Here is a 56,395-nt window from a genome sequence, read left to right on the forward strand (position 1 = left end):
TATACCGTCGATGACTTTCACGGCATCGTCGATCGTGGTGCGTCCATGCCACATGATCACCAGGACTCCATCGAGCTCCGGGGCTATCGCATTCGCGTCCGGGGATGTGGAGACGGCGGAAATGTCAATGAATATGGCGTCAAATTCCTTTTTCAGATCGTTGAAGCTCAATTGCGTGCGACCGGAGCTCAAGCGAATGGCCGGCGTGACCCCGCGGATTTTGCCGAGGGGTAGAAATTTCAAGGTCGCGGTGAGGGGCAATGCCGCCGTCTGGATCAGATCGGCATTATCGAGAACATCGATCAGACCTGTCGAGCTATGGGGCGCAATCGAGCTGCTGAGGGAAGATTTCGCCGCGGCCGCATCGATCAGGAGTGTGCGGCATCCCGACTCCGCGGACTGGATCGCAAGCTCGCAAGCTATTGTCGACGCTCCGCTCCCCGGATTGACGGCGACGATCCCGATGGCGACCTTTCGCCTCCGCCGAAGTCCTGCGATCGTTGCGCCCAACTCCGCCATACCAGGTATGATCGGATAAGTGGCCGTGCTGCCGCTGCCGGCTTCAGTTGCCAAGAAGTGCGTAGAGCGGCCATTGCGGGTCTTTTCCGATCTCGCCAGTACTGTGACGAAGGGCAACGCAGCGGCCTCCGCGAGCCGTTGGCTGCGGACTATCCGGCGGTCACCAGCGTGCCGAATCATGGCCAGCATCAAGCCTGCGCCCATCCCCACAGCTGTAGCGAAGGCAACAATAAGTCCGCTACGCGGCCTTGCCTTGGAAAGCGGCAACGTGGCCTGCGAAACAATCGTGGCATCGGATACAGGGTAGGATATGCGCTGCTTGGCCTCAGTAAACTGGGTAAGGGTACTCTCGTATAAAGTGCGGCGCGCATCCGCCGCACTTTGCAATTCCGCAAGTTTGAACTGATCGCGCGGATTGCTCTTGAACGTGGCTAAAGCATTGGCAGCTTCGGTTAGACCGCGCTGTTGCTCGATTACAAATTTTTCCAGCCACGCGCTGTATTGCCGTGCCGCTTCGGCCTTCATTAGTATGTTTTTCCGGATGTATTCCCCGGCGACCGTATCGGCAATTTCGACCGCTTTTTTGGGGCTGGATGCATCGGCCGACACCTCGATGATCGTCGAGCGTCCGATCCGGCGCAGTGCCACCATGTTTCGCAACCTGGCGGTAACCCGATCGGACCGCTGCGTCTCTGGCTGTGCCGCAGCTGTCGGATCGTCTGTTTCTGCATCCTTTTGCAAATTTCCCGTCAGCCAACCTTTTGCAGTGTCCTGCAGCGAAGGCGCCTTGTCAGCAAATGCAGGATCACTGGCAAGGTCAAGCGCCTTCGCCGTTTGACCGAGCACATCGCTGGATTTGGCAATTTCCAGCTGTGCCTCAAGGAATGCATCCGCCTCGACAGCCCGTTGCGCGTCAGAACCGTTCACCTGGGGAAAGACCAAAAGTTGGGTGCTGGCTACGAATGTCGGCTGGGCGGTAAGGACATAAGCCGCGGCCACGCCGAGGAAGGCACTGGTAGTAACTATGATCCATGCCCAGCGCATCCTGAGAAAGAACAGCATGTCCCGCAAGGTCAGCGGTGAACTCCCACCCGTGGTTGGGGCAGGCAGGGGTATTGAGGAAACACCGCTAAAGATGCGACTGGAGGTCATTTATTCTCAATCCAAAATGGCACGATCACGGTATAGCCAAGGGCTAGTCGCAGGTTAAACATGTAGAAAAAAGTCTTTCGATTTTGGGACAAGGACGGCAGCGCTTCCTGAATCCGTCTAGTAGGAACCGCGCCTTAAAAACAGGACCGGAATTGTCTTCGCCATGATGAGAAAATCCCGACTGAGCGACCAATTGTTGAGGTAGTGAACGTCGAGAGAAACCCGATGCTGATAGCTGACATCGTTGCGTCCACTGGTCTGCCAGTGACCGGTCAGGCCGGGACGACCCTCCATGTAGGCCGAGATGTTCTCACCGTAACGGGGCAGCTCCTCGGCCGTGATCGGCCGCGGTCCCACGAGACTCATATCGCCGCGCACGACGTTCAGCAGTTGCGGAAGCTCGTCGATACTCGATTTTCGAAGAATCTCGCCGACGACCGTAATTCGGGGATCGTTCTTGAGCTTCCGCGTCGCTTCCCATTCGGTTCTTGCCGCCCGATCGGTTCGCAGCAATTCGGCGAGCTGGGCGCTGGCGTCAGTCTTCATGGTACGAAACTTGAGACATCCAAACGCGGCTCCGCCAAGGCCGATCCGGGTATGGGAATAAAAGACTGGCCCTTTGTCACCAAGCTTCACGATTATTGCGACTATCAGGAAAAGCGGAAAGAGGAGCACCAAAGCGGTGATCGCTATCAAAAGGTCTACCGTTCGCTTTGACCATTTGCCGATCGCATGAGGTCGAGCAACGCGTAGATCACCACCACCTTGCGCGGGCTTCTGGACGCCCGACCAGGATTCGCGAACTTTAATGCCCTGTGCATCCCACGTCATCGGTCGTCTCCTACAATTTCCGGTTACGAATGAACTTTGGTGCACTGCAACCGGATTGTCTGTGACCGAGGTCATAATCGTGAACAAAATCTTTATGCTAATAAGATGATGAGGGGAATCCGTGACAGGGCAGGCCCCGATGACTAAATCTAAGTGACTAATAGTATAAATAATAAAGCCTATCAAGAGTTACTGTATACGTATAAATTTGCGAGTTTTTGAATAAGTTCCGAGGGACTTTTGTCCAAAATGGCTCATATATGAGCACATTACTATACAATTGTTAGGCAATCTGCAATAAATTAAATCGCATCAAATAGCGTATTCGATGATCTATATTTAGATATACCTTGCTCGACATGCAATGTTACTTGACACTCAAACTGAGCCATTATAAATGATGCAGTGCAGCATCAACTATAACCATCCAGAATTTGGGAGTTATGCGCATGGACGGGGCTACACACACCCAAGATTGCAGAGCCGGTATCGCCAAGGCAGCGGTTCCAGAGGGCATCCAGTTAGGCAAGCGTAGTGCACCGGATGATGAATTCTCCTTCTGCCATTCGAACGCTCGAAGCTTCCATCGCGGTGAGGTCATCGCCGGAGCCGGTATCCTCGTTGATATGTTTGCTCGCGTTCAGCGGGGCTTCGTCAGCGCGAGTACGATGCTGCCCGACGGCAGGGAATTCATCGTTGAAATTATTCCGAAAGCGGGGCTCATCGGCGAGATCGAGGTCCTGCGCAGGCAGATGTTAAATCTCGAATATCGAGCTAGTTCCGATTGCGAATTGCATTTTTTCGAAGGCCGCTTGTTGCGCGAACGATATGCCAGCGATCCTCGTTTCCGGGAGAAAGTAGTTTACAGGGCATTGGCCCGTGTTGCGGAGCTCGAACTCCGGATCATTTCAAATGCAGGGTCGTGCTTGCAGTCCAGGTTGGCCAGCACGCTTTTGCGGCTTTCTGCGGTCTACGGGAGCGATTTTCCGAATAGTCCGGACGAGCTGATCATTTCGCAATATGACTTGGCCGCAACTCTTCCGGCTTCCCGCGAAAAGGTCAATCAATGTCTGCGACGCTGGCGCGAGCGCAAGATAGTCGACGGATCTCAAGGCAAGATTCGCATTCTTAACCGCAAAGCACTCGAGGCCTATGCCGATGGCGCGGCATTGGTGAAATGATGCCGACTTTCTTTCCCAACCCGGATTGCTCTGACCAACTTGGATCGGCCGGGTCGACCGTACGATCACTGGCTCCCGGGAGATATGGGAAGTGGTCTGAAAATGCCGCGCTGTATAACCCAACAATTGATCGCGTGGTCATCATCGATGATTATTCGACGGCCAGAGGCGGCGCGACAGCTCTCTCCGTATTGTCGGCTAAACTGTTTCGTGGCCTCGACATCGCGGTGACTTATATTTGCGGGGACGACGGCGCCAACACAGAACTTGCTGCCCTCGGCGTTTCCATCGTGTCGCTCAACAGCCGCGATCTGATCAACGCCGAGCGCGCGAAGGCTTTTGTTTCAGGTATTCACAATGTCCTCGCCGTTCGGATGATCGCGACCTGGATCCGTGCAAACGACACACCGAACACAAGCTACCATGTCCATGGCTGGTCCAAGATCCTGTCTCCGGCGATATTCAAGGCGCTGGTGCCCGTTGCGAGGCGATGTGTGGTTCACGCGCACGATTTCTTCACCGCTTGTCCCAACGGCGCCTTCTTTGATTATCAGGCGCAAGAGATTTGTCTTCGGCGTCCGCTCGGGGTGAGCTGCATTGCCACCGCCTGCGACAAGAGAAGCTATTCGCACAAATTGTGGCGGGTTGCCCGCGGCTCCAATCTCGTTCGACTTCTGCGCAATCAGGCCGATTTCGGTAAAATAGTCCTGCTGCACGAGAAAATGGCGAGCTTCTTCCTTCGTGCTGGCTATCCGCCCGAACGCCTGACGACGATCCGCAATCCCATCGCACCGCTGTCAACCGAACGTGTTGAGGCGGAAGCCAACGACGAATTCGTCTTCATCGGACGATTGGACGAGGAGAAGGGCGTGGAAGACGCCGTAGCCGCCACGCGCAGAGCTGGCGCAAAACTTTGCGTGATCGGGGACGGGCCGCTGATGGAACGGGTGGCGACGTCCGGAGATCACGTGCGGACAGTCGGTTGGCAGTCGCACGCGGAGATCGGCAAGACGATTCGTCAGGCAAGTGCGCTGCTGATGCCGTCGCGCTATCCCGAGCCGTTCGGTCTTGTCGCTATTGAAGCTGCCGGGAGCGGCGTCCCCGTCATCCTGTCGCGAGAGGCCTTTCTTGCCGAGGAGATGGTAGGCGCTGGCATCGCGCTCTCCTGCGATACGAGCGACAAGCGCGCCTTTGCCGATACATTGACGACATTCCGCAAGATGCCGAAGCACGATGTTCGCCGGATGAGCGAGCGTGCCTTTCAGTTGTCGCCAAACCTCGCATCGACACATGAAGAATGGCGTGACGCCCTTCTCGCACAATACCACAGCCTGATTTCGACAAATGTAATGCCCGGGCCGTCGGACGCGGTGATGAAACAAGGAGCACTCAGTTGACCCTCGAAGCAACAACCTCTCTTCCGGAAGTCATGGCATTTCTCGCCGATGCACCGGTCATGACGAAAAGCCGGTCCATCGAGACCACCAGCAAAAGCGATACCAAGCAGCTTCGCGTCGCCATAGTGCACTATTGGCTTGTGTCGATGCGTGGCGGCGAAAAAGTCGTCGAAGAGCTTTGCCGCATGTTTCCGCAGGCCGATATCTTCACCCTTGTCTGCAATCCGGATCGTATCAGCGATTTTCTGAAGACGCGCAATATCCGCACCTCTTTTCTTCAGAAGATTCCCGGTGCGAAGCGGCATTACACGAAGATGCTGCCGCTGATGCCGTTCGCGCTCGAGCAGTTCGATCTGCAGGAGTACGATCTGGTGCTGTCAAGCGAATCCGGACCTGCCAAAGGCGTCATTACGCGCGCGGACGCCCTTCATATATGCTACTGTCATTCGCCGATGCGCTACATCTGGGATCAATTCCACGTGTATCGGCTGGGTCTTCCGTGGCTGGGCCGGGCCTTGATGTCGATCACGGCACCAATGCTGCGCGCCTGGGACGTGACAACCGCTTCGCGGGTCGATGTCTTTGTGGCGAACTCAGGCTATGTCGCAAACCGCATCCAACGCTTCTACGATCGGGATTCGGCCGTCATTCATCCGCCCGTTGCAACTGATGATTTTGCAGTGGGGAAAGGGAGGGGCGAGTTCTACCTCTATGCGGGGCAGTTGACGGCCTACAAGCGGCCGGATATCGCGGTTCGCGCCTGTAGCGAGACTGGCCGCAAACTGATCGTGATCGGAGAGGGAGAGCAGACAGCATATCTCAAGTCGATTGCCGGACCCACCGTTCAATTCCTCGGCCACCAGCCGTTCCCCGTTTTGCGTGATCATCTGTCGCGATGCCGCGCTCTGCTTTTTCCCGGCACCGAAGATTTCGGCATTCTACCGGTGGAAGCTATGGCATCGGGGCGGCCAGTTCTGGCGTTCGACGCTGGCGGGGCCCGGGAGACCGTTTCTTCACCCCATGTCGGGCTTCGTTTTGCACTACAATCCAAGGAATCACTTCTGGATACGATGGTAGCGTTCGAGGAGATCGAGGACGACTTCGATCCGAACGCGATCCGTGACCATGCCCTGAAGTTCTCCTCCACCGTCTTTCGCGATCGGCTGACCGCACTCATTGACGAACAGTTGTCCAGACGTACTGACGCATCTGCCAGTTCTTTCAGAGGACGGTCGCATTGATGGGCCGGGCGGACATCGACGTATTGCGCAGATTAAGGCGCCTCACTGCCAAACGGCGACGGTGCAGCTGTCATCCTTTTCCCGCTCGTTTGAAGTCGTCTCCACCTGTCGACGAGGCATAGAGCCGTGTCAAGCGTATCGCAAAGGACGGCGACGGCGAGCATCTGGACCATTGGCGGAAAGTTCCTCGCAAGACTGCTCGATTTCATGAGCCTTCTGGTCCTGGCAAGGCTCCTGAGTCCGGCGGATTTTGGCCTTGTTGCCATCGCGACCTCGGTCTTGGTCATCGTCGAGGCGATCCTCGATCTGCCACTGACCCAGGCCCTGGTCCGCCAGCGATCTCCTTCAGACCGGATGTTTGCCACGGCGTTCACGCTGAGCGTTCTCAGAGGGGCGGCCATCAGCCTCTTGATGGTGATCGTCGCTTGGCCGATGGCGCTTATCTATAATGATCCTCGGCTCGTCTCACTTGTCGCCGTTCTCTCCCTCGCACCAGCCATGCGCAGCCTGATCAGTCCGCGCATGGTTCTCTTCATGCAACATTTTGATTTCAGACGCGAGTTTGCGCTCGACATCATTGCCAAGGGATCGACGCTCCTGTTCGGGGTAGGAGTGACGCTAATGACCGGCAGCTACTGGGGGCTGGCAATCGGAGCGGTCGCTGGCCCGTTCGCGGCGGCGATCACCTCATATGTCTTCGCGCCAATGCGACCGACCCTGACCCTTTCGGAGTGGAAGCACTTTCAGGACATGATTGGTTGGAACACGGTTGCGCAGATCCTGAATTCCATCAACTGGCAACTGGATCGGCTGCTCCTTCCGCGCTTTACGAGCCTGTCGACGTTCGGCGCCTTCAGCGTGGCGGATAATCTCGCCGGTATTCCGCACCAGACCTTTGTAGGACCACTGATGCGCCCCTTGATGGCCGCCTTCTCCAATGTCGACGATTATCGCAAGCTGATAACCGCGTATCTGAAAGCGACAAACGCAATCACCCTGGTCGCAGCTCCGGTCCTCCTCATCCTCGCCTTGCTTGCCGACCCGGTCGTGCGCATCATTGTCGGCGAGAAATGGGCATTCGCCATCCCGATTCTCCAATGGCTGTGTCTCGTCAGCCTGATCGGTCTTCCTGCAACCATCATGCCGGCGTTGGCTATGGTCATGGACAACACCCGCTATGTCGCACTTAGAATGTTCGTGGAGTTCGCCATAAGAGTTCCGGTAACGATCCTGGGAATCGCCTATTTCGGATTGGCCGGGGCACTCGCCGCGCGCGTTGTGGCAGTTCTTGTCGCCTATGCCGCATCGCTTGTCATCACGCGACACCTGATCGGCGCGACATTCGGTGCTCAGCTCAATGCCTTTTTCAGGCCGCTTGCTGCGAGTTTGCCTATGATCGGTTTTCTGCTGTGCGTGCAGCCAGTGCTCAGTGCCATGCCTCTCGGCCTCAATCTCATCGTAGGTTTGACCTTCTGCGGCGGGGCTGCGGCCACGATCTTCTGGGTTTCCGCGCTGTTGTTGTGGCAGATCGTCGGAAGGCCCGATGGTCTTGAGACCATCGTCGTTCAGAAGATCTTACCTCGAAGAAGCGGGGCCCTCACCTCGTGATCGAAATTCAGGTCAATCAGACTGTTGTTTTGGCATTGCCGCAGGGCAGAATGCGTTGCAGATCTGCAAAGAAACTCATGTCGATCGTCGTTCTTTGTTTATCAGGATTCTTCGGTCATCCAGGCGCAGCTCAGGAGCAGATCGATATTGGTGTATTGCAAATGACCTTCGAGGAGAACTTCGACAAGCTGGATGTCTCGGCCTGGGGGGAGAACGGCTCACGCTGGATTGCTCACACGCCCTGGAATGGAGATTTTGGCGACGCCCGTTTTACCGACCCTGCCGACGGGTTTCCCTTCACCGTCGATAGCGGGATCTTGCGGATCGAGGCGCGTAAAGGATCCGATGGAAACTGGCGCTCGGGCCTCCTGGCGTCGACGAACGCGAAAGGGCAGGGGTTCTCGCAGCAATTCGGCTACTTCGAGGCACGGATGAAGCTGCCGCCGGGCAAGGGAGTCTGGCCGGCCTTTTGGCTCATCGGCATCGACAGGTCGAAGTACACCGCGGAGATAGACGTAATGGAATATTACGGTCGCGTGCCGTACGAATTCAGCAGTGGCTACCATATCTGGCGTCAGAGCCAAGGCGGTGAGAATACTACGGACGGCCATTGGACAACGGTCGAGGATGGGACATTGAGCAATGAATATCACACCTATGGCGTGGAGATTTCACCGGAGAAGACGATCATTTATCTCGATCGTAAGTCCATATGGAGTTTCGAGACGCCAAAGGAATTCCACACCCCGTTTTATCCGTTGGTAAACCTCGCGCTCGGATCGGGTTGGCCGATCGATGAAACGCCGGACCCATCCTTTCTACTGGTCGACTACATCCACGTTTACCAGCGAAAACCTACCGGTTCCGGCGATTGAACTACACAGCCGGGCGGGTCAAAACCTTGCCGCCAGGCGGTGATATGGCTTCGACAGGGTGCGGGCGCCGCGTCTGCTGGTGGCCAGGCCCACGAGCATATCAGCGGTGTTGTTGTCACTTTGTTTCAACGACAGCGCTGGATCTGCGCGAGAAATTTCAGGCAAGCGCTGCCGTCAGGATGGTCCATTCCGCCATAGTTTGAGACGGTGAAGGTGACCGTAGAAAGGCAAACCACTTCAACTCAGTTTGTGTGACAAGACCAAAATTGTGACTGGGACAGAACAAGGGCGAGGAGTCGTTCCAGCTGGGCTCGACGGCGATCTGATCAGTCATGCGACTGCAAAACAGACGGCAATCGCAATTCCAATAAATGGCATCGCTGCCTTCAGCAGGGAATTTCGGGTGTGTCGGGAAAAGTTTCGTATCAGTCATTCAGCCGCTCGTATCAATCTCGTTATATAATCTGAAATGGACGGGCTTCGTATGGGCGAGCCAACCATCGCCAAAGTGTGCAGTGCAGCAACGATTCATGCTTGAAATGTTCAGTAAATAAGGTATTACTTAACAAAATTACTCAACACGATGGGAAGAGAATCGTGTGAGAACAAGGGAACGAAGGATCTTTTCAAAGAGCGGCGCGGTGTCGCTTGTGTATCTGGGAGGAATGCATGAAAACGATAAAGCAGGCCCTTCTCGGGGCGACCTCGGCGTTTGTGCTGTTCGTGGCAGCGCCGAACTTGGCAAAAGCCGATGAGCTGACCCTGTGTTGGGCGGCCTGGGACCCCGCCAACGCACTGGTTGAGCTCTCGAAAGATTTTACCTCGCAAAGCGGAACGACGATGAGGTTCGAATTCGTGCCTTGGCCGAATTTCGCCGACCGCATCCTCAATGAACTCAACTCCGGCGGCAAGCTGTGCGATCTCCTCATCGGAGATAGCCAATGGCTCGGCGGCTCGGCTGAAAATGGATACTACGTGAAACTCAATGATTTCTTCGATAAGGAAGGGATCAAGATGAGCGATTTCGCCGATGCAGCGGTCAACGCCTATGCGACGTGGCCAAAGGGCACGCCGAACTATTGGGCCTTGCCAGCGATGGGCGATGCCAATGCATGGTTCTACCGCAAGGACTGGTTTGCCCAGCCTGAAATTCAGGCCGAATTCAAAAAGAAGTACAATCGCGATCTGGCGGCCCCAACGACCTGGGATGAGTTGATACAGGTGGCCGAGTTCTTCGACGGCCGGGAAATCGACGGCAAAAAGGTCTACGGAGCCGCGATCTTCACCGAACGCGCTTCCGAAGGCATCACCATGGGCGCAACGTCGGCGCTTTATCCCTATGGCTTCAAGTATGAAAATACGCCGGGCAAATATGACATGGAGGGTGCGGTCAACTCGCCAGAAGCAGTCGCCGGGCTTGAAGCCTACAAGAAACTCTACAAATGCTGCACGCCGCCCGGATATACCGATGCCTATATGGGCGAAAGCCTAGATGCATTCAAATCCGGACAAGTGGCCATGGCGATGAACTGGTTCGCCTTCTTCCCGGGTCTCTACAAAGACGAGAAGGTCGGCGGCGACAAGATCGGGTTCTTCGTCAATCCTAAAGAAAAGGTTGCGGCATCGACACTGGGCGGACAGGGAATTTCCGTCGTTGCCAATACTGACAATATGGATGGCGCTCTCGCCTATATCAAATGGTTTGCCCAGCCGGATGTTCAGAAAAAATGGTGGTCGCTTGGCGGATACGCCGTGCACAAGACAGTGTTGAACGATCCGACATTTACGGAGAGTCAGCCATTTGCTGCGGACTTCCTCGTGGCGATGAATCAGGTTCAGGATTTCTGGCAGGAACCGTCCTATGCTATCCTTCTGCAGGCAATGCAGAAACGCCTTCACGATTACGTCGTTGCAGACAAGGGCACGGCGAAAGAGGCGCTTGATGGGCTGGTCAAGGACTGGACCGAGGTCTTCAAGGACGACGGGAAGCTTTAGCTCCGGCGCTTCAGATGACCCCGTGCTGAAATGACTGCCCGGATCCGAAAACGTACCGGGCAGTTCTTTCGAATGCGACGCTTTAAAACCCAGGTGAAGTCCGTGACCGATACAAGTTCCACCATTTTGGGTGAGGCTGTTGCCCGTGCTACGCCGGCGCCCATCGCTTCCAGAATTCGCGGCCTGTCCGATCGCTCCATGGCATGGCTGTTCATTACGCCCGCCATTGCTTTGCTTTTGGCCGTCAATATTTTTCCGCTTATCTGGGCGATCTATCTTTCCTTCACGAATTTCCGGGCGAACCGGCCTAATGCCGCGCTGGAAAGCGTTGGCCTCAGCAATTACAACCGGGTGCTGAATGATCCCAATATCTGGCAAGCCATGCAGACTACGGCGCATTTCGTCTTCTGGACGATCCTGCTGCAGACGCTGATTGGATTTTCCCTCGCTTATCTGATTGACCGGAAATTTCGCGGGCACGCTTTCTGGACGACAATCATCCTGGTTCCAATGATGTTGTCTCCAGCCGTCGTCGGCAATTTCTGGCGGTTTCTCTATCAACCGCAGATTGGCCTCTTCAATCACATCGTGTCTTTTCTAACCGGTATCCCGCCGTCCTCGTTCGAAATGCTGGGTTCTGTTCGGCTTTCGCCCTGGGCGATTATCATTGTCGATACGTGGATGTGGACACCTTACGTCATGCTGATCTGCTTGGCCGGACTGCGATCGATCCCCGACTATATCTACGAGGCTGCCGAAGTGGATCGTGCTTCACTTTGGCGCCAGTTCTGGTCGATCACGCTGCCTATGGCGCTGCCTTTCATCATGCTCGCGGTACTCTTCCGTGGCATCGAAAACTTCAAGATGTTCGACATGGTGACCCTTCTCACTGGCGGTGGCCCAGGTTCGACAACGGAAGTCGCCTCCATCACACTGAAGCGGGAGGCATTTGAAAGCTGGCGCACGGGACGTGCATCCGCCTTCGCCATCATTCTGTTTGTTGCGGTGTTCGGTCTTGCCAACATCTATGTGAAAGCCCTCAACAAGGTGAAACAGCGATGAGTTCTACTGCCCATTCGGTCGTCGAGCCGAGCGTCACATCAAAGCGCATCGCGGCGACGATCGTCGTCGCCTATGCGGTGATCACGATGATCCCGCTCATATGGATCGTTCTGACCAGCTTTAAATCCCCTCCGGATTCGATCAGTTATCCGCCGAAAATCGTATTTCAGCCGACGCTGGAGGGTTATTGCAACCTATTTACAACGCGCACGCGGCAAACTGCCGAGTACATCACTTCGCTTGGGGCTCCGACGAGTACCTGCGATGAAATCACCCGAAGCCGCAACATGGTCATCGCCGGGCCCTCGAACTACTGGCCGCGTTTCCAGAACTCGCTGGTAATCGCCTTCGGCTCGACGTTCCTCGCCGTCTCGCTAGGCACGCTCGCAGCCTATGGATTTTCGCGTTTCAAGGTTCCTCTCGCGGAAGATCTTTTATTCTTCATTCTCTCGACGCGAATGATGCCGCCCATCGCCGTCGCCATCCCCATTTATCTGATGTATCGGCAACTTGGCCTGTCTGACACCGCGCTGGGCATGATCCTGCTTTACACGGCCGTAAACGTCTCGCTTGCCGTCTGGCTCCTGAAGGGTTTCATCGACGAAATTCCGCGCGAATACGAAGAGGCAGCCATGATCGACGGCTACACGCGCATGCAGGCCTTTTTCAAGGTCGTCCTGCCGCAGGCAACCACGGGCATCGCCGCAACGGCCATCTTCTGCCTCATCTTTGCCTGGAACGAATACGCCTTCGCAGTGCTCTTGACGTCGGGCGCAGCCCAGACTGCGCCACCGTTCATTCCAACGATCATTGGTGAAGGCGGGCAGGACTGGCCGGCCGTTGCTGCGGGAACCACGATCTTCGTCGTGCCGATCCTGGTTTTCACGATCCTTCTGCGCAAGCAGCTGTTGCGCGGTATCACTTTTGGAGCTGTACGCAAATGACGGCGCAACCACCTGTCCCCTCGAAACAAAAACGGCCGTTCTTTCTAAGGCGCGGTCCTATGGAGAACATTGCGACTGGTCTGATCGGCCTCGGGTTCCTGATGCTGTTCCAGCCCTTCCTTCTGATCTTTTACACATGGTCGCTGGTCACACTGCTGGCGGGTACTCTCATGTTCATCATCGTGTCAAAGTTCCCGGAGTAGACGATGGCAGAGATCAGGATAGAAAATCTGCGCAAGGAATTTGGTGCTTTCAGCGCAGTGGAGGATTCGAGCTTCGTTGTCCGTGATGGCGAATTCCTGGCCCTGCTCGGCCCGTCAGGCTGCGGCAAGACAACGACGCTGCGGATGATTGCGGGTCTTGAGTTGCCGACCAGCGGCAAGATCTTCCTTGGCGGTGAAGACGTCACCTTCAACCGAGCCCGGGAGCGGGATATTGCTTTTGTCTTCCAGCTCTTTGCGCTTTATCCGCACATGAATGTACGCAAAAACATAGGGTTTCCACTGCTTGCGCAGGGTGTTGCCAAAGCAGAAATACGCGCGCGCGTCGAGGAGACGGCAAAGCTCCTGCAGATCGATCATATTCTTGACAGGTCGGTATCGGGTCTGGCGGGCGGCGATCGTCAGCGCGTGGCGCTCGGAAGGGCAATCGTCCGGCGGCCAAAGTGCTTTCTTATGGATGAACCTCTTGGCACACTGGATGCAGAGTTTCGCGATCTGATGGTTCGGGAACTGCGGGAACTGCATAACAGGATCCGTGCCACCACAGTCTACGTCACCCACGACCAGCTGGAGGCGATGGCGATGGCAGACAAGATCGCTGTGATGAACCACGGTATCATCGAGCAATTCGGTACGCCTCAGGAGATCTACAACCGCCCGGCGACTATGTATGTCGCTGATTTTATCGGCTCGCCGCCGATGAATTTTCTGCGGTTTACGGGCGGCCTGCAAAAGGGCGCGCGATCCGTTATCGTCGATGGCGTGGATATTTCTGTGCCGGAAATCCATCTCGATCTTGCGGAAAGCGAACTCGCGCTTGGAGTGCGGCCCGAAGATATAAGTTTCAGCGATGTATCCCCTTTGCGCGGCGCTGTCTTTGGCAGCGAGTATCACGGGACCAACCAGATCGTCGCTGTGGAGATGGGTAAAGGACTGGTCAAGGCGCGTGTACCGGCCGACCAGAATTTCCGTATTGGCGAAACCGTGGGGCTTGAACTCAACTACGACAGACTGTCTCTCTTCGACTGCAAATCGGGCAGGGCGGTTCCGTCGTCCCGCTATGCGGAGCATCATCATGGCTGAAGTCGTCCTGCAAGGCATCAACAAGAATTTCGGCGAAACCCGTGCCGTCTCCGATGTGGATCTGGTTGTTGCCGACGGAGAATGCGTTGTCTTGCTTGGCCCCACCGGTGCCGGCAAGACCACTACGCTGCGCCTGATTGCCGGGCTGGAGCGCCCCGACAGTGGCCGCATAATTATTGGCGGATATGATGTGGCGAAAGAAGCGCCCGCGGGTCGCGATGTCGCGTTTGTTTTTCAGCAGTATTCGCTCTATCCGCACCTGTCCGTCTACGACAACCTGGCCTTTCCCCTGCGGTCGCCGGCACGCCGTCTCGGCAAGGATGAGATCGACAGGCGGGTGCGGGAGGTTGCGCGGATGGTGCGCATCGACCACAAGCTTGAAAACCGCTCGACCCGGCTTTCGGGCGGCGAAATGCAGCGGGTCGCCATAGGCCGTGCGCTTGTACGTCGCCCGGCGATCTATCTCATGGACGAGCCCCTTTCCTCGCTGGACGCCAAGTTGCGCGCCGATCTGCGGCTGGAACTCAAACGCATTCAGAAAGAGCTCGGATCAACGCTTCTCTACGTGACACATGATCAGATCGAAGCCATGACAATGGCCGATCGCATAGGCATTCTCACCGAGGGTCGGTTGGTACAGATTGGAACGCCGCGAGAAATCTACAGCAACCCGGCTAATGTTCATGTCGCTGCACGTCTTGGACAGCCGCACATCAATCTTTTCCCAGCTAATGTGCTGCCCCACAGCAATATCCCGGCAGGTACACAAACAATCGGGGCGCGGACCGAACATCTGGACATAACGCTAGGCGGCGATGTCAATGCGCACGTCGATTGGGTGGAGCACCTCGGAGACCAGAATCACCTGCATATACGGGTCGGCGACTGCAAGCTGACCACCTTGGCCAATCCACGTCTGCTAGTAAAGCCAGGAGATCCGATTGGTCTTGCGCTAAGGAATCCGCTTTATTTCGGTGCGGATGGGAACCGGGTGTTATGAGGGATTACCGCGATTCGAATGGTTTGTTCAACACGTGTAGAAGACGAAAGACTGGAAAATGCCCATGAAACATTTTTTCAACCGCAGGGAGAACATTGTCACCGAGGCCCTCGATGGTCTTTTGCTGACCAGTCGTCCGGGAATGCTGGCGCGACTGGACAGCTATCCGGATATCAAGGTCATTCTGCGGGCGGACTGGGATAAATCCAAGGTCGCCGTCATATCGGGCGGAGGTGCGGGTCATGAGCCTTCCCACGCCGGGTTTGTCGGAAGGGGCATGCTTACGGCCGCCGTTTCGGGTGAAATTTTCGCTTCACCCAGCGTTGATGCCGTGCTTACGGCGATCCGTGCTGTTACGGGGCCGAAAGGTTGCCTGCTGATCGTCAAGAATTACACCGGCGACCGGTTGAATTTTGGGCTTGCCGCTGAAAGGGCTCGCGCCGAAGGGTTCAAGGTGGAGATGGTCATCGTTGCCGATGATATCGCGCTTCCCGACCTTGCCCAGCCGCGAGGAGTTGCTGGTACGCTGTTCATTCACAAGATCGCAGGTTTTCTCGCCGAACGCGGCGATAGCCTTGAAGATGTAGCCGCGTCTGCTGCATCGGCGGCTGGCGAGATTGTGTCGCTGGGTGTCTCGCTGTCGACATGCTCGATCCCGGGCCAGGAGCAGCAACAACGCCTCGGCGCTGACGAGGGAGAACTGGGTCTTGGCATTCATGGCGAGCCGGGGGTCGAACGTATCGCGCTCCAGGAGTCCGGGAAGATCGTTGCCATTATGGCGGAGCGGCTTGCGGCGTCTCTGCCGGGGACGGGCGAATATGCGTTGTTGATAAACAACCTCGGCGCTGTGCCGCCATTGGAAATGAGCCTCATTGCCCATGATGTTCTTGCGTCCTCGCTGGCGGATCGGGTGAAGCTGGTGATCGGCCCCTCGCCAATGATGACAGCGCTCAACATGAACGGCTTTTCGCTTTCGCTCATCCGACTCGATGCAGAACGTGAGACGGCGCTTGTCTCTCCCGTCGACCCTCATGCGTGGGCTCCGCCGGTTCTACGGCATGGCCTGGATATTCTTTCCGCGCCGAAGGTCCCTGTTGAAGAGGCCATCGCCGCGGCGAGCCGCGATCCGTTGGCGGAAGGGTTGGTGACCGCCATATGCCAGCATCTGATCTCGCTAGAAACCGAGCTCAATCGTCTGGATGCCCGCACTGGCGACGGCGATACGGGATCGACAGTTGCTGCCGGGGCACGAGGCGTGCTTGGCAAGATCAAATCATTGCCGCTCGCTGACAACGCGGGAACGTTTGCAGCGGTTGGCAATATCCTTGCGAAAAGCATGGGTGGATCAAGTGGCGTTCTGCTCTCGATCTTTTTCACGGCAGCAGCCAAGGCAATGACGGAGAAGAACAATCTGCCCGCCGCGCTGCTTGAGGGCCTGGACCGCATGACTTTTTACGGCGGAGCCAGACCGGGTGACAGAACCATGGTGGACGCGCTCGATCCGGCATTGCGAGCCTTGGCGGCAAGTGGAACGTCTCACGCTGCCAGGGCGGCAGCTGCGGGTGCCAATGCCACCATGGCTATGACCAAAGCAAATGCGGGCCGGGCATCGTATGTGGGTGCAGGGCATCTCGCCGGTGTCGCTGATCCGGGAGCCATCGCTGTCGCTGCTGCTTTTGAGACTGTTGCAAAGGTGATCGATGATAAAGTCGCGCGAGGGGAGACTTCCGTCGTTGCAGACTGATCGGGAACTTGTGCTGGGACTGATCGAAGCCTGCCACGCGGTCATCGTGATCCATGCTGATGACCTGTGCGAGCTCGATCGGGCCATCGGCGACGGGGATCACGGGACCAACATGCGGCGTGGTTGCGAGGCGGTGTATCTCGATCGGGAACGGTTGTGCAGCCTGCCGCTGCCGCAGGCGATCGAGACAATCGGGATGACGCTTGTCATGAGCGTCGGCGGCGCTTCAGGGCCGCTGTACGGGACCTTGCTAATAGAGATTGGACGGCGGCTTGGCACCCGGGAAAACGAGGCGGATTTCGCCACCATCCTCGGAGAGGCGATCGATGCAGTGGCGCGGCGCGGGCGCGCTCATGCAGGTGACAAAACGTTGCTCGACGTGCTTTACCCCGTTCAAACAGAAATGCTAAGGCAATCAGCCCTGATCAATATAGCCAAAAGGGCGGAGGTATCTGCTCGACTAACCGCTGAAATGAAGGCGATGCGGGGACGTGCTTCATTCCTTGGAGATCGTTCCATTGGCCATGTCGATCCGGGGGCATCGAGCTGTGCCCTTCTTACGACAGCCATTTGCCGCTATCTGAGGGAGTACCGTCCGGCATGAAAGGCAACACTGCAAATGTGGGTATTGTGATCGTATCGCACTCGCCACTCGTTGCGAAAGGCACTGCCGATATGGTGCGCCAGATGGTCGGCGATACTGTGCCGCTTTCATGGTGCGGAGGCAATCCCGAGGGTGGTCTCGGTACCAATACGGCGGGTATTCTTGCAGCCATAGAGGCAGCATGGTCCGATCATGGAGTTGCGGTGTTCGTTGATCTCGGCGGTGCGGAGACCAACAGCGAAATGGCGATCGAAATGCTGGGCGAACCACGTTCCGGGATGGTCGCCATCTGCAATGCACCTATTGTCGAGGGTGCGGTCATTGCCGCTGCGGAAGCGTCCGGTGGGGCGTCGCTCGCAAAGGTGGTGGCTACAGCCGAGGAACTCTCACCCTCATGAGCGACAAGCAGGATGCGAGAATACGGGAGACGGATCGCGTGACGGCGCAGCGGCAGACAGAAATCGAAGTCGTGCACGGGACCGGATTGCATGCCCGCCCTTCCGTGATTTTCACCCGTCTTGCCAAATCCTTTCCATGCACGATCGAGATAGAGGTGAACGGCAACAGCATCTGGCTGAACGGCAAAAGCATTGTGAAGGTTATGGGAGCCAAAATCCGGAAGGGTTCGGTTCTGAAAATTCGCGCCGACGGAATTGGTGCGGCAGAAGCAATTGCGGCGTTGAAGGAACTGGTCGAACACAATTTCGACGAGGGAAAGGTCGATGGCCGAAATGTTTAGATTGCAGGGCTATCTAAGGCTCGAGTTCAACGACGCTGACGGCAAGTCGGCGGCAGGGAATTAAGATGACGCGGGAAGTCATGGAAGATCCCATTGTGGCCTACAAGACCATTCTGGCCCAGATTATCGACAATCGCCCATCAGGAACCCGTCAACGTCTGGCCGCTGCGCTCGGTAAACACCGGAGTTTCGTCACCCAGATTACAAGTCCAACTTATTCCACGCCATTGCCGGCGCGGCATCTGGCGACAATTTTCAGGGTGTGTCACTTTAGTCCGACTGAGCAGGAACAGTTTGTAGCGGCCTATCATGCCGCGCATCCGGGAAAATTGCCTGACTTCGGCAGTACCGAAGGATTGAGATCACTGTCACTGATGGTTCCGGATCTTGGAGACGATAGGAAAAATCGACTCATGGATGAAGCAATCACCGACTTTGTCCAGAGGATCGCAACACTTTTGGGGAATTCAGATTAAAAGGTCCTCACCCTAGCCCGTTATTCTCAGGATGGCTTGGTGGAGCTCAAGAGCCGTGCTTGAATAAATCGATGCCAGTGGAGGGGCACGATGAAAAAATTCATGAACAAGGCCGCGTCGATGGTTGCCGAAAGCCTTGAAGGCTTCGTTTCGGCCCACGACCGTCTGGTCGTGTTCGGGTCCAACCGGAAGTTTGTCAGGCGGCGCAATCTTACGCCAGGAAAAGTTGCGATCATATCGGGTGGGGGAGCGGGTCATGAGCCAATGCATATCGGCTTTGTGGGACTGGGCATGCTGGATGCCGCTTGCACCGGACATATCTTCACCTCTCCGACGCCCGACCAGATTATCGCCGCCATTGAAGAGGCAGACACCGGAGCGGGATGCCTGCTGATCGTCAAGAATTATGACGGGGACTTGATGAATTTCGAAATGGCTGCGGAGGCGATGACGGGGCGGCACCGGATCGAGACAGTTATTGTAAGCGACGACATTGCGGTGCCAGGCCCGCCGCGAAGCTCCGGCAGGAGGGGGGTTGCCGGTACACTCGTCGTCGAGAAGATTCTTGGAGCCGCCGCCGAGGCTAGAATGGATCTTGCCGGATTGAAGGCGCTTGGTGACCGGTTGAACACGCGGATACGTACAATGGGCGTGGCTCTCGGTGGAGTTACCGTTCCCGACACGGCACGTTCCACCTTTGTGCTGGACCCGGACGAGATGGAGGTCGGGGTCGGGATACACGGCGAACCCGGGCTTTCCCGGCAGAAACTGGCCGATGCCGACACTATTGCCAGCATGATCTGCAATACCATCCTTGCGGATATAGACCTGCAAAACGCAGACCGTGCGCTGGTCGTGGTAAACGGCTTCGGGGGTACTCCGACGCCAGAACTTTACCTCGTTTACAACATTGTCCGCCGCCTGTTCGAAGCTGAAGGCATCAGTGTCGCGAGATCACTGGTAGGAACCTACGTAACCTCGCTCGATATGGCCGGTCTCTCTGTCACGTTGTCGTTGCTTGACGAGGAGGGGTTGCTTTTTTGGGACGCTCCCGTTTCGACAGCTGCGCTGCAATGGAGCTCTGCGAAAATCTGAGTATTGCTCCGGCTTTGCGACCTTGGATAGTTAGCTGTTGCCCTAAGTGCTGTGCCAATCGGATTCGGTGGCAAATCCGTTATTATCACCATTTTCAAAGGTATCTTATCCATGGGAATGGATCTCGTACAAATGTTCGAGATTGAGGCGCCCGACGAAAGTGAGGGTGCGCTTATCGCGCTATCGATGTGTTACTTGTTGATGTGGCAGGGGAGGTTTCATCTTGGCCAAAGGCACCGGCGAGAAATCGGCGCAATCCAACTTTCCCACGTGATGGAATAGTGTGTGGCATCTTGGATGACCTTGTTTATTTCCCTTTGGTCAGCTTGGGATCGGCAGCTTGTATCGACCGCTAATCATGCGAAGCACTCTGGTCACATGCGCGACCACCTAGCCATAGCACAGTAGAAGGGCGTCAGTGACCAACTCGTTTGAAACTGTCAGCACGAGCGCTAATGCACCTTTTCTTCAAACAACGTGACGGGCCCCCGCCCATTTACTGCGCCGATGACAAAATTCTTGTGAAAAATCCGATACTAGGGCACAATTTGTGCACGCATCTGAAGTGGCAAAACCGGCCGTCTCGCGCCGAGTGAAAGTTCGCGTCGGAGGATCGGCGTCGATGGGTCAGGGGTTTTTTCTTCTGTTCGCTACGGTGTCCGTGATCACGGCCCTGACGGTAGTTTTGGCGCGCAATCCAGTTCACAGCGCATTGGCGTTGATGGCGTGCTTCCTGCAGATATCGGCAATCTTCGTCCTGCTTGAAGCGCCGTTTCTCGCGGTCATCCAGATCTTCGTCTATGTCGGTGCGATCATGGTCCTGTTCCTGTTCGTGATCATGATGATCGATGTGCGCGAAGCGGTGCTGCAGCGATTCCTGCCGGGTGGCAACCTGCCGGCGATGGTGCTGGTCGTCCTGCTTGGGTGCGAGATGGTAGTTCTGGTGCTCTTGAGTGACCGCTTTTCGGGCGCGGAGCCCGCCGCTATGGGCGGCGGCGATAATATCAGGCAGCTCAGCACAACACTTTTCGCCGACTATCTCCTGCCGTTTGAAGCCGCCTCCGTCATCCTGCTGGCGGCCCTGGTCGGCGCCATCGTGCTGGCGCGGAAGGAGTCGGGATAATGGTTCCGCTCTGGTGGTATATTTTGCTCGGTGTGGTCCTGTTCGTGATAGGAGCGGCAGGCGTGCTGCTCAGACGCAATATTCTGGTCGTGCTGATGTCGCTCGAACTGCTGCTCAACTCGGTCAACATCAACTTCATCGCTTTCGGGCGTTACTATGACGATTTCCGCGGACAGATCTTCGCGATCTTCGTCATCGCAATCACCGCGGCGGAGGTTGCCGTCGCTCTCGGCATCCTGGTCGCCCTCGTGAGGAACAAGTCAACCCTCAAGGTCGACGACGTGACCATGATGAAAGGATAGCGGCTTGGACCCGGTGATATCAATACGGCCGCTGCTTGCCGTCGCTGTCGCAGGCCTGGCGGCCCTTGCAGTTCTCCTTCTGAACAACCGCGAGAAACTCCGCGATGTCGTCTCGCCGTTGGCCGCGATTGTCATGTTCGTAATTGTTGTCTCGATGGCGCCTACGGTGCTGGCGGGCGGGACGGTCGATTTACGCCTGTTCGAGATTCTGCCGGGGATTGACTTCGCTTTCCGGGTCGATGCTCTCGGCATGGTGTTTGCCACTGTCTCGTCGCTGCTGTGGATCGTGGCGGCGATCTATTCCATCGGCTATATGCGGCACTTGAACGAGCACGCCCAGACCCGCTTCTTCGCCTGCTTTGCCACCAGCCTCGCAGCGGCCGTCGGGGGTGCCTTCTCCGCCAATCTTTTCACGCTGGTGATCTTCTACGAGGTACTGAGCCTCGTCACCTATCCACTCGTCTACCACCACGAAGACGAAGAGGGATGGAGAGGAAGCCGCAAATACCTCGTCTATTTGATAGGCGCTTCGAAGAGCGTGCTTCTCGCCGCCCTGGCGCTGACCTACCACATTGCGGGGTCGCTTGACTTTGTGGCTGGGGGGCTGCTGGCTGGCGCCGAAGCCTCGCCGGCACTGCTGACAGTCGTCTATTTTTGCTATCTCTTCGGCTTCGCCAAGGCTGCGGTAATGCCGATGCATGCCTGGCTGCCTGCAGCGATGGTGGCGCCGACGCCGGTCAGTGCGCTCCTGCATGCGGTTGCGGTTGTCAAGATGGGTGTGTTCTGCGTGCTTCGCGTGGTGTTTCACATCTTCGGCACAGGGCTCGTTGGCGGGCTCGGCCTCGGCATCGCCACCGCCTATCTGGCGTCGTTCACAATCCTGATGGCGTCCGTCTACGCCCTGACGCGGGACGACCTGAAGGCGAGGCTCGCTTATTCGACGGTCAGCCAGCTCTCCTACATCGTGCTCGGCGCGGTCCTGCTGTCACCGGTCGCGATGGTCGGCGGGATCATCCACATTGCAGCTCATGCATTCTCCAAGATCACGCTCTTTTTCTGTGCCGGGTCGATCTATTGCGCGTCTGGCAAGCGGAACATCAGCGACATGGGCGGCATCGGCCGCAAGCTGCCCTGGACGATGGGAGCGTTCTTTGTCGGTTCGCTCAGCATGATCGGGGTGCCGCCGACCGCGGGCTTCGTCAGCAAGTGGTTTCTGGCGCTGGGTTCTGTGGAGGCGGGGGATATTGCGTTCCTGATCGTGCTCCTGGTGAGCTCGGTCCTGAACGCCGCCTATTTTCTGCCGGTCAGCTATACCGCTTTCTTCGGCACAGCCGCACAGGAAAGTCCGGCGACGGTCCGTGAAATTCCGATGATGACGGTCCCGCTGGTCGCGACGGCCATCCTGTCGGTGTTGATGGGCATCTTCCCCGACTATTTTCTCGCCCTGGCGCAAGGAGTTGTCAGATGATAAAGCGCGTGGTTGATTTCTTTGGTGACGAAAGATACGCGAGTCAGCGACGCCGGCTGTTCTATCTGGTGCTCGTTCTGGTCGTTATCGCCGATTTTTTGGTCCCCCGCGAACATGCCGAATACCTGTGGGACCGCCTGCCGGGCTGGTCGGCGGTCTACGGCTTCGGCTCCTGCGTGGTGCTGATTTTCGTTTCCAAGTTCCTTGGCCATCAGGGTGGGATTATGCGGCGCGAGGACTACTATGACTGACTTTGTCCATCCCACGCTGCTGTTTTTTCTCGGCGCCTTGCCGATCCCCTTCCTGAGAGGGCCAATCGGCAAGGCGTACCTGCTTCTGATCCCGGCGCTCACCATCGTCGTCGTGCTCACGATGCAGCCGGGCAACTACGGCGCTGCGCAAAACATCGGGCAGGAAATCCTGATCGCCAAGGTCGACAAGCTGAGCATCGTCTTCGCTACCGTTTTCACCATCATGGCGCTTATCGGGATGGTCTACGCGTTGCATCTGACGCGTCCCGGGCAGCATGTGGCTGCATTCATCTACGTCGGCAGTGCGCTCGGCGTGGTGTTTGCCGGCGACTACCTGACCCTGTTCCTGTTCTGGGAAGGTATGGCGTTTGCCTCTGCCTATCTGGTCTTCGCCCAAGGCGGCCGGAAGGCGGTCGCCGCCGGCTTCCGCTACCTCATGGTCCACATCACCGGCGGCGTCGTTCTGCTTGGTGGCATCATTCTCCACGGAGTCGCCACCGGTTCGCTGCTCTTCGGCCCGATTGAGGGCGAAATGGGTGCCGCCGCCTACCTGATCCTTGCCGGGTTCACCCTCAACGCCGCAGTGCCGCCGCTCAATGCATGGCTAACGGACGCCTATCCGGAGGCGACCGTCACCGGGGCCGTGTTCATGAGCGCCTTTACCACGAAGACCGCCGTCTATGTACTGGCGCGGGCGTTTCCGGGGACCGAGCTGCTGGTTTGGCTCGGCGCCATCATGGCGCTCTACGGTGTCATCTACGCGGTGCTGGAGAACGACTGCCGACGGCTCCTGGCCTATCACATCGTCAGCCAGGTGGGCTACATGGTGGCGGGGATCGGGATCGGGACCGAGATGGCGGTGAACGGGGCCGCAAGCCATGCCTTCGCGCATATCCTATACAAGTCGCTGCTGTTCATGGGGGCGGGGGCGGTGATCTACGTCACCGGGCGGCGAAAGCTCACCGAGCTCGGCGGACTCTACAGGACCATGCCGCTTACTGTCGTGCTCTACATGGTCGGCGCCTTAGCGATTTCGGCATTTCCATTCTTCTCGGGCTTCGTCACGAAGTCGATGGTGGTGGCCGCGGCCGGACAGGATCACCGCGCGCTGGTGGTGCTGGCACTGACGATGGCGTCGTCGGGGACGTTCCTGCACACTGGACTCAAGCTCCCGTACTACATGTTCTTCGGCACGGACCAGAAGCTGGAGGCGCGGGAACCTCCCCGCAACATGTTGGTTGCGATGGGCATGGCGGCGGTGCTCTGCGTTGCGATTGGCGTGTTCCCCCAGCCGCTCTATGCTTTGCTGCCCTATCCGGTTGATTTCCAACCCTATACGGCCGTCCATATTACCGAGAGCCTCGGCGTGCTGATGTTTACCGCCTTGGGGTTCGTGCTTTTCCTCAAGTCCCTCGATCCCGAGAACACGATCAGCATCGACACTGACTGGTTCTACCGCAAGGGAGCGAAGTATTTCATGTGGCTCGCGGAAAAGCCGCTCGCGCGCTATGAGAAAGCGGTGAGCAATGTCTCCGAGACCGTGGCGCTGCCCTTCCTGCATGGGGCGGCACGAGCGGGACTACGGATCGATATCGCCGGCGTGGACGCCGTCGTGAACGGCGTCGCCCGCTCTATCCTGGATGGTGGCGGGGCACTGCGACGACTCCAGACCGGCGTCGTGACCCACTATGTGCTGGCGATGATCGTCGGGTTGATCGCAGCCATCGTCGTCTTCGCCGTGGCGTGGCGGTAGGGGGGGCAATGGGGTTCCCGCTGCTTAGTCTCATCGTTTTCACGCCCGCCGCCGGGGCAGCGGTTCTGATGTTTCTGCGCAGCGACAATGCGGTGCGGTGGACGGCACTGGCCGTCACCGTCATCGACCTCGCTCTCTGCATCCTCATGCTGGCCCGCTTTGACACCGCTACCCACGCAATGCAGTTCACCGAGACGCGTCCGTGGGTCCCCGCACTCGGGATCACTTACACGCTTGGCATCGACGGGATAAGCGCGCTCTTCGTATTCCTGACCGGGTTGCTAGGTTGGATCTGCGTGCTCGCCTCATGGGTCGCGATCGACCGCAAGGTGAAGGAGTTCATGGTCAGTCTGCTGGTCATGCAGACGCTGATGCTGGGGGTGTTCTGTGCGCTCGACCTGTTCTTGTTCTACGTCTTCTGGGAGGCGATGCTGATCCCGATGTACCTGATCATCGGCGTCTGGGGCGGCGACGGTCGGGTCTATGCGGCGTTCAAGTTCTTCCTCTACACGCTGGCCGGCAGCCTGCTGTTCCTCATCGGCGTCATCGTACTCTATTTTCACGGCGGCGAGACCTTCGACATCCTCGCCCTGACAGCGCAGGATTTGCCGTTCGGGGTCCAGTCCTGGCTGTTCTTCGCCTTCCTGATCGCCTTCGCGGTCAAGGTGCCGATGGTCCCGGTCCATACCTGGCTGCCGGACGCGCATGTGCAGGCGCCGACGGCGGGTAGCATCATCCTCGCCGGCGTGCTCCTGAAGATGGGCGCCTACGGATTCCTGCGGTTCTCGTTGCCGATGCTACCGGAGGCGTCGGTGCATTACTCAACGCTGATGCTGGTACTGTCGGCGCTTGCAATCGTCTACGGCGGGTTGCTTGCGCTGGCGCAGGACGATCTGAAGAAGCTGGTGGCCTATTCCAGCATCAGTCATATGGGCTTCGTGACGCTGGGAATTTTTGCGCTGAACTTCCGCGGGCTCGAGGGCGGTATCCTGCAAATGTTCAATCATGGCGTGACGACGGGCGCGTTGTTCCTGTTAGTCGGCCTGATCTATGAGCGCACACATACGCGCAGCATGGCTGACTATGGCGGGTTGATGAAGGCGGCCCCGGTTTATACGACGTTTCTTGCGCTGTTCACGCTGTCGTCGATGGCGCTGCCGGGAACGAATTCATTCGTGGGCGAGTTGCTGGTGCTGTCGGGAGGATTCGCTGCCAACCTGGCCGTCGGTGCGGCTGCCGTTTTGGGCGCATTGCTGGGCGCGGCTTATCTGCTCGGCATGTACAGGAAAGTCGCGCTTGGTCCCGCAACTGTCGGTGCCCGGTACAAGATACGCGATGTAAACGCCCGCGAGATGGTTGCGATCCTGCCGCTGGCAGTCTTCGTGCTTTGGGTCGGGCTCTACCCCAAACCCTTTCTCAACATCATCGACGCCTCGGTGAAGCATTTGCTGACACAGGTGCACGCCAACGGGGGTGGCCAATGACCGCCGTCGAGCTCCTTCAGTCGATCCTGGCGAGCCTGCCCGAGATCGTGGTGGTCACTGGCGCCTGCATCCTGCTGATCCTCGGGCAGTTTGTGCGGAAAGGGCAGGAACTTTTCCTTGTCGCGGCTTCCGTCGCGATCGTGCTGATTGCCGCCTTGGCGACGCTTATGCTCGCGAGTGAGGTGCGGCCAGCCTACACGGGCATGTTCATTGCCGACCGCTTCGCGGCCTTCTTCAAGGTCGTGTTCTACCTGGCGACCGTTCTGACATTCCTCCTTTCGCCCAAATACGCCGATGTCGAAGGAATCGGCGGCAGTGAATACTATGTCCTGCTGCTTTTTGCGCTTTCGGGAATGATGATCATGGCCTCGGCGACAGATCTCCTGTCGATCTATGTGGGCCTCGAACTGATGGTGCTATGCACCTATGTGCTGACCGGCTATCTGCGGCAGCAGCGGCGGTCGAACGAAGCGGCGCTGAAATATGTTATCCTTGGCGCGGTCTCGACGGGGATATTCCTCTACGGCGTTTCGCTGGTCTATGGGCTGACGGGCACCACGCAGCTGGACGGAATGGCTGCGGCCGTGGTCGGCGATCCACTCGATCCCGGATTGCTGTTGGCCGTGGTCTTCATCGTCGCCGGGCTGGTCTTCAAGGTTGGCGCGGTGCCGTTTCACATGTGGGTGCCGGACGTCTACGAAGGCGCGCCGACGACGGTCAGCGCCTTTATGTCAGTGGGCCCCAAGGCGGCGGCGTTCGCGGTGATCCTGCGGGTGTTCCTCAACCCGCTGGTCGCAGCAACGGACGTTTGGATCGTCGTCGCGGTCATTGCCGTCGTGACGATGGCGCTCGGCAGTTTCGTGGCGCTGGTACAGGATAATTTTAAGCGCCTCTTGGCCTATTCCAGCATTGCCCATGCCGGATTCGCCATTTTCGGCGTGGTGGCTGGCGGTGCGGATGGGATCGCCAGCGTGATGCTCTACCTTCTGATCTACACCTTCATGAATCTCGGCATTTTCGGCGCCGTCATCATGATGCGGAACGGCAATTTCTCGGGCGAGGTTATTGAAGATTACGCGGGTTTCGCCAAGCCGCATCCCGGGCTGGCGCTTCTGATGCTGCTCTATCTGTTCGCGCTGGCCGGGATTCCGCCGACGGCCGGGTTCTTCGCCAAGTTCTACGTGCTGGTCGCGCTCGTCGAGCGAGGTTTCGTCATTCTGGCGGTAATCGCAGTGCTGCTGAGCGCAGTCGCCGCTTATTTTTACATCCGCATCGTCATGGTGATCTACATGCGCGAGCCGGAGAGGGCGTTCGACCCGGCAGTGACGCCCTTGGTCCGCGCCGTGCTCGCCGTCACCGCCGCCGGCACAATCGGCATCGGCCTGTTTCCGGCGTGGTTTCTGAGGCTTGCGCGAGAGTCGATATTGGGCGGCTAGAGCAATTTCAGGAAAAGTGCGAAGCGTTTTCCGTCCGGAATTGCGGCAAAACAAAGTTGGAGCATCTCTGCGACCCTAAGCGGAAATACTCTAATTGATTGGATTTGCAATGATCCACCCGACGGAATACACTGAATGCTCAAGAAAGGACTGCCCAAAGTCGCTTCCCGAGGCGACCGCATTACCGGCTCCGAGTGGGTTCGGCAAGCCCTCGGTGGACGGCCAGGGCGATACGCTATGGCTGCAATGGAATTCCTGCCAGTTCTTTTCATGGTCGCTGGAGTTGTTCTGGTGGCGGGTGTGACGCTGTTTGTTTCCTCGCTGCTGCGCCCATCCAATCCCTATCCGGCGAAGAACATGCCCTATGAATGCGGCATGGACCCGGCAGGCGAGGCCGCCGGTGGCCGCTTCAGGGTGCAGTTCTTTATCCTCGCGATCCTGTTGGTGGTCTTCGATGTCGAGACGATGTTCCTTTTCCCCTGGGCCGTTGTCCTGAAAGACATCGGACTGGTCGGTTATGTCGAGATGTTCGTCTTCATGTTGCTGCTCGTCGTGGGTTTCGCCTACGCCTGGCTGAAGGGAGCGCTGGAATGGGAGGCGTAAACAATACGATCCGCGACAGTGTGCTGTTCACCACGGCCGACAGTGTCATCAGTTGGAGCCGAAGGTCGGCGCTGTGGCCCGAGACGTTCGGTATCGCCTGCTGCGCAATCGAGATGATCGCAGCGGGTTGTGCGCGCTACGATCTCGACCGGTTTGGCGTCGTGTTCCGGCCGTCGCCGCGCCAATCCGACGTGATGATTATTGCCGGGACCGTGACGCGGAAATTCGCTCCCGTCGTGCTCCGTCTCTATGACCAGATGCCGGAGCCGCGCTGGGTTATCGCGATGGGCACCTGCGCCATCTCAGGCGGGGTCTACAACACCTACGCAGTGGTGCAGGGTGCGGAAACCTTTGTGCCGGTGGACGTGCATGTGCCCGGCTGCCCGCCTCGGCCCGAGGCGCTTATGCATGGCTTCCTTCTACTTCAGGAGAAGATCAAGAAATCCCGGGCGTTAGCGGGGACTCCTCTAGAAAGGGTTGCGGCGCGATGAGCATGGAGGCGCCCCTCGATCGCGCCCCGATCACGGAGCGTTTCGGCGAGGCAATCGATGATCTTGGTTTTGCACATGGTGTTCATTCCTTCGCCGCTCCGCCTGAAATGATCGTCGAGCTTAGCCGGTTTCTCAAGGAACACCCGGCGCTGCGGTTCAATTTCCTGTCAGACATCTGCGGAGTCGATCATTACCCTGAGATGCCGCGCTTCGAGGCCGTGTACCATCTCTATTCGCTGCCGAACAAATGGCGCGTTCGCATCAAGTGCCAGCTCGGCGATCCGCCGCGCGTCCCGTCGGTGATAGGGGTCTGGCGGACCGCCAACTGGCATGAGCGTGAAGCCTGGGACATGTACGGGATAAGGTTCGAGGGCCACCCCGACCTGCGCCGGATTTACATGTGGGAAGGCTTCGAGGGCTTTCCGCAACGCAAGGACTTTCCGCTCCGGGGCTACAAGGACAAGCTGAATCCGTTTGGTGTCGAAGGCACGCCGCCGACGCAGCCTGACCTAGCCACCAAGAACATTCCATAGGGAGGCCGCTTCACCGGGAACTTGAGATGACCGAAGTCACGGAACTGAGCAGACCGGCAGGCGAAGCGCTCGACACCAGGGAGGTGCTTCTCAACCTCGGTCCGCAGCATCCCAGCACGCATGGGGTACTGCGGCTTGTCCTTGAACTGGAAGGCGAATATGTCGCGCGGGTGGACCCGCATATCGGCTACCTCCACCGCGGCACCGAAAAACTGGCGGAGAGCTTCACCTACACCCAGATTTTTCCGCTGACAGATCGGCTTGACTACCTCTGCCCGCCGTCGAACAACCTGGCCTTCGCGCTGGCTGTGGAGAAGCTCCTGGGCATCGAGGCGCCAATCCGCGCGCAATATATCCGCGTGATGATGGCTGAGCTGGCGCGAATCTCCGGTCATCTCCTGATCACTGGCGCGCTGCCGCTCGACCTCGGCGCAATGACCGCATTGCTCTACGCCATGCGCGAGCGTGAAATGATCATGGACCTGCTTGAGATGATCAGCGGAGCGCGGATGCATACATCCTTCTGCCGGGTCGGCGGCGTGCGCGAGGACCTGCCCGACGGTTTTGTTCCCAAGATCAGGGAATTCTGCGATATCTTCCCGAACCGGATCCGCGACTATGAACGGCTTGTCGAAAACAACCGGGTGTTTCTGAATCGCACGCAGGGGATCGGTGTGATCTCCGCCGAGGACGGTATCGATCTCGGCCTGAGCGGCCCGAACCTGCGGGCTTCCGGCGTCGACTGGGACATCCGCCGCGACGAGCCCTACGAGATCTACGACCGGCTCGACTTCAACATCATTACCCGCAACGAAGGCGATTGCTATGCCCGCTGGCAATGCCGGGTCGAGGAGATGCGCGAGAGCGTGCGGATCATCGAACAATGCCTCGACCAGATGCCCGAGGGACCGTTCCAGATCGACATGCCGACGATCGCTTTCCCGGTGGACAAGGACAAGGTGCATTGCTCAATGGAGGCGCTGATCCAGCACTTTGACCTGTCGGCATATGGCTTCAAGGTGCCGAAAGGCGAGGTCTATTCGGCGATCGAGTCGCCCAAGGGGGAACTCGGGTTCTACATAATCAGCGACGGGTCGGAAAAGCCGTTCCGCATGAAGGTGCGGGCACCGTCGTTCGTCAACCTTCAGGGACTGTTTGTGGCAAGCAAAGCGAATTATCTGGCGGACATGATCGCCGTGCTGGGCAGCTTTGACCCGGTGATGGGTGAGGTCGACAAGTAGCAGGAGATTTGGATGCGATGAACATGCGCGAAAAGATCAAGGCAGCGGCAGAGCGGTATCCGGACCAACGCTCGGCGATCATGCCCGCGCTTCTGATCGCGCAGAAGGAACATGGCCATTTGCCCGGCCCGGTGCTGGAAGAGGTCGCTGACATCCTCGAGGTCGAGCGGATCTGGGTTTACGAACTGGCGACCTTCTACACTCTCTTCCATACCGAGCCGGTAGGGATGTTCCACCTGCAACTTTGCGACAACGTATCCTGCATGCTGCGTGGAGCAGAGGACTTGCTGAGGCATCTGGAGGCGGTGCTGGGGATCATGAAGGGCGGCACCACGCCGGACGGCCTGTTCACACTTTCGACCGTCGAATGCCTCGGCGCTTGCGAGCTGGCTCCGGTGATGCAGGTCGGCGACGACTATCACGGCGACCTCGATATCGCGCGGATCGACGCGTTGCTGGACAGGCTGCGGGCGGTGGCGGGGCAAGTGACTGGCGTCGATGTCGCCGCCACAGTGCCACCGGGAGAATAGCGCCATGTTCGAACCGATCCTTCTCAGGAACGTGGACGTGCCGGACGGCCATCTGCTCGCGACCTACAGGGCTGGCGGCGGCTATCGGGCACTCGCGAAGGCGCTTGATGAGCATGCGCCTGACGAGATCATCAACCTCGTCAAGGAATCCAACCTGCGGGGTCGGGGCGGTGCCGGATTTCCAACCGGGCTGAAATGGAGCTTCGTGCCGAAGCGGGCCGGCAAGCCGAAATATCTGTGCTGCAACGCCGATGAGGGCGAGCCGGGTACCTTCAAGGACCGAATCATCATGGAGCGTGACCCGCACCAACTGATCGAGGGTCTGGCGATCAGTGGCTATGCGATCGGGGCCGAAACCGCCTATGTCTACATCCGTGGAGAATACACGCTGGCAATCCATCGGCTGGAGCAGGCGATCGCTGAGGCCCATGCGCAGGGTTATCTGGGAACGCGAATTCGCGGCTCGGATTTCAATTTCGTCGTACACATCCATTGCGGCGCCGGCGCCTATATCTGCGGCGAGGAGACCGCGATGCTCGATCTCGCTCGAAGGCAAACGAGCGCAGCCGCGGCTGAAACCGCCGTTTCCGGCGGTCGAAGGGCTCTACGCCAGCCCGACCGTGATAAACAATGTCGAGACATTGGCCTGCGTCCCGCATATCGTCGCGCGGGGGCCAGGCTGGTTCCGCAACATCGGTCCGGACAAAAGTCCCGGCCCGAAGCTTTATTGCCTCAGCGGCCAGGTGCGCAAACCGGGTCTTTACGAGCTGCCAATGGGGATACCGCTGCGAGAACTGGTCGAAGATAGCGGCGGCGGGCCGCTGCCGGGTCGCAAAATCAAGGCAGTGATCCCCGGCGGGGTCTCGGCGCCGCTGATTCCTGCGGAAGGGCTGGACATCGGGATGGATTTCGATTCGCTGGCCGCCGCCGGTTCGATGCTCGGCTCGGCCGGGGTAATCGTGATCGACGACTCGACCTGCATGGTCAAGGTTGCCACCCGGATCATCGAGTTCTTCCACCATGAGTCCTGCGGCAAGTGCACGCCGTGTCGCGAAGGGCTGAACTGGGTTGTAAAGGTGCTGCGCCGGATCGAGACGGGGCAGGGCGCACCGGGTGATCTGGAACAGCTGGAGGCGCTCTGCAAGGGCATTTTCGGCAACACGTTCTGCGCTTTGGGCGACGGCGCAGCCATGGGGCTGCGGGCGGCACTGACGCATTTCAAGCATGAATTCGTCGCCCATATCGAGGAGCACCGATGCCGATATCACTGAGGAGCACATGGAGAAGGCCGTAGGAAAGTCATGGTCAGTGTCACGATAAATGAACAAACGTTGGAAGTGGAGGCCGGCTCTACGGTGCTGCAGGCCGCTGAGCGTTTGGGCATTGATATCCCCACCTTCTGCTATCTGAAACGGTTGCCGGCGCTGGCCTCATGCCGCATGTGCCTGGTGGAGATCGAGGGGCAGCGGCGGCTGCAGCCTTCCTGCGCCACCGCAGTCACCGACGGCATGGTCGTGCGGACGAATACGCCGCTGATCGATGAAACACGCTCGTCCATGCTCGACATGCTGCTCGCCAACCACCCCCTCGACTGCCCGATTTGCGACAAGGGCGGCGAGTGCGAGCTTCAGGACATGGTGATGGCATATGGGCCCCGCGAAAGCCGGTTCCGCGATGCCAAACGTGTGTTCCACTCCAAGGACATCCGTCTCAGCCCGGTCATCATCATGAACGTCAACCGCTGCATCCAGTGCCAGCGCTGCGTGCGGATGTGCGAGGAGGTGGTCGGCGCGGTCGCCTTGGGCACGGTTGAAAAAGGCATGGATACCGCCGTGACCGGCTTCGAGGGCAGTCTCGCGAGTTGCGACCAATGCGGCAATTGCGTGGAGGTCTGTCCAGTCGGAGCGCTGATGAGCTTCCCTTATCGCTACAAGGCGCGGCCCTGGGATCTGGCCGAGACCGACACAGTCTGCCCGCATTGCGGCACCGGCTGCCAACTGACCGTCGGAGCGCGCAAGGGTGAGTTCATGCGGGTCCGCTCGAAAGCGGAGCACGGGGTCAACCGCGAAACGCTCTGCGTGCGGGGGCGCTTTGGCCTTGATTTCGTCGAGAGCCGGGACCGGATCAAGCGGCCGATGGTGCGTCGTGACGGCACCCTCGTTCCGGTTTCCTGGGAAGACGCGGGAGACTACCTGCAGCAGCGCTTGTCTGCCGTCGCGGCAAAGCCTGCGGGCGGGCTGGCTTCGCCTCGCCTTCCCAATGAGATGCTGTATCAGTTCCAGAAAATGATGCGGACGGTATTCCGGACCAACAACATTGACTGCTCGTCGCGCTGGTCCACACCTTTCGATGCGCTTGGCCCCTTGGTGGCGGCTTTCTACGCGCGCGCGCCGCTTCAGGACGTGATCGGCAACGACTGCGTGCTTGTCGTCGGCGGCAATGTGACCGACGAGAACCCGGTTACCGAATACCTGCTGCGGGACGCCACGCGGCGCCGGCAAACCAGGTTGCTGATGCTCTCGGCGCGGCCATCTCGTCTGGACGCTGATGCCAGGGCGGTCGTTCGCGTTCCACCGGGCGGTGAGGCTGCGAGCCTTGCCGCGATTGTTGCAGACATCGGCGCGGCAAACGGCGGGGCAGTAGCTGCCGCCGATAGTGACGAAACGAACGGTCTGGCCACGGCTCTTCTGGCAGGCCGGAGCGTTACCGTGCTTGTCAGCGCCGACCTCCTGAGGTCACCGCAAGCGCGCGCGACCTTGCAGCAGCTCAACAACCTTTTGCAGGTTCTCCGCGTACTGGGCAAGGGACCTGCGATGCAGTTCCTCTTTGACCGTGCCAACCAGCTGGGCGCCTGGGATATGGGGGTTCTGCCGGTGGTGCTGCCGGGGCTGCGGGCGGTGGACGATGCTGCGGCGCGCGCGACTCTCGAGCGGGCCTGGAGCGCCGAGATCCCGTCCGCACCGGGCGCGGATTTCGACGCCATGCTGGAGCTCTGTGACACGGGGCGAATGGGCGCGCTCTATATCGCCGGGAGCGACCCCCTGATATCCTATCCCGACCGGGAATTCGTGCAGCGGGCGCTTCGTGCCGCCGATCTCCTGATCGTGCAGGATGCGTTCCTCACCGATACTGCGGGCCTGGCCGATGTGGTGCTGCCCGCAGCAAGCTACGGCGAGGAATCCGGCACTTTCACCAACAATGAAGGCCGGATCCAGAAGGTCTGCAAATTCCGCGAACCCGCGCACGAAGCGCGCGGCAATCTGGCAATCTTCGACTTCGTCGCGGCGCTTCGCAACCAAGCGTTGCGGCCATCGATTCAAAACGGGATTTTTGACGAGATTGCCCGGCTGGTTCCGGCCTATGAGGGGCTGGCGCAGGACCGGCTTGGCTTTGACGGAGCATTCACCAAGGCGTCCCGTGTGCCGCCAGTTGGCGAGTTCTTCGCCCCGCCGCTTGCCCCCACTGCAACCGACCGGCTCATGTTGATCACCGGCAACTGCCTGTTCCACAACGGATATCTGTCCGAACACTCGGAAATCCTGAATACGGTCGCGGATGACCCTTATGTCGAGATGAGCGCGCGGGATGCCGTGCAGCTAGGTCTTTCGGATGGCGATCAGGTGGTCGTGCGATCCGCCCGAAGCGAGCTGACCGCGCAGCTAAAGGTTAACAAGCGTTTTCCCACGGGGCTCGTGTTCGTTCCCGAAAACTACAAAGCCCTGCGTCTTAACAGACTGATGCGGCGGGGCGAATACCCATGTCCGGTCGACGTTCAAAAGGCGCACGCGACCTTCGAGATCGCCGCTGTCACTGCAGTAGGGACTGGGCCTGAGAATCTGGGCTGAGGCACTACGGAGCCCCAACTGTTGCCTGCACCTCGAGCCGGCGACGTCAGTGATGGGCGGTCCCGGCAATGTATTCATGCAGCGCCTGCTCATTGCGAAGCGCTTCGTCGAGCCGGTGCTTGACCACGTCGCCAATGCTCACCACGCCGACAGGCGTGCCGCCCTCCATGACCAACACATGGCGCGTACGCCGCTCGGTCATGATCGCCATCACAAAGGGCAGAAAATCCTCTGTCGAACAGGTCGCCACACTGCGGTTCATGATGTCGGCGACCCGCATTATGGGCGCCTCGGTTCCGTATTCAGCCACCGCATAGCAGCAGTCGCGCTCCGATAGCGTGCCCAGGCATTGTCCGGGAGAGCGGCCGACGACCACGAAGCCGATGTTGTTATCCCGAAACAGCCGCAGGGCTTCCATCATCGGCTGATCCGGTGTGACCGAGATGAGCTCGGGAGACTTGGTCTTCAAGATTTGGCACACATGCATCTGAGCCTCCTGTCTGCGCGCTCCGGTCTGACGGCAAGCGCGCGTTCACGTTTGCCGGATATTCCTCCACCAGTTGTACCCGTGCGGCTCGCTCGTCTCGACCAGAACGTTCTGTTCGGTGTTCAGTCGTGCAGCAACCACGCCGCCGCCGGTCGCCGCCTTGCCCGGCTTGCCGAGCAGACTGTCACGCCCGATCACCAGGTCACGCGAGGAAAAACTAGAAAATTCATACTGCTGGCCAAGCGCGATCGCGTCCGCAGGGCAGGCATCCTCGCACAGCCCGCAGAACAGGCACCGGGCCATGTCGATCTCGAATTTTGCCGGATGACGATTGCCCTTCTCGTCCTCGTAGGGGATGACTTCAATGCAGTCGCAGGGGCAAATCCGCGCGCAGAGTTCGCAAGCGACGCATTTGATCTCGCCTTCGTCGTCGCGCGTCAGGAAGTGATGCCCGCGGTAACGCGGGTAAGGCAACCATTTTTCCCTGTCCGGATACTGCATGGTCACGGTTCTGGAGAACATGTAACCGAAGGTCAGAGCCAAGGCACTTGCGAGATCGGCGAAGAACGCCCATCCGATCCATGCTCCAACTCTGTGCCGTGCGCGCGACATCGCCGCCTCGCTGCCGGGCCGCTGTGGCCCCTAAAAGAAAACAACACCGGTTATTATTATGTTCGCCATCGACAGAGGAAGCAAGACTTTCCATCCGATCGCCATCAGTTGGTCGTAGCGGTAGCGAGGGAAAGTGAAGCGGAACCATATAAACAAATAAACGAAGAACGCGACCTTGAGCAGAAACCAGAGGAGTGGTGGCAAGGGGACCAGAACCCCATTCCAGCCGCCGAAGAACAGGATCACCACCAGCACCGACACCAGCAGCACGATGGCATATTCGCTGACCATAAAGAACGCAAAGCGGATACCGCTGTATTCGGTATGGAAGCCGGCCCCCAGATCGCCTTCCGCTTCCGCCAGATCGAAGGGAATGCGCTGCGCTTCGGCGAGTCCGGCGACGAAGAACACGAAGAAGCCGACCGGTTGATAGACGATGTTCCAGACATCGGTTTGCGCCCGCACGATATCGAGCAGACTCATGGATTGCGCCAACATTACCACGCCGATGACCGCGAACCCCATCGGAATCTCGTAGCTGATCATCTGCGCGCAGGTCCTGAGGCTGCCCAGGACAGCGTATTTGCTGTTAGAGGCCCATCCGCCGAAGATCACGCCATAGACCTCGAGCCCGATCACCGCGAAGACGAAAAGGAGCGCCACATTCATGTTGGAGACGTAGAGCGTGATCTCGGTACCGAGGACCGACACGGTTTCGCCGAAGGGGATTGCGACGAACGCTACAAAAGGTGGGGCGAGCGCCAGGATTGGCGCCAGTTTGAACAGGAAACGGTCGGCCTCGGTCGGGATGTGATCTTCTTTGGTCAAAAGCTTGATTCCGTCCGCCACCGGCTGCAGCAGGCCGTGCCACCCCACCCGCATCGGCCCCATCCGCTGCTGCATGTGCCCGGCAATCTTGCGTTCCAGCCAGGTCAGCGGCAAGGGCAGCAGCAGCAGGATCGCAATCAACAACGCTACCTTGAAGACGATCAGGCCTAGGGCGACGACAAGTTCCATGATCCGCGACTACTTGTTCAACGGGTTGAAACGCGCGACCGGACTTTCGCTCCGGCCGTGCTGAGCACTTTCCGCTACTGCATGGTGCGACGGCGACGCACCACAATTATGTTGTCGCTGGCACCGCGTCGGCTGCCGAGTCGCGACCAGGATCGCGACATCTATGATAGATGGCTGAAGCGGGCGACCCGCGCATCCTTCATAAGGCTGCGAAAGTTCGGTCCGCTGACGTGCACCAGTGTCTTGTGGTCACCGCCCTCGAAATAGACGTCGCTGGCGTCGCCGAGGCTTTCGTCGAGGATCACCGGCACATCGTAAGCCGACCCGATTGGCGGCACCGCGCCAATGTCGCAATCGGCGAAGAGCGAACTGACCTCCTCCTCTGAGGCGAGACCAAGGCGTCTGTCCACCACATCCTGCAATGTGGAGAGCTCGATCCGGTGCGTGCTCGGTACAACGGCCAGTACGTATCCCATTTCGTGATGCACGACCACCGATTTGGCCAGTCTGCTGCCTGGAACGTGTGCCGCCTGCGCCGACTGGCTGGTTGTGGCTGTACGGTGATGAGCGACGGTGTCGTAGGCGATGCCCTGACCGTCGATGTAGTCCCGGAGTTTCGTTGCGATTGTCATCCTAGGCGCCCCTTATGTTGCGTGGTGAGGCATAAAAACATTCTCCTCTCATAATCTGCGAAGTCAACGACGAATGAGAGCCGCATTGCAGCAGTCCTAGAGATGATCGACGTGTCGTTGCGGAAGTCCTGAATCTCTCATCTCGATTTTGTTCTTCAGTTGTTTTATTGGTCGTGCAATGCTCGGGCCCAGCACCAGGTTGGAATAGAAGATGGAAGACAAACGTTCCGCATTTCGCAAATTGCATGAGGGACCGGGCGCCTTCATCATTCCCAATCCTTGGGATGTTGGGACCGCCCGGATTTTGGCTGCCTTGGGTTTTCCCGCACTCGCCACCACCAGCGCTGGCATGGCGTTCTCTCTGGGCATCGCGGAGGGAACAGTATCGAGGGAGAAGACCTTGAACCATTGCCGAACCATCGTGGCAGCAACGCCCCTGCCTGTCTCGGCCGACCTTGAAAAAGGCTTTGGCGACAGTCCGGAGAGTGCTGCCGAGACAATCCAAGCTGCTGCCGCAATTGGTCTCGCCGGGTGTTCCCTCGAAGATCATACCGGTCGGCGCGATGATCCGATCTATGATTTCACACTGGCGGTCGAACGCATCGAGGCCGCTGTGGAGGCGCGCCGATCTCTCTCCCATGATTTTGTGCTGACAGCGCGCTGTGAGAATTTTTTGTGGGGCCGGCCCGATCTTGACGAAACCATCCTGCGACTGCAAGCTTTCGAAAGGGCCGGGGCTGACGTACTCTACGCACCTGGCCTTAATGACCTCAGTACGATCCGGTTGGTTTGTGAGGCAGTGACGAAGCCGGTCAACATAGTAATGGGAATGCCGGGAGCAACATTCGACGTGTCGGACCTGGCGGAGGCGGGCGTCAAGCGCATCAGCGTCGGTTCGGCTCTGGCGAGGCTATCCTTCGGCATGTTCGTGAATGCGGCGCGGGAAATGCGATCAGCAGGCACCTTCTGCTTCTCAGAGCAGGCTATTGGATTCGCGGAATTGGAGGGATTTTTCACCGGAGCGACGAAGGCATGAGAAGTCGCGGAATTCCTAAAACCGCTTCGTGCCAGGAGTTAACCCGAAGCGGAAGTTCGTGTGATCCGGGCCGTTGCAGACACGGGTACTGAGATTCGAACACAAGCCTAATTCCGGCTCAGTCGAAGCGCCGCTGCCCGGCGATGGCCCTCCATACCCTCTGTGCGACTTTGCCGTACCGAGGGGGGAGCGACCGCTGCCACACCGCGCTCGTCGAGCCATTGGTGGGTGCACACCTTGACGTAGGAACCTACCCAGAGACCTCCGGTGTAACGTCCTGCGGCCATGGTCGGAAGCGTGTGATTCGTCCCGCAGCACTTGTCAGAGTACACAACGCTCGCAAGTTTCCCGATGAAGAGAGAGCCATAGTTGCGCAATTTCCCTGCGGTGGAATGGGCATCGCGTGTGTGAACCTCAAGGTGTTCCGCCGCGATATGGTCCGAATACTCAATCATTGCGGCTTCATCAGCACAAACGGTGATCTCACCATAGTCGCGCCACGCGACGCCGGCGACGTCGGCCGTGGGCAGTGTTGCCAGCTGGCGTTCGACTTCCTCCAGTACAGCCCCGGCGAGTTTTTGATCGGTTGTGATAAGGCCAATGCGGGTCCTGACATCGTGCTCGGCTTGCGCCAGAAGGTCGGTGGCGATCATCTCCGCGTCGCCTGTTTCGTCGGCAACGATATAAATTTCGCTAGGACCTGCTAATTGGTCGATGCCGACCTGGCCGAACACCTGCCGCTTGGCCTCATTGACGTAGGCGTTGCCGGGCCCAACGATCTTGTCGACGGCGGGAATGGTTTCGGTGCCGAACGCCATGGCGGCAATGGCCTGCGCCCCGCCCACTTTGAAGATCCTGTCCGCACCCGACAAATGGCATCCGGCAATCATGGCCGGATGGGCATTGGGCGGCAGGCAGGCGATGACCTGATCGCAGCCGGCAACCTTTGCTGGCACGATGGTCATTACGGGGGCGGACAGGATCGGATATCGACCCCCAGGCACGTAGGCCCCAACAAACTTGACCGGAATGATCCTGTGTCCCAGGTGCAATCCCGGAAGGGCATCGAATTCGAGGGGAAGTATGGTTCGAAGTTGTGCCTCGGCGAACGCCTTCACCCGCTCAATGGCAAACTCCGTGTCTTTCCGGGTCTGAGGATCGAGGTTGGCAACCGCTTCCAGGCGATCCTCGAGGCCCACTTCGAAGGCTTCAATATCCACCCTGTCATAAGTGCGTGAGTATTCTCGCACGGCAGCGTCTCCTTGTGCACGCACATTTGCAATGATGTGCTTGACGGTGGCTTCGATTGCGATTGTGTCCGATACCGAGGAGAGGTTTGGCTGCTTGAGATGCCTTGTCTTGTCACCCAATTGGCTGGAGCTGTTTGCCATTTGAATCTCCGGGTTGCTTGTGGGAGGAATGGCGTCACAATCATGCACCCGCCGGTTTACTGCAATTGCTGCCGGAGCATCTGTTCAGTATATTCACCAAAGGCGGCGCGTTTTACACGTCGTGCGGTGACAGGCTATTTCGATGAGGCACTCCAATCTTGGGAAAATCCAATGCCAAAAATCGGCGTCAAACTGAAAGAGATGCGGCGCAGGCGCGATTTGGGCGTGCGAGAGCTGGCCGTGAGATCCGGAATCTCCCATTCCACCATTTCCCTGATAGAGCGGGACAAGATGAGTCCGTCAATCGACACGTTGAGTGCAGTGCTGGACGCGCTCGGGACGACGCTCCCCGGGTTCTTCAGCGATCTTCAGTCGAGCCTGCCATACACACCGTTCTACGGAGTGCAGGACCTGGTGGAGATCGGCAAAGTCGATACCATCTCATTCCGTGTCATCGGCCTCAACCATCCTAACCGGCAGCTGCTTATGCTGCACGAGACTTACGCGGTCGGCGCTGACACCGGAGCAGCCTTCGCGCACGCCGCACAGGAGGCGGGAATGGTGATCAAAGGTGCAGTGGAAGTGACCGTTGGCGGCCAGAAAAAGATCCTTAACAAGGGCGATGGGTACTATTTCGACAGCCGGCTCCCCCATCGCTTCCGCAATGTAGGCGAGCAAAAGAGCGAAATATTAAGCGCGATAACCCCGCCGACATATTGACTTGTAACGGTGATTTTAATCACCGGGGCGCTTTATCAGGCTTTCAATCGAGTCAAACTGTGGTTTCTTAGCTTAGTCATAGAAAAACAAGGGGAATGACGATGAAAATTCTGAACGCAGCATTGATTGCATTCGCGTTGGCGACCATCGGAACCGCGACCGCTGAAGCCCGTGATCTGACAGTCGTGTCATGGGGTGGTAATTACCAAGACGCCCAGCGCAAAATCTATTTCGAGCCTTTTGCAAAGCAGGCCGGAAAACCGGTGCTCGATGAGAGTTGGGACGGCGGATACGGCGTGCTTCAGGCCAAGGTGAAAGCGGGCGTTCCAAACTGGGATGCGGTCCAGGTTGAGGCCGAGGAACTCGCGCTTGGCTGTGCGGACGGCATTTACGAAAAGGTCGACTGGGACAAGTTGGGCGGCAAGTCCGCGTTCTTACCGGCTGCAGTCAGCGATTGCGGGGTTGGCGCGATCGTTTGGTCAACTGGAATCTCCTATGATGGCGACAAGCTGAAAGAAGCGCCCGCCTCTTGGGCAGACTTTTGGGACACGAAGAAGATTCCTGGCAAGCGGGGCCTGCGCAAAGGAGCGAAATACGCGCTTGAATTCGCCTTGATGGCGGACGGTGTGGCTGCCGATGAAGTTTACTCCGTTCTTGCCACCCCGGAAGGCGTCGACAGAGCCTTCAAAAAACTCGATGAGCTGAAGCCGAACATTGTCTGGTGGGAGGCCGGAGCACAGCCGCTTCAGTTGCTATCCTCGGGAGAGGTGGTCATGACGACTGCTTATAACGGTCGTATCAGTGGTTTGAACAGGTCCGAAGGCAGGCACTTCGGCTTTGTGTTTCCGGGCAGCATTTATGCTATCGACAGTTGGGTAGTGCTGAAGGACAGCCCGAACAAGGACACGGCGATGGACTTCATTGCCTATGCAAGCAAAGCGGACAACCAGGCTAAATTGCCCGAATACATCGCCTACGGACTTCCCAACATCGAGGCGGGCCAACTCGTGCGTGCAAAATTCCAGATCGAGCTTCCGACTTCGCCGGACAATCTCAAGGGAGCGATTTCCTTGGATGTTGATTTCTGGACCGACAATTCCGAGGCTCTGACGCAGCGGTTCAATGCCTGGCTCGCGCAATGACTTTGTTCTGTATGGGCGCTGAGATATACGCGGTCCTGCCTTCGCCGTTGTGACGGACAGGATCACGGTTTGTCGGAGCCGCCATTTCCGCATTGCTTCCCGAGAGCTGAGGTGATCGACGTTGAACAATCCATTCATTCGCTTGGAGGAGGTCAGCAAATCCTTCGGGCTCCTCACCGTTGTCGAGGGACTGAATCTTGAGATCGGCAAGGGGGAGTTTATCAGCCTGCTTGGTCCCTCCGGTTCTGGCAAAACGACGATACTCATGATGCTTGCGGGTTTCGAGAATCCGACAAGCGGCGCCATCTGGGCTGGCGGCCAACGAATTGACAGTTTGCCGCCCCACAGACGCAATATGGGCGTCGTCTTCCAGAATTATGCGCTCTTCCCGCACATGACGGTTTCGGAGAACGTCGCCTTCCCTTTGAAAATGCGCAGCCTTCCGCGTGCGGAGGTGAAGGAGCGCGTGGGAAAGGCTCTCGATATGGTGCAGCTTGGTTCACTTGCCGAGCGGCGTCCGTCACAGCTGTCGGGCGGACAGCAGCAACGGGTTGCATTGGCACGTGCGCTGATCTTCGAGCCAGAAGTGGTCTTGATGGACGAGCCGCTCGGCGCACTGGACAAGCAACTGCGCGAACAAATGCAATTGGACATCAGGGATCTGCATCGGCGGCTCCAGCTGACGATCGTCTTTGTGACGCACGATCAATCGGAGGCGTTGACGATGTCGGATCGCATCGCAATTTTCAATCGCGGAAAAATAGAACAGATTGGCAAACCCTCGGATATCTACGACCACCCGAGCACGCAATTCGTCGCGGAATTCATTGGCGAGACAAATCTGGTCTGGGGTTGCGTACAAGGCATCGAAGGCGATACGGCCCGTGTCCAGTTGCCCGGCGGCCAGCAGGTTTTCGTTGAAACAGCCACGGACCTTCGTCCAAACAGCAGTGTTTGCCTGTCGATAAGACCCGAGCGGATAAAGGTGGGACGCCGGGCGGGCAACAACATCACCGCCGCCGTCTCCGATATCGTCTATCACGGGGATCATTTGCGGCTGATCGCACGAAGCGACAGCCAGTCGCTGATCGTCAAGACAGACCGCAGCCAGCCCACGCTTTCGATTGGTGATGAGGTGCACCTTTCCTTCCTGCCGTCCGATTGCTGGGTGGTCAGCCCATGAATCCGCCAAGGTTCAGCAAACAGGTGATTTCCCTGGCACTTGTCGCGCCGCTATTGCTGTTCCTTATTGTTTTTTTTGCGTTACCGCTCGTCACGATGATGAAGTCCGCTGTGTCCGACCCGGTGGCGGCACGCACACTCCCCGCAACCGCGCGATCCGTTTCGAGCTGGGACCGCACCAGCCCCCCAACCGTTGAAATGCAAGCTGCTTTCATTGCCGACCTGCGCCAGATCAGCGACGATCAATTGTTCGGGGATCTTGTCCGGCGGCTGAACAGTGCCAAATCCGGCTTTCGCACCTTGATGCCCAAAACGCGTAAGGCTGCTTTGGACACTGCCGGTAGCATTGATCTTGTTGCGCTGGACAAGCGATGGGGTGACATTTCCTACTGGCAGGCCGTCAGCGTGGCAGCATCTTCAAGAATCACAGACCGCAATCTTTTGGCAGCAGTTGACCTGCAACGGGACGCGTCCGGTGCAATTGCCTCTCTTCCGGCTGATGCTTCGGCGAACAAGGCCATAATGCTGCGAACGTTTGTGATGGCTTTGACGGTGACAGGGGCGTGCGTTTTGATCGGTTTTCCCTTTGCCATGATCGCCGCCTCGGTCGATGGCTGGAAGCGGCAATTGTTGCTGGGTGCGGTGCTGTTGCCGCTCTGGACTTCACTGCTGGTGCGAACCGCGGCATGGTTCATCTTGTTGCAGGACAGGGGGCTGATCAATTCGGTCTTGATGCAATCGGGCGTAACGTCAAGTCCGATACCGCTGATCTTCAACCGGGCCGGCGTCATCATCGCCATGACCCATGTCCTGCTTCCCTTCATGGTGCTTCCGATCTTCAGTGTGCTGATCGGTATCCCCAAAAACCTGATGCCGGCCGCGGCGTCGTTGGGCGCTCATCCCGTCAGGGCATTCTTGAATGTCTTGTTGCCGCTCGGGCTGCGCGGCGTCGTTTCTGGTTCGCTTCTGGTATTCATGAGCGCGCTCGGTTACTACATCACACCGGCCTTGATCGGCGGTGCGAAGGATCAGATGATCAGTTCGGTGATCGCCTACTACGCCACGGGCGCAGCCAACTGGGGCATGGCAGGGGCGCTTGGACTGGTGCTCCTGGCGGCCACGATGATCCTCTATGCGATATATCTCAGGCTTTCGTCAGAACGGGAAACGAGTCCGTGAACGTGTTGCGTTTTTCGAAACTGATTTTCGGTTCTGCGACCGTCTTCTTTCTGATCGCACCGCTGATTGCGATCCTGCCGCTCGCTTTCACCGATAGTGTCTTCCTCAACTATCCCCTTCCAGGTTACTCAACCCGATGGTTCGTTGAGCTGTTCACCGCCGGCGTGTGGCAGCGGTCCATCATCAACAGCCTCATCATCGGTTGCGGCACTACCGTGCTTGCGACATTCTTGGGAACCGTTGGTGCTCTCGGACTACGGGACAAGCAGCTTTCGCTTGTCCTTACGTCCATCAAGACGATTTTTCTCTTGCCGATGGTGGTGCCGGCGGTCGTGCTGGGCGTCGGCATGCAGCTCATGTTTGCTCGATATGCTTTGACCAACACCTATCTTGGGGTGATCATTGCCCACACTGTGGTGGCCGTGCCCTTTGTCGTCGTCAACGTCCTGGCGGTATTGCAGGGGATTGATCGCCGGTTGGAGCAGGCGGCAGCCAGTCTCGGCGCAGCACCCGTTACGGTGCTGAAACAAGTAACCTTGCCGCTGGCGCTCCCCGGTATCGTATCTGGGGCTGTCTTCGCCTTTGCGACGTCGTTGGACGAAGTCGTGCTGACGCTGTTTGTGGCAGGCCCAAACCAGCGGACGCTCGCGCGGCAAATGTTCTCCACGATACGGGAAAACATCAGCCCGGCTATCGCTGCCGCAGCCTTCGTTTTCATTGTCGGCACCGTGTTGATTGCGATCGCTGTGAACTTTTCGCGAGGTACCAAACCGGCGAATGGATAGCCATCGTTAGGCAATGCCCCTGTCCGGCAAGCCATCTCTGGACTCTCAGTATCCTGGTCCACTTAGTGCGATGCCTATTAGGGCATTTAGAAGGTGGAACATTCCCTTGCGGAAGCAGTTAGGAGCTCATCATAAGGAGACATTGATATGGGTGATCCAATACCTACCCCAGAGCCGGAACCGAACCCGCCGTTGCCGGACGATCCGCCTATCCCGGCCCCCGAGCCAGGGCCCTTACCAGTTCCGCCGTTAAGGCAGTGCCTACCCAAAACGTTGGTAATGTATGACGACGAACTCTTCCATGTCGCTGACCGAAGGCTGTAGGTTGCGGAAGGCTATTTTGATTCCTTAAAGGATGGAGTGGTCGACGATGACTACCGGCTTACCATGCGAGCACATCTCTACCCGCGCCTCTACCCGGTAGATATCGCGCAGCATGGAACCGGTGATCACATCGCGGGTCCGGCCGCTGGCCACCATTGCGCCCTTGGCGATGACGATGGTGTTTTCGCAATAGCGTAGCGCGTGATTGAGGTCATGCAGGGCAATCAGCACCGACATGCCGGACTTTCCGGCCAACGACCGCATGAAGCCCAGCACTTCGATCTGTCGAAAGAGGTCGAGCGCCGAGGTGGGCTCGTCCATCAGCAAGATTTCGGGCTTGCGGACAAGCGCCTGGGCAATCGAGACCAGCTGGCGCTGCCCGCCGGAAAGCTCGTCGAGGCCGCGAAAGGCAAGGTCGTCGATCCGCAGGGACTGCAGGACGCGGTCGATTTCCAGAAGCTCGCTATCGCGCACGTTCCAGCTTGAGCCTTGCTTGCTAGCAAGCAGCACGGATTCGTAGACCGTCAGGACAGAATTGGCGCCAGTGTCCTGCGGCATGTAGCAGATGGTTTCCGGACCTTTCAGTGTATCGGACAGGACAACCGTTCCCGGCCCTGAAGCGAGCCCGGCGATGCGCTTGAACAAGGTGGATTTGCCCGCTGCATTCGGACCGATGACGGCGGTGATAACGCCGCCATGCAGGACGTCGGTATCGACGTCCGACAACACGACGTGCCTACCGTATTTGGCGCCGACGCCCTTGAGTGTCAGACCTACCATGCCCTTCTCCGATTGGTGAAAATCAGAATGAAGAAGAAGGGCACGCCTACCAGCGCGGTAATTACCCCGATCGGCAGGATGGCGCCAGGAATGAGTGTCTTCGATACGACGGATGTGGCCGACAGAAGCAACGCGCCACAAAGCACAGACGCCGGCAGGAAAAACCGCTGGTCTTCACCCACCAGCATACGGGCGATATGCGGGCCGACCAGGCCGACGAATCCAATGGTGCCAACAAAGGAGACCGGAATAGCTGCAAGCAGGCTGACCGTCATCATCATCTTCAGCCGCAGTCCACGTACATCAATTCCAAGGCTCGCCGCCTTGTCTTCACCCAGCCGTAACGCGGTTAGCGCCCAAGCCTGCCGTGCAAACACTGGAAGAGCGAATAGAAGTACTGCGCCAGTAATATACACCTTCGGCCAGGTCGCTTTGGTGAGGCTACCCATGGTCCAAAAAACGACCGCAGCCAGCGCCTGTTCCGAGGCTAGATACTCGAGGAGCGACAAGAGCGCATTGAAGGTGAAGACCAGTGCAATTCCGAGCAGCACGATGGTTTCGACCGTAACACCGCGCATGGTGGAGGCGAAGTGAATGAACAAAGCCGCTGCCATCGCCATGAGGAAGGCATTGATCGGGATCATGAACTGAACGGCCGTCGGAAAGAGCGCCACCCCGCCAACAAGTCCAAGCGCTGCGCCAAATCCGGCGGCAGCGGAAATGCCTAGCGTAAAGGGGCTTGCCAGCGGATTGGCGAGAATGGTCTGCATCTGGGCCCCAGCAACCGAGAGCGACGCACCGACGGTCACGGCCATCAGTGCGATCGGCATCCGGATATCCCAGATGACGACGCGAAGCTGATCGCTGACCGAACCGGGATAGAACAGGGAGACCAGCACTTCTTTCAAAGTGTAATTTGCTGGCCCCAGTGCCATGTCGATGGAGACGCTGAAGAACAGTGCCGCCACCATACCGCAGATTAGGACGATCCGGCGAAATGCCATGGCGCGGTATTGGGCTCCCCCTGTTGTCGTTTCGCGCTGTTCTGCGGCAATGGCCATCGGTTATTCGTCTCTCAGGGAGACGAAATAGCCGGGCTTGTAATCCAGCGGCAGGAAGCGCGCATGCAGCTCCTTGAAAGTGGCTTCCGGATCCAGATTTTTGAACAGTTCCGGATGCAGCCATTTGGCAATCTCCTGGATCGCCACGAACTGATACGGGTTGTTGTAGAACTGGTGCCAGATGGCGTGGACATTGCCGTCCTTGACCGCCTTGACGCCGGTGAAGGCCGGGCGCTTGGTCAAGTTCACAAGCTTGCGGTGTGCTTCGTCGAGATCAGCACCGTAGCCGACGCCGACCCAGTTGCCACCTGGAACATAACCCTGCCAATTGCCGCCGGTGATAATGATCTGATCGGGATTGGAGGCGATAATCTGTTCCGGATTAACCGCACCAAACGTGCCAGGTATGATGTCCTTGGCCATATTCGTGCCGCCGGCAATTTCAACCATCTTGCCGAAATTCTCATTGCCGAATGACATGCAGCAATCGTCGGAATAGCCTCCGGCGCGTTCGATGAAGACGACCGGTCGAACCAAGTCGGTCTTGGAAAGCACGTTCGTGACCCTGGCGATGCTGTCGGCGCGAAACTTGATGAAGTCCTCGGCCTTGGTTTCCTCGCCAAGCAGCTTGCCCATGATCCGCATACTGGCTTCGGTGTTTTCCATCGGTTTTTCGCGGAAGTCGATATAGACGAGCGGGATACCGACCTTGCCGAGCTTTTCGATATAACCAGACTCTTCGGTCGAGGTCTTTGCGTCAAGGTTCATGATGATGACGTCGGGCTTTAGTGAAACCGCCTGCTCGATGTCGAAGGTGCCGTCCTTCATGCCACCGAAGGTCGGCAGCTTTGCCATGTCCGGATATTTGGCGAGGTAGGCAGCATAGCTTTCCGGATCGGCCTTCGACAAATCATCCCGCCAGCCAACGACGCGCTTGAAAGGCGCATCCCGGTCCAGCGCGGCGACAAAATAGATCTGCCGGCCTTCACCGAGAATGACATTCTCGACCGGGACGCTGACCGCGACGTCACGACCGGTTATATCCTTAATGATGACCTTTTCACCGGCCAGCGCGGTGCTGGAAAACATCGCGCCGAAACCCACGGCGATCAGGGCGGCCTTGCCGATCATACCCATCATTTTTCAACTCCATCAAACTGTGGGCTTGGTAGATATCATGATATTGACAGTCAAGATTTATCTTTTAGAAGGTTTCCAGAAATTGATAGCAAACACTGCAAGGCAAAGGCGGCCAACCATGACCGATAAGCCCCGTCTCTCGAACTATGACTTGCGCGACGAGATCAAAGCCTACTGGTCGGTGCGGGCGGCAACGTTCGATCAATCGCCTGGACACGAAATTTTCTCCGATGAAGAACGCGCCGCCTGGCATCGGCTGGTCGTCAAGCATCTTGGCAGGGGCAATGGCCGCTCGGCGCTGGACCTTGCCAGCGGTACCGGCGTGGTCTCGCATCTGATGGACGATCTCGGCTTCAAGGTGACCGGACTCGATTGGGCCGAACCGATGCTGGAGCGCGCCCGCAGCAAAGCGAAAATCCGCACCCGAAACATCATCTTCCGCATGGCCGATGCGGAGAACACCATGGAACCGGACGATCATTATGACGCGATCATTAACCGGCACCTGGTCTGGACGCTGGTGGATCCGGCAAGTGCCTTTGTAGAATGGCTGCGGGTTTTAAAACCCGGCGGCACACTGCTGGTGATCGACGGCGATTTCGTCAATACTACGATGTTTGAGCGAGCGTTGATGACGCTGGCCGGATGGGGGCAGCGCTGCGGACTTTTGAAGAGGGATCCGCTGAATGCTCCGCCCGGCATGATGGAAACACATCGCAGCATCATTTCGAGGATCTATTTCTCAAACGGTGCACGCGCCGAAACCGTCGCCCGCCTATTGGCTGGGGCCGGGTTTGAAAATATCGTCATAGATACCGACCTGAGCGAAATTCACCACACGCAGGCCAAGCACTGGAACATCCTTAAAGGGTTGGCCCGGGCCACGCAGCACCGATATGCCATTCGAGCGGACAAGCCATTCTAGGCGAAATGCGAAGCGTTGCTGCTCGAACCATTCGACGGCAGACGAAAGTCATCTCCGCAGTCACTTGCAGATGCACTTCGCATGTCCGCTGTCGACTGGCCGTCGTCCCTTGTCGACCATAGGCTGTGCACCAGGCGGACCGCCCGGACCCGCTTTGCAGCGTGAGGGAACCAGGTCGGTGACGCGCGCGGTGCCATGAATCGTTGAGCGGTGGCGGCCAAGAACCGAGGCAATCTGCGTCAAGCGTGCCTTGGCTTGACGCATCGGCGAAACAATGCGGCGTTCATCCATCGTCAATTGCGTAAAACTGCGGGGCATTCCATCCTCCTGAAAACAAAGAGGTTTTTGTACGTGTTGCAATTGAAAATAGAATGTGCCCACATAAATAAAGAAAATATGAGCGGCAATGAGTCTCAAAATGAACCGCAGCAACAGAATTCCAAACCCGACTCTAATTCTGATCTTGAACGTGGCTTACGAAACAGCCAAGAGTCCAAACTCGAGCTGGTAAAACCCAAGGCTGAAGATGCAACAAAGGCCTATCCGCTTGGACTGGTGATGAAAGGCCCGCCCTACCGCGTGCTGCGCTGTTCCTGGCGGGAAAAGTCTTCACGCAATACCGTAAGTCGGGAGGGTTGCGCACCGGCGTTCTGCCTGACTTCTTCATTGGCGCCCAAGCAGCCATTAGCCAACTGACCCTGCTCACCCGCGATGTCGGTCGATATCGAACTTATTTCCATCGCTAACGCTGATCACACCTGGTGTTTGACGCAGTCACAGAGACGAGACGCGAATTCACTTTCGGTCCGACGGATGCAGAGGCCCTGCAATTTATCGCGTCGCGGCGGCTGCGACGGCTATTGTGATACCAACCCGCGTTTCTTGGCCCGGGCGAGCAAGCGTAGCTGAAACTCTGAAGGGCTTCCAGCGGAACTCTCAAAAGATTCGTTCAAGGGCGGGCGCGGTGGCGCAATGGTGAGTAACAACCCTAGATTGTATCCGTGCCGCTCCTCGAATTGGCCGGTCACAAATGCGATTTGTCGCCCAAGGAGGCTCATAGCAAGCGTGAAAGGCCGAGAATGAGCGCTGTTTCACCCCATATAGCTCGATTCTTGCAGATGACAGAACGAAAGAAAAATGGCAGATAGGAGCACGACGATTCAACCTTCGAGGAGATTTTCATGGCATTCGTTGCCAAACGCAGATTGTTTGCAGGCGTCACGACAGCGCTTCTTATGACGGCAGGTGTGGCGCAAGCTGCCGCGCAATGCGGCAAAACTTCCGCCGGATTCGAGGCGTGGGTCCAGGACTACAAGCAAGATGCGCAGGCGCAGGGTGTTGGCAGCAGGGGCATCAATGCACTGGACAGCGTCAAATATTCCACGAAGACGATCAATGCTGATCGTAACATGAAGAGCTTCAAATATTCGTTCGACAAGTTCATGCAGGTGCGTGGTGGTCAGACGATCATCGCGCGGGGCAAGGCGCAAAAGGCGCAGAATGCGGCGCTGTTCGCCCGCCTCGAACAGCGTTATGGCGTCCCGGCCGGTCCATTGATTGCGATCTGGGGCATGGAAACCGGTTTCGGCAGCTTTATGGGCAATCAGCACACGCTTTCCGCCGTGGCAACGCTTGCCTATGATTGTCGTCGGCCGGACTATTTTCGCCCCAATCTCAATGCTGCATTGAAGCTTATCGACAATGGCACGCTTGCTCCAAATGCAGTCGGCGCCATGCATGGCGAAATCGGTCAGACGCAGTTCCTACCTTTGAACGTCTTGCGTTATGGCGCCGATGGCGACGGCAATGGCCGTATCGACATGGTCCGCTCGAAGGCGGATGCCCTCGCATCGACAGCGAATTTTCTGGTCGGACATGGCTGGCAGCGGGGCGCAGGTTACCAGCCGGGACAGGCGAATTTCGGCGCCATCGCGGGCTGGAACGCTGCCAGTGTCTACCAACAGGCGATTGCCTATATGGGCGCGAAGATAGATGGCGAATAATCGCTTCGCCAACGACGATGTTTCCTGGCCGGCGTTCGCGCCGGCCTTGTTGTTTAGAAGCCTTCGCAGGCCTCCCCCAGTGAACTCTGGGCGCTCTCTATGATCCTGCCGCTGCGAAAATTGAAGATCTCGCGCGTATAGGTAGTATTTGCCGGGAATTGATAGCAGACGAAAACGGTCGTTGTATCGCCTTCGACGCCACCGATACGATGGCGCACTATAGCGCCACGCACGGCGCTCTTCCATTCATCGAGGCTGGCCAGAAATTCATCCTTGGTCTGAATCGTATCGATGTCTTCGAGAATGACCGTTGCCTCCTCGGCCAGAATTTTGTCGAAAACCGCGCGGTCGGCGGTACTGAGCGCGGAATACCAGCTTTCGATGATGGCGTTGTGCGCATCGTTCGCCGTGGCAGGACCCATCGCTAGGAGAATGACGGCGATCATGAATTTCAATCGCGCCATTCTCTTGTTTCCCTCTATTCCAGCGCGGCGGCTTCGGCGACCTCTTCGGGGTCGGGGCGAAGGAAGTCACCGGTTTCCGGATTCATGATCCATAGTTCACCGGTCGAAATGTCGAACCAGGCGCCATGCAAGGTGAGGCGGCCTTTCTTTTCAAGGATATCGACACAAGGAAAGCTGCGCAGGTTTTTCAGCGAATAGCGAATGGATATGCGCTCCAGCGCCGTCTGACGCTCGAATGGTGTCATCAGCTCATTGGCGGAAACCGCTTCCGCTGCGGGACCGACGAGGCTCATCCACTTGCCGATGAAGTCGCCGGGGGACAATGGCTCGCTCGTCGTGTCGAGCGCCGCCTTTATGCCGCCGCACCTGCCATGGCCAAGGACGACGATATTCTTGACTTTCAGGCTCTGCACCGCAAATTCGAGGGCTGCGGAGGTGGAGTGGTATTCGCCGTCCGGCGCATAGGGCGGCACGAGATTGGCGACGTTGCGCAGCACAAAAATCTCGCCGGGCGCCGTGTCGAAGATGATCTCGGGCGCGGAGCGTGAGTCGCAGCAGGCGATCACCAGCGTTTCGGGCGTCTGGCCCTGATCCGCAAGCTGTTTGTAGCGCATCGTCTCGTTGGCATAGCGATGCGCCATGAAGTTGCGATAGCCGGTGAGAAGTTTCTCGGGAAGCAAGGTCATTCTTTTCCTCTAATCCTGAACCGGGACAAGATCAATTGGTCTAATGTGCTATGCCCTGATGCCCTTGCTTGGATGAACCAGCCGCCGCATCTGAGTCATCGCCATAGGGGTGGAAAGGCTGGATGCGTCGGCTTCGAGCATCAGTTCATCGGCGCCGCGCTTGGCAGAGCGGGCCATGATTTCGAAAACAGAGGCTGTCGTGCGTTGCAGCACCTGTTCGAGATCAAGACCGGCAAGCATGCGTGCGAGGAACAGCGCGGACGTAAGATCACCAAGGCCGTTGGTCGGGCCGACGACGAGGCGGTGTTCGGCGAGTAGCGCCAGAGAGTGCGTCACCAGCAGATTGCCGGTGCCGCCAGCAATCATCGGGTGCGCCGAGGTCACAAGCATCGTACCCGGCCCGGCGTGCAACGCGGCCTGCATGATCGCCTTGTTGTCCGGCAGTTCCGCGCCGGTCAGCCATGCAAGCTCGAAGCGGTTAGGTGTCGAAATATCGGCGAGCGGCATCAATTCGTCGCGGATGGCATTTGCAGTCGCCTCCGGAACGTAGAGCCCCTTTTCATCGCCGATGACAGGATCGCAGAGATAAAGCACGCCTTTATTGCGGGTTTTTACGGTTTCTACCAGACGGGCGACACTCTCGGCCTGCGCGGAATTGCCGAGGTAACCGCTCATGATGCCGCTGACCTCGCCAAGCCAAGGAGCGCGCTCCAAATCGGCGATCAGATCGTCGAATTGCTGCGGTTCCGGCACGATGCGCTTGGCCGGTCCATGACCGGGATGCCATGGCAAGATGACGGTTGGCACGGCCCATACCGGATGGCCGAGCGTTTCGAGCGCGAATACGGCGGCACGATTGCCGACCGAACCACGTACGACGTGGCTGGAAATGACGATGACGGCATTGGATGAAGGAGCAACGGAACCGGTCATTGGAAATACTCATGCGAGAGTTCGGGCGAGCGAGCGCGACTCAGCCCTTGCCGACTATAGAACTGATCACCCAGATAATCATGGCGATCAAGACAAGCAATCCCAGAAACCTGCCGATGCGTGTGCCCCAGACTTCTATGGAGTCGGCCGGATCCGCGTCGCCGGCTGAAAAGTGGCCTTTGGTCCGTTCGACAAAGGATGTGCCTTGGGATGCAGATTCGCGGTCGATCCGTTCAATTATCCGTCTGGATTCCGCGTCGGACTGATGCTTTCCATCGTGTTCACGCATGAAGACACCCTGTTTGCGTTCAATGGTTTAGCATAGCGCTTTGGCTGTTCCTTTTGCAGAAAAAAATGGCTAGGTTTGTGCTGCTTCGTTCTGAAGCGGTGAATCTGTACTCGGGGAGAGGATTCCAATGCAACATTCGACTTGCCTGCCGGCACCGCGCCGCGCCTTTTCTATCATTGCCCTGTTTCTTCTCGTACCGCTGCTTTCAGCCTGCGGCTTCAATACGATTCCGACCAATGAAGAGCAGGCCAAGGCCGCGTGGAGCGAGGTGTTGAACCAGTATCAGCGACGGGCCGATCTCATTCCCAACCTCGTCGAGACTGTCAAAGGTTATGCCGCACAGGAAAAGGATGTGCTGACATCGGTGGTTGAGGCGCGGGCCAAGGCGACTTCCATACAGGTGACTCCGGAAACCCTCACCGATCCCAATGCGATGAAGGTGTTTCAGGAGAATCAGGCGCAGTTGACCGGAGCACTGTCGCGGCTGATGGCTGTCGTGGAAAACTACCCTGACCTGAAGTCCAACCAGAACTTCCTCGCACTTCAATCGCAGCTCGAAGGCACGGAAAACCGCATCGCCGTATCGCGCCGGGATTATATCGAGTCGGTGCGGGTCTATAACACCTCGCTCAGGACGATGCCGACCATGATCTGGAAGTGGATCTGGTATACGGGGAATGAACCCTACCAGACCTTCACAATCGAAGATTCAGCCAAGCAAACGCCTCAGGTCAAGTTCTAGGCTCAAGACATGAGCGCATTGCGCCAGACTGCGATGGGGTTCAATCGCCTATTATTGGCCATTGCGCTGCTGGCATTGCTGTCCATCAGCGCATTTGCCGCAGAACTCCCTGCTCTGACAGGTCGTGTGGTCGATGCTGCGAACGTCATCGATGCGGCAACGCGCGAGCAGATAACCCAGAAATTGGCGGCGTTCGAAACAAAATCCTCCGACCAGGTGGTGGTCGTTACGGTGCCGAGCCTCGATGGCGAGGAGATCGAGCCCTATGCCAACCGGCTCTACCGCTCCTGGGCGCTCGGACAAAAACAGGAAAACAATGGCGTTCTTCTGGTCGTCGCACCAAATGATCGCAAGGTGCGCATCGAGGTCGGTTATGGTCTCGAAGGCACGCTGACGGACCTTCTGTCCAACCTCATCATCGAAAATGCCGTCATACCGGGTTTTCGCTCGGGCGATTATTCGGGTGGAATCTCCAAAGGTGTCGATGGCATTCTCGCTGTACTTTCCGGTGATGCCGCTGAACTCGAGGCGCGCGCCAAACGCAATGTTCAGGAACCAACCTCCGACGTCGACTGGGTGATGCTCATCTTCGTCATGATCTTTCTATTCATGTTCTTCAGTGGGATCATATTACCAGCCGTGGTTACGTCCTTTGGACGCAAGATCGCTCCTGGCCGCTATGAGTGGCTGGGCATGATCTTTGACATCGGCTCGAGAAGCGGCGGCGGTGGAGGATGGTCCTCGGGCGGGGGCGGTTGGTCATCCGGTGGAGGTGGCTGGTCTTCGGGCGGCGGGGGCGGCGGCTTTTCCGGCGGGGGCGGTTCGTCCGGCGGCGGCGGCGCATCGGGGAGTTGGTAGCCATGAGTTCAGGGTCCATGAATGAAGCCGATCACGCCCGCATTGCCGAGGCGATACGTGCTGCCGAAAGCCGCACGAGCGGCGAAATCTATGCGGTGCTCGCGCGCCGCAGCGACAGCTATTTCTACGTGGCTGGATTTACCGCGGCTTGCGGCATACTTTTCGCTGCGGTCGTGGTTGCGGTTGCTGCTCACTGGTACTGGTTCACCTTGCCGCTGCCGGTCTTCGGTCTCGCGATACTCGCTGCTTTCCTTGCCGCTGTGCTGGTTTTGTGGCTCTTGCCCGGCATTACCATGTGGCTCGTGCCGCGACGCATCCGCTACAAGCGGGCGCATCTCAACGCGATCCAGCAGTTTCTGGCGCGAAATGTCCATCTCACAACACAACGTACCGGTGTCCTCCTTTTCGTCTCGCTGGCGGAGCGATACGCAGAGGTGGTTGCGGATGCCGGCATCAATGCAAAAGTCCATCAGGACGAATGGAACGGAATCGTCGCGATATTGACCGAACATGCGGACAGAGATGAATTGGCCGATGGTTTCCTAAAAGCCATTGGAAGGGCGGGCCAACTGCTGGAAGAACATTTCCCCAGAGGGCTCGATGACGCCAATGAGCTCGATGATCATTTGGTCGAATTGTAACATTCTTGCGTGTCACACGATTTTCACCGCAACTGTGCAGTTTAGGGTCGAAAAAGCCTTTCGAAAGGCTATGATCGCGCGAAATGCATAATCCAGGGGGAAATATTTTCATGGCTTCCAAAAATAAAGCGGACGTAAAGATCGCTACGAAGTCAAAACCACCGAAAGTCCTGAAAGAGAAGCCCGACGCAGGGTTGTTTGAAGACCTTTTGTTTGCGCGGGCGCCGGAAGAAGACCTTGCCGACTATGATGCGGGTGCGCTGACGGCCTCGGCGAAGCTTGCGGAAAATGCGCTGACGCAGTTCAAGTCGGGACAGCCCGTCATCGATGTGAGCGAAGGCAACATCGTCTCCCGCGATGGCCGCCCGGTAACAGTTGTCACACTGATCAACGACAACATGCCCTTCCTGCTCGACTCGGTGCTTGGCGAGATCAGTGAGCGCGTTACGTCGGTTTATCTCGTGTTGCATCCGGTCATGGATATCGACAGACACACCAACAGCGTTCTTGGTACTGCGGGTCCGGACAAGCCGGGAAAA

At 58.0% G+C, this 56,395-nt stretch carries 57 protein-coding genes and 2 pseudogenes (2 of these 59 cut by a window edge); 44 read left to right on the forward strand and 15 right to left on the reverse strand.

The annotated features are described in order from the left end of the window. Positions 1-1,671 carry the 5' portion of a GumC family protein gene (locus N8E88_RS18815; protein WP_262295000.1) on the reverse strand. Its footprint begins 66 nt before the window's first position, so 1,671 of the gene's 1,737 nt are visible here — the first part of the coding sequence; its start codon is at positions 1,669-1,671; its stop codon lies beyond the left edge, outside the window. Between the two features lie 117 nt (positions 1,672-1,788). Next, a complete protein-coding gene (locus tag N8E88_RS18820; RefSeq protein WP_262295001.1) occupies positions 1,789-2,502 on the reverse strand; it encodes a sugar transferase in 714 nt (237 codons plus the stop codon). 449 nt (positions 2,503-2,951) lie between these two features. Here N8E88_RS18820 and N8E88_RS18825 point away from each other — a divergent pair, with 449 nt between their 5' ends. The 31 genes and pseudogenes from N8E88_RS18825 to nuoG all read left to right on the forward strand — a co-directional run bounded on the left by N8E88_RS18825 (position 2,952) and on the right by nuoG (position 34,827). Continuing rightward, positions 2,952-3,683, forward strand: coding sequence for a Crp/Fnr family transcriptional regulator (locus N8E88_RS18825; RefSeq protein WP_410010661.1), 732 nt, complete (start codon positions 2,952-2,954; stop codon positions 3,681-3,683). Beyond that, entirely contained in the window at positions 3,683-5,080 is a 1,398-nt protein-coding gene (locus tag N8E88_RS18830) for a glycosyltransferase family 4 protein (protein WP_315975316.1), read from the forward strand. Before N8E88_RS18825 ends, N8E88_RS18830 begins: the two co-directional genes overlap by 1 nt. Then, on the forward strand, positions 5,077-6,321 hold the full coding sequence (locus tag N8E88_RS18835) for a glycosyltransferase family 4 protein (RefSeq protein ID WP_262295003.1): 1,245 nt from the start codon (positions 5,077-5,079) through the stop codon (positions 6,319-6,321). Before N8E88_RS18830 ends, N8E88_RS18835 begins: the two co-directional genes overlap by 4 nt. A gap of 126 nt (positions 6,322-6,447) precedes the next feature. Further along, entirely contained in the window at positions 6,448-7,929 is a 1,482-nt protein-coding gene (locus N8E88_RS18840) for a lipopolysaccharide biosynthesis protein (protein WP_262295004.1), read from the forward strand. Positions 7,930-7,979: 50 nt separating this feature from the next. Then, the gene (locus tag N8E88_RS18845) at positions 7,980-8,804 is read left to right on the forward strand and encodes a glycoside hydrolase family 16 protein (protein ID WP_262295005.1); all 825 of its coding nucleotides are present in this window, start codon (positions 7,980-7,982) and stop codon (positions 8,802-8,804) included. Positions 8,805-9,473: 669 nt separating this feature from the next. Then, positions 9,474-10,799: an ABC transporter substrate-binding protein gene (locus N8E88_RS18850; protein WP_262295006.1), complete on the forward strand. Its 1,326-nt coding sequence runs from the start codon at positions 9,474-9,476 to the stop codon at positions 10,797-10,799. Between the two features lie 72 nt (positions 10,800-10,871). Further along, positions 10,872-11,861, forward strand: a complete 990-nt coding sequence (locus tag N8E88_RS18855; protein WP_410010662.1) for a carbohydrate ABC transporter permease — start codon at positions 10,872-10,874, stop codon at positions 11,859-11,861. Then, positions 11,858-12,805 (forward strand): carbohydrate ABC transporter permease, encoded by a 948-nt coding sequence (locus N8E88_RS18860; protein ID WP_262295008.1) that lies wholly within the window; start codon positions 11,858-11,860, stop codon positions 12,803-12,805. Before N8E88_RS18855 ends, N8E88_RS18860 begins: the two co-directional genes overlap by 4 nt. Continuing rightward, positions 12,802-13,008: a hypothetical protein gene (locus N8E88_RS18865; RefSeq protein ID WP_262295009.1), complete on the forward strand. Its 207-nt coding sequence runs from the start codon at positions 12,802-12,804 to the stop codon at positions 13,006-13,008. Before N8E88_RS18860 ends, N8E88_RS18865 begins: the two co-directional genes overlap by 4 nt. 3 nt (positions 13,009-13,011) lie before the next feature. Further along, positions 13,012-14,109: an ABC transporter ATP-binding protein gene (locus tag N8E88_RS18870; RefSeq protein ID WP_262295010.1), complete on the forward strand. Its 1,098-nt coding sequence runs from the start codon at positions 13,012-13,014 to the stop codon at positions 14,107-14,109. Then, entirely contained in the window at positions 14,102-15,109 is a 1,008-nt protein-coding gene (locus tag N8E88_RS18875) for an ABC transporter ATP-binding protein (RefSeq protein WP_262295011.1), read from the forward strand. The genes N8E88_RS18870 and N8E88_RS18875 overlap by 8 nt, the downstream gene beginning before the upstream one ends. 64 nt (positions 15,110-15,173) lie before the next feature. Continuing rightward, the gene (locus tag N8E88_RS18880) at positions 15,174-16,853 is read left to right on the forward strand and encodes a dihydroxyacetone kinase subunit DhaK (protein ID WP_262295012.1); all 1,680 of its coding nucleotides are present in this window, start codon (positions 15,174-15,176) and stop codon (positions 16,851-16,853) included. Beyond that, a complete protein-coding gene (gene dhaL, locus N8E88_RS18885) occupies positions 16,810-17,457 on the forward strand; it encodes a dihydroxyacetone kinase subunit DhaL (protein WP_262295013.1) in 648 nt (215 codons plus the stop codon). Before N8E88_RS18880 ends, dhaL begins: the two co-directional genes overlap by 44 nt. Beyond that, on the forward strand, positions 17,454-17,855 hold the full coding sequence (dhaM, locus tag N8E88_RS18890; RefSeq protein WP_262295014.1) for a dihydroxyacetone kinase phosphoryl donor subunit DhaM: 402 nt from the start codon (positions 17,454-17,456) through the stop codon (positions 17,853-17,855). The genes dhaL and dhaM overlap by 4 nt, the downstream gene beginning before the upstream one ends. Next, positions 17,852-18,196, forward strand: coding sequence for an HPr family phosphocarrier protein (locus N8E88_RS18895; protein WP_262295015.1), 345 nt, complete (start codon positions 17,852-17,854; stop codon positions 18,194-18,196). Before dhaM ends, N8E88_RS18895 begins: the two co-directional genes overlap by 4 nt. A gap of 65 nt (positions 18,197-18,261) precedes the next feature. After that, the gene (locus N8E88_RS18900; protein ID WP_262295016.1) at positions 18,262-18,672 is read left to right on the forward strand and encodes a hypothetical protein; all 411 of its coding nucleotides are present in this window, start codon (positions 18,262-18,264) and stop codon (positions 18,670-18,672) included. 90 nt (positions 18,673-18,762) lie between these two features. Then, positions 18,763-19,767, forward strand: a complete 1,005-nt coding sequence (gene dhaK / locus N8E88_RS18905; protein ID WP_262295017.1) for a dihydroxyacetone kinase subunit DhaK — start codon at positions 18,763-18,765, stop codon at positions 19,765-19,767. A gap of 622 nt (positions 19,768-20,389) precedes the next feature. Then, positions 20,390-20,890, forward strand: a complete 501-nt coding sequence (locus N8E88_RS18910) for an NADH-quinone oxidoreductase subunit J (protein ID WP_262295018.1) — start codon at positions 20,390-20,392, stop codon at positions 20,888-20,890. Then, on the forward strand, positions 20,890-21,192 hold the full coding sequence (nuoK, locus tag N8E88_RS18915; protein ID WP_023800378.1) for an NADH-quinone oxidoreductase subunit NuoK: 303 nt from the start codon (positions 20,890-20,892) through the stop codon (positions 21,190-21,192). The genes N8E88_RS18910 and nuoK overlap by 1 nt, the downstream gene beginning before the upstream one ends. Positions 21,193-21,196: 4 nt before the next feature. Next, a complete protein-coding gene (locus tag N8E88_RS18920; protein ID WP_262295019.1) occupies positions 21,197-22,660 on the forward strand; it encodes a monovalent cation/H+ antiporter subunit D family protein in 1,464 nt (487 codons plus the stop codon). Then, the gene (locus N8E88_RS18925; protein ID WP_262295020.1) at positions 22,657-22,911 is read left to right on the forward strand and encodes a hypothetical protein; all 255 of its coding nucleotides are present in this window, start codon (positions 22,657-22,659) and stop codon (positions 22,909-22,911) included. Before N8E88_RS18920 ends, N8E88_RS18925 begins: the two co-directional genes overlap by 4 nt. Then, positions 22,904-24,664: a Na(+)/H(+) antiporter subunit D gene (locus N8E88_RS18930; RefSeq protein WP_262295021.1), complete on the forward strand. Its 1,761-nt coding sequence runs from the start codon at positions 22,904-22,906 to the stop codon at positions 24,662-24,664. The genes N8E88_RS18925 and N8E88_RS18930 overlap by 8 nt, the downstream gene beginning before the upstream one ends. An 8-nt stretch (positions 24,665-24,672) precedes the next feature. After that, positions 24,673-26,148: an NADH-quinone oxidoreductase subunit M gene (locus N8E88_RS18935; RefSeq protein ID WP_262295022.1), complete on the forward strand. Its 1,476-nt coding sequence runs from the start codon at positions 24,673-24,675 to the stop codon at positions 26,146-26,148. Continuing rightward, on the forward strand, positions 26,145-27,584 hold the full coding sequence (locus N8E88_RS18940; protein WP_262295023.1) for an NADH-quinone oxidoreductase subunit N: 1,440 nt from the start codon (positions 26,145-26,147) through the stop codon (positions 27,582-27,584). The genes N8E88_RS18935 and N8E88_RS18940 overlap by 4 nt, the downstream gene beginning before the upstream one ends. A 237-nt stretch (positions 27,585-27,821) precedes the next feature. Then, entirely contained in the window at positions 27,822-28,187 is a 366-nt protein-coding gene (locus tag N8E88_RS18945; protein WP_262295532.1) for an NADH-quinone oxidoreductase subunit A, read from the forward strand. Continuing rightward, on the forward strand, positions 28,175-28,678 hold the full coding sequence (locus tag N8E88_RS18950; RefSeq protein ID WP_262295024.1) for a NuoB/complex I 20 kDa subunit family protein: 504 nt from the start codon (positions 28,175-28,177) through the stop codon (positions 28,676-28,678). Before N8E88_RS18945 ends, N8E88_RS18950 begins: the two co-directional genes overlap by 13 nt. Beyond that, positions 28,675-29,211 (forward strand): NADH-quinone oxidoreductase subunit C, encoded by a 537-nt coding sequence (locus N8E88_RS18955; protein ID WP_262295025.1) that lies wholly within the window; start codon positions 28,675-28,677, stop codon positions 29,209-29,211. Before N8E88_RS18950 ends, N8E88_RS18955 begins: the two co-directional genes overlap by 4 nt. 26 nt (positions 29,212-29,237) lie before the next feature. Further along, positions 29,238-30,452 (forward strand): NADH dehydrogenase (quinone) subunit D, encoded by a 1,215-nt coding sequence (nuoD, locus tag N8E88_RS18960; protein ID WP_262295026.1) that lies wholly within the window; start codon positions 29,238-29,240, stop codon positions 30,450-30,452. 17 nt (positions 30,453-30,469) lie between these two features. Next, positions 30,470-30,982 (forward strand): NADH-quinone oxidoreductase subunit NuoE, encoded by a 513-nt coding sequence (gene nuoE / locus N8E88_RS18965; RefSeq protein ID WP_262295027.1) that lies wholly within the window; start codon positions 30,470-30,472, stop codon positions 30,980-30,982. A gap of 4 nt (positions 30,983-30,986) precedes the next feature. Further along, positions 30,987-32,253, forward strand: a pseudogene (gene nuoF / locus N8E88_RS18970) (NADH-quinone oxidoreductase subunit NuoF). Between the two features lie 30 nt (positions 32,254-32,283). Continuing rightward, positions 32,284-34,827 (forward strand): NADH-quinone oxidoreductase subunit NuoG, encoded by a 2,544-nt coding sequence (gene nuoG, locus N8E88_RS18975; protein WP_262295028.1) that lies wholly within the window; start codon positions 32,284-32,286, stop codon positions 34,825-34,827. Between the two features lie 46 nt (positions 34,828-34,873). Here nuoG and N8E88_RS18980 read toward each other — a convergent pair whose 3' ends face one another. The 4 genes from N8E88_RS18980 to N8E88_RS18995 form a co-directional block, all read right to left on the reverse strand. After that, positions 34,874-35,314: a CBS domain-containing protein gene (locus N8E88_RS18980; protein ID WP_262295029.1), complete on the reverse strand. Its 441-nt coding sequence runs from the start codon at positions 35,312-35,314 to the stop codon at positions 34,874-34,876. Between the two features lie 45 nt (positions 35,315-35,359). Next, complete coding sequence (locus N8E88_RS18985) at positions 35,360-35,926, reverse strand: NADH-quinone oxidoreductase subunit I (RefSeq protein ID WP_262295030.1); 567 nt, start codon at positions 35,924-35,926, stop codon at positions 35,360-35,362. A 30-nt stretch (positions 35,927-35,956) separates the two neighbouring features. Continuing rightward, positions 35,957-36,943 (reverse strand): NADH-quinone oxidoreductase subunit NuoH, encoded by a 987-nt coding sequence (gene nuoH, locus N8E88_RS18990; protein ID WP_262295031.1) that lies wholly within the window; start codon positions 36,941-36,943, stop codon positions 35,957-35,959. A 161-nt stretch (positions 36,944-37,104) separates the two neighbouring features. Further along, on the reverse strand, positions 37,105-37,575 hold the full coding sequence (locus tag N8E88_RS18995; protein WP_262295032.1) for an aminoacyl-tRNA deacylase: 471 nt from the start codon (positions 37,573-37,575) through the stop codon (positions 37,105-37,107). A gap of 211 nt (positions 37,576-37,786) precedes the next feature. Between N8E88_RS18995 and N8E88_RS19000 the strand changes: the two genes are divergently transcribed. Next, positions 37,787-38,611, forward strand: a complete 825-nt coding sequence (locus tag N8E88_RS19000; protein ID WP_262295033.1) for an isocitrate lyase/PEP mutase family protein — start codon at positions 37,787-37,789, stop codon at positions 38,609-38,611. Between the two features lie 107 nt (positions 38,612-38,718). On the opposite strand, the gene hisD is transcribed toward N8E88_RS19000, so the two are convergent. After that, positions 38,719-40,002, reverse strand: a complete 1,284-nt coding sequence (gene hisD, locus N8E88_RS19005; RefSeq protein WP_262295034.1) for a histidinol dehydrogenase — start codon at positions 40,000-40,002, stop codon at positions 38,719-38,721. Between the two features lie 171 nt (positions 40,003-40,173). Here hisD and N8E88_RS19010 point away from each other — a divergent pair, with 171 nt between their 5' ends. The 5 genes from N8E88_RS19010 to N8E88_RS19030 all read left to right on the forward strand — a co-directional run bounded on the left by N8E88_RS19010 (position 40,174) and on the right by N8E88_RS19030 (position 45,010). Then, positions 40,174-40,722, forward strand: a complete 549-nt coding sequence (locus tag N8E88_RS19010; RefSeq protein WP_262295035.1) for a type II toxin-antitoxin system RelB family anti-toxin — start codon at positions 40,174-40,176, stop codon at positions 40,720-40,722. A gap of 101 nt (positions 40,723-40,823) precedes the next feature. Beyond that, on the forward strand, positions 40,824-41,864 hold the full coding sequence (locus N8E88_RS19015) for an ABC transporter substrate-binding protein (RefSeq protein WP_262295036.1): 1,041 nt from the start codon (positions 40,824-40,826) through the stop codon (positions 41,862-41,864). A gap of 121 nt (positions 41,865-41,985) precedes the next feature. Further along, positions 41,986-43,047 (forward strand): ABC transporter ATP-binding protein, encoded by a 1,062-nt coding sequence (locus N8E88_RS19020; protein ID WP_262295037.1) that lies wholly within the window; start codon positions 41,986-41,988, stop codon positions 43,045-43,047. After that, the gene (locus N8E88_RS19025; protein ID WP_262295038.1) at positions 43,044-44,225 is read left to right on the forward strand and encodes an ABC transporter permease; all 1,182 of its coding nucleotides are present in this window, start codon (positions 43,044-43,046) and stop codon (positions 44,223-44,225) included. Before N8E88_RS19020 ends, N8E88_RS19025 begins: the two co-directional genes overlap by 4 nt. Continuing rightward, on the forward strand, positions 44,222-45,010 hold the full coding sequence (locus N8E88_RS19030) for an ABC transporter permease (protein WP_262295039.1): 789 nt from the start codon (positions 44,222-44,224) through the stop codon (positions 45,008-45,010). Before N8E88_RS19025 ends, N8E88_RS19030 begins: the two co-directional genes overlap by 4 nt. Positions 45,011-45,358: 348 nt before the next feature. Here N8E88_RS19030 and N8E88_RS19035 read toward each other — a convergent pair whose 3' ends face one another. From N8E88_RS19035 to N8E88_RS19045, 3 genes are read right to left on the reverse strand one after another with little or no spacing between them, the layout of a single operon-like run. Beyond that, entirely contained in the window at positions 45,359-46,114 is a 756-nt protein-coding gene (locus N8E88_RS19035; RefSeq protein ID WP_262295040.1) for an ABC transporter ATP-binding protein, read from the reverse strand. Beyond that, positions 46,108-47,175: a FecCD family ABC transporter permease gene (locus tag N8E88_RS19040; RefSeq protein WP_262295041.1), complete on the reverse strand. Its 1,068-nt coding sequence runs from the start codon at positions 47,173-47,175 to the stop codon at positions 46,108-46,110. Before N8E88_RS19040 ends, N8E88_RS19035 begins: the two co-directional genes overlap by 7 nt. 3 nt (positions 47,176-47,178) lie before the next feature. Continuing rightward, positions 47,179-48,306, reverse strand: a complete 1,128-nt coding sequence (locus tag N8E88_RS19045) for an ABC transporter substrate-binding protein (RefSeq protein ID WP_410010688.1) — start codon at positions 48,304-48,306, stop codon at positions 47,179-47,181. 127 nt (positions 48,307-48,433) lie between these two features. Between N8E88_RS19045 and N8E88_RS19050 the strand changes: the two genes are divergently transcribed. After that, on the forward strand, positions 48,434-49,240 hold the full coding sequence (locus tag N8E88_RS19050; RefSeq protein WP_262295042.1) for a class I SAM-dependent methyltransferase: 807 nt from the start codon (positions 48,434-48,436) through the stop codon (positions 49,238-49,240). Positions 49,241-49,300: 60 nt separating this feature from the next. Here the strand turns inward: N8E88_RS19050 and N8E88_RS19055 are convergent, their stop codons facing one another. Then, positions 49,301-49,558 carry a helix-turn-helix domain-containing protein gene (locus N8E88_RS19055; protein ID WP_262295043.1) on the reverse strand — a complete coding sequence of 86 codons (258 nt, stop codon included), beginning with the start codon at positions 49,556-49,558 and terminating at the stop codon, positions 49,301-49,303. Positions 49,559-49,815: 257 nt separating this feature from the next. On the opposite strand from N8E88_RS19055, the pseudogene N8E88_RS19060 reads away from it, so the two are divergent. Continuing rightward, positions 49,816-50,009, forward strand: a pseudogene (locus tag N8E88_RS19060) (type II toxin-antitoxin system VapC family toxin); the annotation flags it as partial. Positions 50,010-50,421: 412 nt separating this feature from the next. Continuing rightward, positions 50,422-51,243, forward strand: coding sequence for a lytic murein transglycosylase (locus tag N8E88_RS19065; RefSeq protein ID WP_262295044.1), 822 nt, complete (start codon positions 50,422-50,424; stop codon positions 51,241-51,243). Positions 51,244-51,296: 53 nt separating this feature from the next. Here the strand turns inward: N8E88_RS19065 and N8E88_RS19070 are convergent, their stop codons facing one another. From N8E88_RS19070 to N8E88_RS19085, 4 genes are read right to left on the reverse strand one after another with little or no spacing between them, the layout of a single operon-like run. Beyond that, positions 51,297-51,707, reverse strand: a complete 411-nt coding sequence (locus tag N8E88_RS19070; RefSeq protein WP_262295045.1) for a nuclear transport factor 2-like protein — start codon at positions 51,705-51,707, stop codon at positions 51,297-51,299. Between the two features lie 14 nt (positions 51,708-51,721). Beyond that, on the reverse strand, positions 51,722-52,393 hold the full coding sequence (locus N8E88_RS19075) for a carbonic anhydrase (RefSeq protein WP_262295046.1): 672 nt from the start codon (positions 52,391-52,393) through the stop codon (positions 51,722-51,724). Between the two features lie 48 nt (positions 52,394-52,441). Continuing rightward, positions 52,442-53,326 (reverse strand): pyridoxal kinase PdxY, encoded by an 885-nt coding sequence (gene pdxY, locus N8E88_RS19080; RefSeq protein ID WP_262295047.1) that lies wholly within the window; start codon positions 53,324-53,326, stop codon positions 52,442-52,444. A gap of 40 nt (positions 53,327-53,366) precedes the next feature. Further along, positions 53,367-53,615 (reverse strand): hypothetical protein, encoded by a 249-nt coding sequence (locus N8E88_RS19085; RefSeq protein ID WP_262295048.1) that lies wholly within the window; start codon positions 53,613-53,615, stop codon positions 53,367-53,369. Between the two features lie 127 nt (positions 53,616-53,742). Between N8E88_RS19085 and N8E88_RS19090 the strand changes: the two genes are divergently transcribed. From N8E88_RS19090 to N8E88_RS19105, 4 genes are all read left to right on the forward strand, one after another. Beyond that, positions 53,743-54,357, forward strand: a complete 615-nt coding sequence (locus tag N8E88_RS19090) for a LemA family protein (protein ID WP_262295049.1) — start codon at positions 53,743-53,745, stop codon at positions 54,355-54,357. A gap of 9 nt (positions 54,358-54,366) precedes the next feature. Continuing rightward, on the forward strand, positions 54,367-55,215 hold the full coding sequence (locus tag N8E88_RS19095; protein WP_262295050.1) for a TPM domain-containing protein: 849 nt from the start codon (positions 54,367-54,369) through the stop codon (positions 55,213-55,215). 2 nt (positions 55,216-55,217) lie between these two features. Continuing rightward, positions 55,218-55,856, forward strand: a complete 639-nt coding sequence (locus N8E88_RS19100) for a TPM domain-containing protein (RefSeq protein WP_262295051.1) — start codon at positions 55,218-55,220, stop codon at positions 55,854-55,856. Positions 55,857-55,966: 110 nt separating this feature from the next. After that, on the forward strand, positions 55,967-56,395 hold the 5' end (the start) of the coding sequence (locus N8E88_RS19105) for an NAD-glutamate dehydrogenase (protein ID WP_262295052.1). It continues 4,359 nt past the right edge of the window; only the first 429 of its 4,788 coding nucleotides appear in the window; its start codon is at positions 55,967-55,969; its stop codon lies beyond the right edge, outside the window.

The sequence above is a fragment of the Phyllobacterium zundukense genome, assembly GCF_025452195.1.
Classification (GTDB): Bacteria; Pseudomonadota; Alphaproteobacteria; order Rhizobiales; family Rhizobiaceae; genus Phyllobacterium; species Phyllobacterium zundukense_A.

Coding starts and splice junctions, on each gene's coding strand:
- N8E88_RS19090 (WP_262295049.1), top strand. CDS start 53,743: ATGCAACATTCGACTTGCCTGCCGGCACCGCGCCGCGCCTTTTCTATC.
- N8E88_RS18870 (WP_262295010.1), top strand. CDS start 13,012: ATGGCAGAGATCAGGATAGAAAATCTGCGCAAGGAATTTGGTGCTTTC.
- N8E88_RS19050 (WP_262295042.1), top strand. CDS start 48,434: ATGACCGATAAGCCCCGTCTCTCGAACTATGACTTGCGCGACGAGATC.
- N8E88_RS18900 (WP_262295016.1), top strand. CDS start 18,262: ATGACGCGGGAAGTCATGGAAGATCCCATTGTGGCCTACAAGACCATT.
- N8E88_RS18955 (WP_262295025.1), top strand. CDS start 28,675: ATGAGCATGGAGGCGCCCCTCGATCGCGCCCCGATCACGGAGCGTTTC.
- nuoE (WP_262295027.1), top strand. CDS start 30,470: ATGAACATGCGCGAAAAGATCAAGGCAGCGGCAGAGCGGTATCCGGAC.
- dhaM (WP_262295014.1), top strand. CDS start 17,454: ATGAAAGGCAACACTGCAAATGTGGGTATTGTGATCGTATCGCACTCG.
- N8E88_RS18930 (WP_262295021.1), top strand. CDS start 22,904: ATGACTGACTTTGTCCATCCCACGCTGCTGTTTTTTCTCGGCGCCTTG.
- N8E88_RS19010 (WP_262295035.1), top strand. CDS start 40,174: ATGCCAAAAATCGGCGTCAAACTGAAAGAGATGCGGCGCAGGCGCGAT.
- dhaK (WP_262295017.1), top strand. CDS start 18,763: ATGAAAAAATTCATGAACAAGGCCGCGTCGATGGTTGCCGAAAGCCTT.
- N8E88_RS18945 (WP_262295532.1), top strand. CDS start 27,822: ATGGCTGCAATGGAATTCCTGCCAGTTCTTTTCATGGTCGCTGGAGTT.
- N8E88_RS18985 (WP_262295030.1), bottom strand. CDS start 35,926: ATGTCGCGCGCACGGCACAGAGTTGGAGCATGGATCGGATGGGCGTTC.
- nuoD (WP_262295026.1), top strand. CDS start 29,238: ATGACCGAAGTCACGGAACTGAGCAGACCGGCAGGCGAAGCGCTCGAC.
- nuoK (WP_023800378.1), top strand. CDS start 20,890: ATGGTTCCGCTCTGGTGGTATATTTTGCTCGGTGTGGTCCTGTTCGTG.
- N8E88_RS18950 (WP_262295024.1), top strand. CDS start 28,175: ATGGGAGGCGTAAACAATACGATCCGCGACAGTGTGCTGTTCACCACG.
- N8E88_RS19045 (WP_410010688.1), bottom strand. CDS start 48,306: ATGATCGGCAAGGCCGCCCTGATCGCCGTGGGTTTCGGCGCGATGTTT.
- N8E88_RS18980 (WP_262295029.1), bottom strand. CDS start 35,314: ATGCATGTGTGCCAAATCTTGAAGACCAAGTCTCCCGAGCTCATCTCG.
- N8E88_RS18940 (WP_262295023.1), top strand. CDS start 26,145: ATGACCGCCGTCGAGCTCCTTCAGTCGATCCTGGCGAGCCTGCCCGAG.
- N8E88_RS18820 (WP_262295001.1), bottom strand. CDS start 2,502: ATGACGTGGGATGCACAGGGCATTAAAGTTCGCGAATCCTGGTCGGGC.
- N8E88_RS19095 (WP_262295050.1), top strand. CDS start 54,367: ATGAGCGCATTGCGCCAGACTGCGATGGGGTTCAATCGCCTATTATTG.
- N8E88_RS19075 (WP_262295046.1), bottom strand. CDS start 52,393: ATGACCTTGCTTCCCGAGAAACTTCTCACCGGCTATCGCAACTTCATG.
- pdxY (WP_262295047.1), bottom strand. CDS start 53,326: ATGACCGGTTCCGTTGCTCCTTCATCCAATGCCGTCATCGTCATTTCC.
- N8E88_RS18825 (WP_410010661.1), top strand. CDS start 2,952: ATGGACGGGGCTACACACACCCAAGATTGCAGAGCCGGTATCGCCAAG.
- N8E88_RS18860 (WP_262295008.1), top strand. CDS start 11,858: ATGAGTTCTACTGCCCATTCGGTCGTCGAGCCGAGCGTCACATCAAAG.
- N8E88_RS18865 (WP_262295009.1), top strand. CDS start 12,802: ATGACGGCGCAACCACCTGTCCCCTCGAAACAAAAACGGCCGTTCTTT.
- N8E88_RS19035 (WP_262295040.1), bottom strand. CDS start 46,114: ATGGTAGGTCTGACACTCAAGGGCGTCGGCGCCAAATACGGTAGGCAC.
- hisD (WP_262295034.1), bottom strand. CDS start 40,002: ATGGCAAACAGCTCCAGCCAATTGGGTGACAAGACAAGGCATCTCAAG.
- N8E88_RS18910 (WP_262295018.1), top strand. CDS start 20,390: ATGGGTCAGGGGTTTTTTCTTCTGTTCGCTACGGTGTCCGTGATCACG.
- N8E88_RS18935 (WP_262295022.1), top strand. CDS start 24,673: ATGGGGTTCCCGCTGCTTAGTCTCATCGTTTTCACGCCCGCCGCCGGG.
- N8E88_RS19040 (WP_262295041.1), bottom strand. CDS start 47,175: ATGGCCATTGCCGCAGAACAGCGCGAAACGACAACAGGGGGAGCCCAA.
- nuoG (WP_262295028.1), top strand. CDS start 32,284: ATGGTCAGTGTCACGATAAATGAACAAACGTTGGAAGTGGAGGCCGGC.
- N8E88_RS19085 (WP_262295048.1), bottom strand. CDS start 53,615: ATGCGTGAACACGATGGAAAGCATCAGTCCGACGCGGAATCCAGACGG.
- dhaL (WP_262295013.1), top strand. CDS start 16,810: ATGATAAAGTCGCGCGAGGGGAGACTTCCGTCGTTGCAGACTGATCGG.
- N8E88_RS19055 (WP_262295043.1), bottom strand. CDS start 49,558: ATGCCCCGCAGTTTTACGCAATTGACGATGGATGAACGCCGCATTGTT.
- N8E88_RS18880 (WP_262295012.1), top strand. CDS start 15,174: ATGAAACATTTTTTCAACCGCAGGGAGAACATTGTCACCGAGGCCCTC.
- N8E88_RS19100 (WP_262295051.1), top strand. CDS start 55,218: ATGAGTTCAGGGTCCATGAATGAAGCCGATCACGCCCGCATTGCCGAG.
- N8E88_RS19000 (WP_262295033.1), top strand. CDS start 37,787: ATGGAAGACAAACGTTCCGCATTTCGCAAATTGCATGAGGGACCGGGC.
- N8E88_RS18995 (WP_262295032.1), bottom strand. CDS start 37,575: ATGACAATCGCAACGAAACTCCGGGACTACATCGACGGTCAGGGCATC.
- N8E88_RS18850 (WP_262295006.1), top strand. CDS start 9,474: ATGAAAACGATAAAGCAGGCCCTTCTCGGGGCGACCTCGGCGTTTGTG.
- N8E88_RS18845 (WP_262295005.1), top strand. CDS start 7,980: ATGCGTTGCAGATCTGCAAAGAAACTCATGTCGATCGTCGTTCTTTGT.
- N8E88_RS19070 (WP_262295045.1), bottom strand. CDS start 51,707: ATGGCGCGATTGAAATTCATGATCGCCGTCATTCTCCTAGCGATGGGT.
- N8E88_RS19015 (WP_262295036.1), top strand. CDS start 40,824: ATGAAAATTCTGAACGCAGCATTGATTGCATTCGCGTTGGCGACCATC.
- N8E88_RS19065 (WP_262295044.1), top strand. CDS start 50,422: ATGGCATTCGTTGCCAAACGCAGATTGTTTGCAGGCGTCACGACAGCG.
- N8E88_RS18855 (WP_410010662.1), top strand. CDS start 10,872: ATGCGACGCTTTAAAACCCAGGTGAAGTCCGTGACCGATACAAGTTCC.
- N8E88_RS18875 (WP_262295011.1), top strand. CDS start 14,102: ATGGCTGAAGTCGTCCTGCAAGGCATCAACAAGAATTTCGGCGAAACC.
- N8E88_RS18830 (WP_315975316.1), top strand. CDS start 3,683: ATGCCGACTTTCTTTCCCAACCCGGATTGCTCTGACCAACTTGGATCG.
- N8E88_RS19025 (WP_262295038.1), top strand. CDS start 43,044: ATGAATCCGCCAAGGTTCAGCAAACAGGTGATTTCCCTGGCACTTGTC.
- N8E88_RS18925 (WP_262295020.1), top strand. CDS start 22,657: ATGATAAAGCGCGTGGTTGATTTCTTTGGTGACGAAAGATACGCGAGT.
- nuoH (WP_262295031.1), bottom strand. CDS start 36,943: ATGGAACTTGTCGTCGCCCTAGGCCTGATCGTCTTCAAGGTAGCGTTG.
- N8E88_RS18895 (WP_262295015.1), top strand. CDS start 17,852: ATGAGCGACAAGCAGGATGCGAGAATACGGGAGACGGATCGCGTGACG.